At 65.3% G+C, this 47779-nt stretch carries 45 protein-coding genes, 1 tRNA gene and 2 pseudogenes; 29 read left to right on the top strand and 19 right to left on the bottom strand.

All coding sequences use genetic code 11. The features are described from left to right. Positions 1-386: 386 nt before the first annotated feature. A complete protein-coding gene (locus EFAMC1_RS04375; protein WP_154053100.1) occupies positions 387-1160 on the top strand; it encodes a flavin reductase family protein in 774 nt (257 codons plus the stop codon). Positions 1161-1202: 42 nt separating this feature from the next. On the opposite strand, the gene EFAMC1_RS04370 is transcribed toward EFAMC1_RS04375, so the two are convergent. Further along, positions 1203-1571 (bottom strand): VOC family protein, encoded by a 369-nt coding sequence (locus EFAMC1_RS04370; protein WP_154053099.1) that lies wholly within the window; start codon positions 1569-1571, stop codon positions 1203-1205. Between the two features lie 120 nt (positions 1572-1691). Between EFAMC1_RS04370 and EFAMC1_RS04365 the strand changes: the two are divergent. Then, positions 1692-2069: pseudogene (locus tag EFAMC1_RS04365) on the top strand (hypothetical protein); the annotation flags it as partial. Between the two features lie 189 nt (positions 2070-2258). Beyond that, positions 2259-3725, top strand: a complete 1467-nt coding sequence (locus tag EFAMC1_RS04360; protein WP_187324555.1) for a lipopolysaccharide biosynthesis protein — start codon at positions 2259-2261, stop codon at positions 3723-3725. 312 nt (positions 3726-4037) lie between these two features. Here EFAMC1_RS04360 and EFAMC1_RS04355 read toward each other — a convergent pair whose 3' ends face one another. The 3 genes from EFAMC1_RS04355 to EFAMC1_RS04345 form a co-directional block, all read right to left on the bottom strand. After that, positions 4038-4481 carry an SGNH/GDSL hydrolase family protein gene (locus tag EFAMC1_RS04355; protein WP_154053097.1) on the bottom strand — a complete coding sequence of 148 codons (444 nt, stop codon included), beginning with the start codon at positions 4479-4481 and terminating at the stop codon, positions 4038-4040. 252 nt (positions 4482-4733) lie between these two features. Continuing rightward, complete coding sequence (gene aspS / locus EFAMC1_RS04350) at positions 4734-6503, bottom strand: aspartate--tRNA ligase (protein WP_154053103.1); 1770 nt, start codon at positions 6501-6503, stop codon at positions 4734-4736. A 788-nt stretch (positions 6504-7291) separates the two neighbouring features. Further along, entirely contained in the window at positions 7292-7879 is a 588-nt protein-coding gene (locus EFAMC1_RS04345; protein ID WP_261981763.1) for a glycoside hydrolase family 3 N-terminal domain-containing protein, read from the bottom strand. A gap of 317 nt (positions 7880-8196) precedes the next feature. Between EFAMC1_RS04345 and EFAMC1_RS04340 the strand changes: the two genes are divergently transcribed. From EFAMC1_RS04340 to EFAMC1_RS04325, 4 genes are all read left to right on the top strand, one after another. Further along, positions 8197-9618, top strand: coding sequence for an amidohydrolase (locus tag EFAMC1_RS04340; protein WP_261981762.1), 1422 nt, complete (start codon positions 8197-8199; stop codon positions 9616-9618). 250 nt (positions 9619-9868) lie between these two features. Next, complete coding sequence (locus tag EFAMC1_RS04335; protein WP_154053095.1) at positions 9869-10735, top strand: transporter substrate-binding domain-containing protein; 867 nt, start codon at positions 9869-9871, stop codon at positions 10733-10735. Positions 10736-10880: 145 nt separating this feature from the next. Further along, a complete protein-coding gene (locus EFAMC1_RS04330; protein WP_154053094.1) occupies positions 10881-11534 on the top strand; it encodes an amino acid ABC transporter permease in 654 nt (217 codons plus the stop codon). Between the two features lie 85 nt (positions 11535-11619). Continuing rightward, positions 11620-12393: an amino acid ABC transporter ATP-binding protein gene (locus EFAMC1_RS04325; protein ID WP_154053093.1), complete on the top strand. Its 774-nt coding sequence runs from the start codon at positions 11620-11622 to the stop codon at positions 12391-12393. A gap of 243 nt (positions 12394-12636) precedes the next feature. Here the strand turns inward: EFAMC1_RS04325 and EFAMC1_RS04320 are convergent, their stop codons facing one another. Next, positions 12637-13941, bottom strand: coding sequence for an NAD(P)-dependent oxidoreductase (locus EFAMC1_RS04320; protein WP_154053092.1), 1305 nt, complete (start codon positions 13939-13941; stop codon positions 12637-12639). A 358-nt stretch (positions 13942-14299) separates the two neighbouring features. Then, entirely contained in the window at positions 14300-14836 is a 537-nt protein-coding gene (locus EFAMC1_RS04315; protein WP_154053091.1) for an NAD-binding protein, read from the bottom strand. A gap of 283 nt (positions 14837-15119) precedes the next feature. Here EFAMC1_RS04315 and EFAMC1_RS04310 point away from each other — a divergent pair, with 283 nt between their 5' ends. Continuing rightward, positions 15120-16265, top strand: coding sequence for a CdaR family transcriptional regulator (locus tag EFAMC1_RS04310; RefSeq protein WP_154053090.1), 1146 nt, complete (start codon positions 15120-15122; stop codon positions 16263-16265). Between the two features lie 149 nt (positions 16266-16414). Here the strand turns inward: EFAMC1_RS04310 and EFAMC1_RS04305 are convergent, their stop codons facing one another. The 3 genes from EFAMC1_RS04305 to EFAMC1_RS04295 are packed head-to-tail and all read right to left on the bottom strand — an operon-like array spanning position 16415 to position 17553. Beyond that, positions 16415-16639 carry a hypothetical protein gene (locus EFAMC1_RS04305; RefSeq protein WP_154053089.1) on the bottom strand — a complete coding sequence of 75 codons (225 nt, stop codon included), beginning with the start codon at positions 16637-16639 and terminating at the stop codon, positions 16415-16417. Continuing rightward, complete coding sequence (locus tag EFAMC1_RS04300; RefSeq protein ID WP_154053088.1) at positions 16621-17070, bottom strand: hypothetical protein; 450 nt, start codon at positions 17068-17070, stop codon at positions 16621-16623. The genes EFAMC1_RS04305 and EFAMC1_RS04300 overlap by 19 nt, the downstream gene beginning before the upstream one ends. Before the next feature lie 54 nt (positions 17071-17124). After that, positions 17125-17553, bottom strand: coding sequence for a hypothetical protein (locus tag EFAMC1_RS04295; protein WP_154053087.1), 429 nt, complete (start codon positions 17551-17553; stop codon positions 17125-17127). Between the two features lie 358 nt (positions 17554-17911). On the opposite strand from EFAMC1_RS04295, the pseudogene EFAMC1_RS11185 reads away from it, so the two are divergent. After that, a pseudogene (locus EFAMC1_RS11185) lies at positions 17912-18631 on the top strand (UxaA family hydrolase); the annotation flags it as partial. 113 nt (positions 18632-18744) lie between these two features. Beyond that, positions 18745-19329: an aldo/keto reductase gene (locus EFAMC1_RS04285; protein ID WP_154053086.1), complete on the top strand. Its 585-nt coding sequence runs from the start codon at positions 18745-18747 to the stop codon at positions 19327-19329. A 437-nt stretch (positions 19330-19766) separates the two neighbouring features. On the opposite strand, the gene EFAMC1_RS04280 is transcribed toward EFAMC1_RS04285, so the two are convergent. Next, complete coding sequence (locus EFAMC1_RS04280; protein ID WP_154053085.1) at positions 19767-21017, bottom strand: hypothetical protein; 1251 nt, start codon at positions 21015-21017, stop codon at positions 19767-19769. Positions 21018-21386: 369 nt separating this feature from the next. On the opposite strand from EFAMC1_RS04280, the gene pyrE reads away from it, so the two are divergent. The 5 genes from pyrE to bilS all read left to right on the top strand — a co-directional run bounded on the left by pyrE (position 21387) and on the right by bilS (position 24690). Further along, entirely contained in the window at positions 21387-22073 is a 687-nt protein-coding gene (gene pyrE / locus EFAMC1_RS04275) for an orotate phosphoribosyltransferase (protein WP_154053084.1), read from the top strand. A 152-nt stretch (positions 22074-22225) separates the two neighbouring features. Further along, entirely contained in the window at positions 22226-22615 is a 390-nt protein-coding gene (locus tag EFAMC1_RS04270) for an arsenate reductase family protein (protein ID WP_154053083.1), read from the top strand. A gap of 3 nt (positions 22616-22618) precedes the next feature. After that, complete coding sequence (locus EFAMC1_RS04265) at positions 22619-23425, top strand: sulfite exporter TauE/SafE family protein (protein WP_154053082.1); 807 nt, start codon at positions 22619-22621, stop codon at positions 23423-23425. A 12-nt stretch (positions 23426-23437) separates the two neighbouring features. Next, positions 23438-23953: a PaaI family thioesterase gene (locus EFAMC1_RS04260; protein ID WP_154053081.1), complete on the top strand. Its 516-nt coding sequence runs from the start codon at positions 23438-23440 to the stop codon at positions 23951-23953. Positions 23954-24162: 209 nt separating this feature from the next. Further along, on the top strand, positions 24163-24690 hold the full coding sequence (bilS, locus tag EFAMC1_RS04255) for a flavodoxin family protein BilS (protein ID WP_154053080.1): 528 nt from the start codon (positions 24163-24165) through the stop codon (positions 24688-24690). A 149-nt stretch (positions 24691-24839) separates the two neighbouring features. Here bilS and EFAMC1_RS04250 read toward each other — a convergent pair whose 3' ends face one another. After that, on the bottom strand, positions 24840-25850 hold the full coding sequence (locus EFAMC1_RS04250) for a nucleoid-associated protein (protein WP_154053079.1): 1011 nt from the start codon (positions 25848-25850) through the stop codon (positions 24840-24842). A 400-nt stretch (positions 25851-26250) separates the two neighbouring features. Here EFAMC1_RS04250 and EFAMC1_RS04245 point away from each other — a divergent pair, with 400 nt between their 5' ends. Beyond that, positions 26251-28425, top strand: a complete 2175-nt coding sequence (locus EFAMC1_RS04245; protein ID WP_154053078.1) for a HelD family protein — start codon at positions 26251-26253, stop codon at positions 28423-28425. Positions 28426-28920: 495 nt separating this feature from the next. On the opposite strand, the gene EFAMC1_RS04240 is transcribed toward EFAMC1_RS04245, so the two are convergent. Further along, positions 28921-30108, bottom strand: coding sequence for a toxic anion resistance protein (locus EFAMC1_RS04240; RefSeq protein WP_154053077.1), 1188 nt, complete (start codon positions 30106-30108; stop codon positions 28921-28923). Between the two features lie 78 nt (positions 30109-30186). Beyond that, positions 30187-30453 (bottom strand): hypothetical protein, encoded by a 267-nt coding sequence (locus EFAMC1_RS04235; protein WP_154053076.1) that lies wholly within the window; start codon positions 30451-30453, stop codon positions 30187-30189. Between the two features lie 107 nt (positions 30454-30560). On the opposite strand from EFAMC1_RS04235, the gene EFAMC1_RS04230 reads away from it, so the two are divergent. Further along, positions 30561-30767, top strand: a complete 207-nt coding sequence (locus EFAMC1_RS04230; protein ID WP_154053075.1) for a hypothetical protein — start codon at positions 30561-30563, stop codon at positions 30765-30767. 160 nt (positions 30768-30927) lie between these two features. On the opposite strand, the gene EFAMC1_RS04225 is transcribed toward EFAMC1_RS04230, so the two are convergent. Beyond that, positions 30928-31392: a hypothetical protein gene (locus tag EFAMC1_RS04225; protein WP_187324559.1), complete on the bottom strand. Its 465-nt coding sequence runs from the start codon at positions 31390-31392 to the stop codon at positions 30928-30930. Further along, positions 31314-31574 carry a hypothetical protein gene (locus EFAMC1_RS11180; RefSeq protein ID WP_154053074.1) on the bottom strand — a complete coding sequence of 87 codons (261 nt, stop codon included), beginning with the start codon at positions 31572-31574 and terminating at the stop codon, positions 31314-31316. The genes EFAMC1_RS04225 and EFAMC1_RS11180 overlap by 79 nt, the downstream gene beginning before the upstream one ends. Positions 31575-31839: 265 nt before the next feature. Here EFAMC1_RS11180 and EFAMC1_RS04220 point away from each other — a divergent pair, with 265 nt between their 5' ends. The 12 genes from EFAMC1_RS04220 (at position 31840) to EFAMC1_RS04165 (ending at position 44616) form a co-directional block, all read left to right on the top strand. Further along, the gene (locus tag EFAMC1_RS04220; RefSeq protein ID WP_154053073.1) at positions 31840-32514 is read left to right on the top strand and encodes an NAD(P)H-dependent oxidoreductase; all 675 of its coding nucleotides are present in this window, start codon (positions 31840-31842) and stop codon (positions 32512-32514) included. An 84-nt stretch (positions 32515-32598) separates the two neighbouring features. After that, positions 32599-32871, top strand: coding sequence for a GNAT family N-acetyltransferase (locus EFAMC1_RS04215; protein ID WP_154053072.1), 273 nt, complete (start codon positions 32599-32601; stop codon positions 32869-32871). Between the two features lie 235 nt (positions 32872-33106). Then, positions 33107-33183: transfer RNA gene (locus EFAMC1_RS04210), tRNA-Met, on the top strand. A 338-nt stretch (positions 33184-33521) separates the two neighbouring features. Beyond that, positions 33522-34154: a hypothetical protein gene (locus EFAMC1_RS04205; protein ID WP_154053071.1), complete on the top strand. Its 633-nt coding sequence runs from the start codon at positions 33522-33524 to the stop codon at positions 34152-34154. Then, the gene (locus tag EFAMC1_RS04200) at positions 34048-35661 is read left to right on the top strand and encodes a DUF4118 domain-containing protein (protein ID WP_187324554.1); all 1614 of its coding nucleotides are present in this window, start codon (positions 34048-34050) and stop codon (positions 35659-35661) included. The genes EFAMC1_RS04205 and EFAMC1_RS04200 overlap by 107 nt, the downstream gene beginning before the upstream one ends. Beyond that, positions 35658-36563: a tetratricopeptide repeat protein gene (locus EFAMC1_RS04195; RefSeq protein WP_154053069.1), complete on the top strand. Its 906-nt coding sequence runs from the start codon at positions 35658-35660 to the stop codon at positions 36561-36563. The genes EFAMC1_RS04200 and EFAMC1_RS04195 overlap by 4 nt, the downstream gene beginning before the upstream one ends. Further along, positions 36560-38440 carry a DUF2194 domain-containing protein gene (locus EFAMC1_RS04190; protein WP_154053068.1) on the top strand — a complete coding sequence of 627 codons (1881 nt, stop codon included), beginning with the start codon at positions 36560-36562 and terminating at the stop codon, positions 38438-38440. Before EFAMC1_RS04195 ends, EFAMC1_RS04190 begins: the two co-directional genes overlap by 4 nt. Beyond that, positions 38437-39864, top strand: coding sequence for a GT4 family glycosyltransferase PelF (gene pelF, locus EFAMC1_RS04185; protein WP_154053067.1), 1428 nt, complete (start codon positions 38437-38439; stop codon positions 39862-39864). Before EFAMC1_RS04190 ends, pelF begins: the two co-directional genes overlap by 4 nt. Positions 39865-39867: 3 nt before the next feature. Continuing rightward, positions 39868-41412, top strand: coding sequence for an exopolysaccharide Pel transporter PelG (pelG, locus tag EFAMC1_RS04180; RefSeq protein WP_154053066.1), 1545 nt, complete (start codon positions 39868-39870; stop codon positions 41410-41412). Continuing rightward, the gene (locus EFAMC1_RS04175) at positions 41402-43171 is read left to right on the top strand and encodes a CotH kinase family protein (protein ID WP_154053065.1); all 1770 of its coding nucleotides are present in this window, start codon (positions 41402-41404) and stop codon (positions 43169-43171) included. Before pelG ends, EFAMC1_RS04175 begins: the two co-directional genes overlap by 11 nt. Then, entirely contained in the window at positions 43158-43973 is an 816-nt protein-coding gene (locus EFAMC1_RS04170) for a polyphosphate polymerase domain-containing protein (protein WP_154053064.1), read from the top strand. Before EFAMC1_RS04175 ends, EFAMC1_RS04170 begins: the two co-directional genes overlap by 14 nt. Further along, positions 43951-44616, top strand: coding sequence for a DUF4956 domain-containing protein (locus EFAMC1_RS04165; RefSeq protein ID WP_154053063.1), 666 nt, complete (start codon positions 43951-43953; stop codon positions 44614-44616). The genes EFAMC1_RS04170 and EFAMC1_RS04165 overlap by 23 nt, the downstream gene beginning before the upstream one ends. 150 nt (positions 44617-44766) lie before the next feature. On the opposite strand, the gene EFAMC1_RS04160 is transcribed toward EFAMC1_RS04165, so the two are convergent. The 4 genes from EFAMC1_RS04160 to EFAMC1_RS04145 form a co-directional block, all read right to left on the bottom strand. After that, positions 44767-45555 carry a hypothetical protein gene (locus tag EFAMC1_RS04160; RefSeq protein ID WP_154053062.1) on the bottom strand — a complete coding sequence of 263 codons (789 nt, stop codon included), beginning with the start codon at positions 45553-45555 and terminating at the stop codon, positions 44767-44769. Between the two features lie 92 nt (positions 45556-45647). Next, entirely contained in the window at positions 45648-46355 is a 708-nt protein-coding gene (locus tag EFAMC1_RS04155; protein WP_154053061.1) for a class II aldolase/adducin family protein, read from the bottom strand. Continuing rightward, positions 46333-47010, bottom strand: a complete 678-nt coding sequence (locus tag EFAMC1_RS04150) for a PTS transporter subunit IIC (protein WP_154053060.1) — start codon at positions 47008-47010, stop codon at positions 46333-46335. The genes EFAMC1_RS04155 and EFAMC1_RS04150 overlap by 23 nt, the downstream gene beginning before the upstream one ends. Positions 47011-47022: 12 nt before the next feature. Next, positions 47023-47727, bottom strand: a complete 705-nt coding sequence (locus EFAMC1_RS04145; RefSeq protein WP_154053059.1) for a hypothetical protein — start codon at positions 47725-47727, stop codon at positions 47023-47025. Positions 47728-47779: the final 52 nt, after the last annotated feature.

Genomic DNA, 47779 nt, shown 5'->3' with positions numbered 1-47779 from the left:
ACAAGTCGGGAGGCGGGGGCCCGCGGGGCGCCTTGCGACCGGATCCCACGATCCCCGCCACGGAAGCGCGGTTTGTGGGACGGCCCGCCCCAGGCCGGGGGCGACGCTCGGCACCGCCGCCGGGACGAGCGCGGGATAACCCCTGGTGGGGCGATCGTACCGGCGGCCCCGTGCGCCGCGGGTGGGGCCGCGGGGGCCGGCGAAGGGACCTTGGTGTCCCACAAACTTCGTATCCGTGGCGCGAATCGCGAAAACCGATCGCGGGGAAGGCTGGAGGAGCGGGAGCAGCCCAAATGACGGGAGCCCAAAACGGAGCCGTCCACGAATGAGCTCCTCCGTGATAATGGATGAGATATATGGGAAGCGGCGAGGGCAGAGGGAGACGCATGGCAAAGCAGACGTGGCGGGGCGGGAACATGCTGTACCCGCTGCCAGTGGTGATGGTGAGCTGCGCCAACGCCGCGGGAGAGTCGGACATCGTCACGGTTGCGTGGACGGGCACGGTCTGCACCAACCCGCCCATGCTTTCCGTCTCAATACGACCAGAACGGCACAGCTACCACATCATCCGCGAGAGCGGCGAGTTCGTGGTAAACCTCGTGGGTACCCGCCTCGCGCGGGCCTGTGACTGGTGCGGCGTGCGCTCCGGGCGCGACCACGACAAGTGGGAGGAGTGCGGCATCACGAAGGCCCCGGCCTCGTCGCTCGAACTTGCACCGGCCATCGCCGAGGCGCCCGTCTCCATCGAGTGCAAGGTGAGCCAGGTGCTCGAGCTGGGCAGCCACCACATGTTTCTTGCCACGGTCGAGGCCGTCCAGGTCGAGGAGGCCCTGCTCGACGCCAAGGGCAGGCTCGACCTGGACCGCGCGGGGCTCATCGCCTACTCGCACGGCGAGTACCTCGAGCTGGGGCGCGTGCTGGGGACGTTTGGCTACAGCGTGCGCAGGCGGTCTGATGCGAAGGCACAGCGTACGAGGGGCACCGCGCCCGCGCGCGGCAAGGGGCAAGGCAAGGGGCGAGGCCCGAAGGGACCGTCCGCCGAAAACCCAGGCACGCGAGGCAGGGGCCGGGAGCCCTGGGGCAGGAGCAGCGGCGCGGGGCCGGGTGGCACGAGGCCCGGCAGCCCGCACCGCAATCGCGGCAGGGGCCACCGGGCCTAGCACGCGGCGGACGCACGGCACCCGCCATCCTCGAGCAAGGGCCTACTTGGCCGGCACGACCTCGCGCCAGCAGCCATCGGGGTCCTCGACGAAGTAGATGCCCATGGACTCGTTTACGTAGCAGACGCAGCCCATCTCCTCGTGGAGCTTGCGGGCGGCGGCCATGTCGTCCACGGCAAAGGCCAGGTGCGTGTCCTCGCCGCCGTTGTCGTAGGGCTCCACGCGGCCCTTGTTCCAGGTGAGCTCGAGCTCGAAGTCGCTCTCGTCGTTGCCCATGAAGATGATCTCCCAGGAGCCGTCCTCGGGGCCCTTGCGACGCTTGACCTCGAGGCCGAACGCCTTCTCGTAGAACGCGATGGACTTGTCGCGGTCGAGCACGTGGATGCAGTCGTGCACCATCTTTGCACGCATGTGTTCCTCCCCTGTCGGTGTTTGTCGGCGCCCAAAGACACCTCTGGGACATAGTACCTTTGCGCGGGCGGGGGATGTGACCGTTGCCCCGGGCAGTCTCATCATGCATATAGTGCCACCGAGCAGGCGCTGGTCGAGTCGTTCGCGAGTCGCCAGGTGGACGGCCTCATCGTCAACGCCGCTGGTGACGAGAGCCCCGAGCTCGTCGGGCTTGCCGACGCGGGCACACCCGTGGTGCTCGTCGACCGCCTCGTCCGGGGCCATGGCTTTGACATCGTCACGAGCGACTACCGCACGCCCGCCCTCGAGCTCATGCGCCACCTGCGCGGGCAGGGCTTTGGGAGGGGCGCCCTCTTCACCCGGGGCTATGCGGGCAACTCCGCGCGTCTCATGCTCGAACGCATCGGCGACCCCGACGGCGATAGGCAGGGGCGGCTCGTTCCCGCCAGGCTGCGGATTCGCGCGCGCACGCGGCTTGTCCTGGACGCTGAGGGGTGACGGTCGCCGGGTGACAGCTTCCGGGACAGCCGTCACCCGCAGCACGCAGTCGCCCTCCGGAACCCCTCCAGAGCCCTTCGCTAGAATGAGTCCCAACTCGACGAGGGGACTTTTTCGATGCCACGCAATCCGTTTGGGAAGAGGCCCGGCATAACGTCGCCGCTGGGCCGCAAGGACAGGCAGGACGCTATGGCGCGCGCCGCGCAGGGCACGCGCTTCGACCAGAGCGACACCGGCCACACGGGCGGCACCCGCTTCAGGAGCGAGCCCAGGCCGCCGCGAAAGCCCAGGAAGCCCAGCCGCGTGGCCCGGCTCGTCGGCGGGTGGTGGGACCGCCTCATCGGCGCCGTCTACTCGGGTTCGCTCTCGAGCCAGACCGAGCAGTACGCCGCCCACGAGACCACGCGCGACTACATCTGGAACTCCGTGGGCCTGGGCGCTTGGGGCGTGGTCTTTCCCATCCTGTCGATCGTGACCACACAGCTCATCGACGTGGACGCCGCCGGCCGCTTCTCGATGGCGTTCGTCACGGGCACGCTTCTGCTCTTCGTCGCCAACTACGGCGTGCGCACCTTCCAGGTCTCCGACATCGACGAGACGCACTCCTTTGCCGACTACCAGGCAAACCGCCTGCTCACGTGCGCGGCCATGCTCGTCGTGGGCTTTCTGTACTGCACGCTGCGCGGCTACGACGCCCAGATGTTCACGTTGTCGATGGGGATGTTCGTCTACCGCGCCGTCGACGGGCTTGCCGACGTCTACGAGGGGCGCCTCCAGCAGATGGACAAGCTCTACCTCGCCGGCATCTCGCAGGCGCTGCGCTCGGCTGCCGTCATCGTGGGCTACACGGCGCTCATCTTCTTCTCGCACGACCTGGGCGTGGCGGGCATCGCCATGGCCGTGGGCGCCATCGCGAGCTTCGTGCTGCTGACGCTGCCACTCACGTTCTTCGAGACGCCCAAGAGCACCACGTTGTCGCTTGCGGGCGTGCGCGACCTGTTCGTGCAGTGCTTCCCGCTGTTCGTGGCGCTGTTCCTCTACAACCTCATCGACAACATGCCCAAGTTCTCGATGGAGGGCGTGCTCCCCTACGCCGACCAGCTCTACTTCAACGCGCTGTTCAGCCCGGCGCACATCATCATCATGGTGATCGGCTTCATCTACAAGCCGCAGCTCATGCGCCTCGCCGAGATCTGGGCCGACCCGAAGCGCCGGGTGCGCTTCGACCTCATCGTCATCGCGGTGCTTGCCGTGATCGTGGCGCTCACGGCCGGTGTGGCGGCGTTCATGGGGACCGTGGGCATCCCCATCATGAGCTTCCTCTACGGCGTGGACTTCGAGCAGTTCCGGGGGCTCTGCTACGTGATGGTCGCCACGGGCGGCGTGTGCGCGGCAATCGACTTCCTGTACCAGATCATCACGGTGCTGCGCCGCCAGAGGGCCGTCACCCGCGTCTACCTGCTCACGCTGGGCTTCTCGCTCTTCATCCCGCCGCTGCTCATCGGGTTCACGGGGCTTACGGGCGCGGTGCTTGGCTACCTCATCGTGATGTGCATCCTGCTCGTGCTGCTCGTGACCGAGTACCTGAGCATCCATGCCGAGCTCTCCGAAAGCCTGCACGACCTGCGGAGCCGCCGCAAGGCCGCGGAGGAATAGCGGGCAAGAGGTGGCAGGCGCGGGGGTCCCTTCCTGGCAGGCGCCGGGGTCCCTTCCTGGCAGGCCGGGCCCTTTCCTGCTAGATGCCAGCCTCCTGTTTGTCGAAAACCGTCGAAGGTAGCGATTTACCCAGTTAAGCCGTCAGAATCGAGGCCGTAACTGGGGAAACCGCTACCTTCGAGATAACCGGCACGAGACACGGCCAGTGCCCGTCGTATGAGGGTGGCACCGGGCGGGCCCTCAATGCAACATCAAATGTCAGAAGGCAGCCACGCGGAGGAGCTCGCTGGCGATGCGGCGGGCGAGGCGCTCTTAGCCGGCGGGGCTGAAGTGCAGGCCATCGGGCATGAGGCGCGGCTTGTGCGCGGCGGTGAGCGCGGTCATGCCGCTCTCGGCAAAGAGGTCCAAGACGGGGAGCCCGTACCAGCCCGCCACGTCGCGCAGGGTGCTCGCATAGTCTGCCTGGACGAGCCCGGCGGCGTTTCGCTCGAAGAAGGCGGGAAGCCCCTCGGCCGGCATGCCGCCGGTCTTTGCCGAGGTCACAAGCACAACGTCGGCGTCCGGATAGCGCTCGAACCCCAGCGTCGAGAGGCTGAGCAGATCCATCGAGATGGCCGCGTCGAGGAGGCCGTCGGAGGTGGAGGCCGACGCCACGAGTATGCACGGCAGCGTCACGTTGAGGCCGAGCTTGGAGAGCTGGTTGTCGAACCCGTCGTCCATGAACTTGAGGCGCGCGACCACATACCCAACGACCACCGACAGAAACAGGCCGCCATCTGGGCAAACAACGTAGCGAACGACGCGCACCCTCCAGCAGCAAAAGAGCCCCCACCGGAGGCTCTCCCAAGAGAACAAAGAACGAGCGACGGACCCGTCACAATCAAGAGCCCGCCGCCAAAAGCCCGGCCTGGAGGCGGCGGTGCGGCCTTGCTCGGGGCGAGTTCCGCAGACGTGCCTCGCGCGTCGAGGACCGTCTGAGCCCAGGGCAAGGCCGCGGCGCCCACGCGCCTACAGCGGCCGGATGCTGACCTCCTTGAGCTGCTTGGCCGAGACCTCGCTCGGCGCATCGCTCATGAGGTCGCTGCCGCTCGCCGTCTTCGGGAACGCCATGACGTCGCGAATCGAGTCGGATCCGGTGAGCAGCATGCACACGCGGTCGAGGCCCAGCGCAAAGCCGCCCATGGGAGGCGCACCAAATTGCAGCGCCTCCATCACGAAGCCGAACTGTTCCTGCGCGCGCTCTGGCGTGAAGCCCAGCAGCTCGAGGATCTTCTCCTGCAGCTCGGCGTTGTGGATACGCATGCCGCCACCGCCGGCCTCGAAGCCGTCCATGACGAAATCGTAGGTGTGGCTGCCCACGGACAGCGGGTCGGTGTCGAGGCGGTCGATGTCCTCCTCGACCGGCTGCGTGAACGGCTGGTGCTCGGAGGCGTAGGCCTTGCGCTCGTCATCCCAGTGGAACAGCGGGAAGTCGACGACCCACAGGAAGTCGTGCCCCTCGCGAGGGACGTCGAGGGCGTCGGCCATGTGGCAGCGCATGCCGCCGAGAATCTCGTCGGAGGCAAGGCGCGGGCCGGCGGCGAACATCACGAGGTCGCCCGGCTCCACCTCGGCGCGCTTGCGGAGCTCGGCCATCTCCTCGTCGGAGAAGAACTTGACGATCGGCGAGTTGATCGAGCCGTCCTCACGGAAGGCGATCCAGGCCAGACCCTTGGCGCCAAACGTCTCGGCGATGGGCTCGAGCTTGTCGATCTGCGCGCGGGGCCAGCTGCCGGCGCCCTTGGCGTTGATGCACTTGACGACCGAGCCCTCCTTGTTGGCGGCGCCGGAGAACACCTTGAACTTGGAGTTCTTGAACACGTCGGTGACGTCGACGAGGTGCATGCCGTAGCGCGTGTCGGGCTTGTCGATGCCGTAGGTGTCCATCGCGTCCCAGTACGAGATGCGGCGCAGCGGCGTGGGCAGCTCGACGCCCATGCGGCCGAACGCGTCCTTGAGCACGTCCTCGAGCGCGCCCATGACGTCGTCCTGGTCGACGAAGCTCATCTCAATGTCGACCTGCGTGAACTCGGGCTGGCGGTCGGCGCGAAGGTCCTCGTCGCGGAAGCACTTGGCCACCTGGTAGTAGCGCTCGACGCCACCCACCATGAGCAGCTGCTTGAGCAGCTGCGGGCTCTGCGGCAGTGCGTAGAAGTGGCCCGGCTGGATGCGGCAGGGCACGAGGAAGTCGCGCGCACCCTCGGGCGTGGACTTGAACAGGCTCGGCGTCTCGACCTCCATGAAGGCGCGCTTGTGCAGCGCCTCGCGGATGGCGAAGGTGAAGTCGGAGCGGAGCTTGAGGTGGCTCATCATCTCCGGGCGACGGATGTCGAGGTAGCGGTAGCGCAGGCGCGTGTCCTCGGACGTGTCGATGCCATCCTCGATCTGGAAGGGCGGCGTCTTGGAGCGGTTGAGCACCTCGATGGCGTCGACGCGGACCTCGACCTCGCCGGTGGGGAGCTTGGGGTTGACGGTCTCGGCGTCACGGCCGCGCACGACGCCCTTGACCAGGATGGGCCACTCGGGGCGGATGACCTCGGCCGCGTGGAAGGCGGTGCCACCGGAGTGCTCGGGGTCGAAGGTGCACTGCGTCATGCCGGTGCGGTCGCGCAGGTCGACAAAGATGAGCCCGCCGTGGTCGCGACGACGCCACACCCAGCCGGTGAGCGTGACCTCCTCGCCGATGTTCTCGCGGCGGAGCTCGCCGGCGGTGCGCGTGTGCAGCGAGTGCTCGTGCATGGGCACGAGCTCCTCGGGCGAGGTGAAGGTGGCCTCGTGGGCCTCGGCCTCGACGCGCTCGGCTGCGGTGGTGCTGGTTTCTTGCATGTGTGGGATTCCTCTCGTCTGTGCCATCCCGTGCCGGTGCGGATGGCAAGGGCCAGCCGGCGAACGGTAGCGTAGACAGCGCGAGCGTTCGCACGGCCCCACATCATAGCGCAGCGGGTGGACGCGAGAGGTGGCGTTGGCCGGCGGGTCGAGGTGGGCGGGCCTTTTGTCGTGGCCGCCTTCGCGATGGCGGTGCCCCTCCCCCCGGCGCTGAGAGCGCCCCTGGCCCGTCCGCGTAAGGGCCTTGGCGGGAATCATGAGAGGGTTTTGGGGGCGAATCCGTCCGCCTCGGGTCGTCTGGACGGGAGTGATGCCGCTATTTTGCAGTTCTTGGCTCGCTGGGAAAGTAGCCGAGGATCTGGGCCTCGGCTCACCTGCGGTTTTTCTCCCGGCGCGGGGACCTATATATTGCCGAGCGGGAAAGAACTGCAAAATTCCGGAACCGCTTCGATTATGGATTCGCCGGAGGCCTCCAAAGGCAGCGAATCTTAGAGGCTGGGAACTGGGATTTGGGCGCGGAAACACACGTTTCCGCGGAGACACCAGACAATGCGGCCCCGTCACGGCACGTGCAATTTGGCCACTTGTCGGGCGAGAATCCGGGCATCAAGTGACCAAATTGCACGGTTTGCGGAGGGAGGCCGCGAGGCAAGCGACGGCCGCAACACGCGGACAGCAACGCATGGGCCCGCAGGCGCGTCCTAACCGAGCAGGCCGACGGCTTGCTTGGCCTTGAGGATGCGGAGGCAGGACTCGTCGATGCGGTCGGAGGAGAGGGTGCCGCCGCTCACGGCGTCCGAGAGGCTCTCGGACATGAGGACCATGCCGCCGCCAGCGGCGAGGAAACGCACGGCGGCGCGGGCCGGGCCGAAGTACTGCGTCACGGTGCCCATCGAGAACGAGTTCGAGATGATGACGCCATCAAAGCCCAGCTCGTCGTGGAGCGTCTTGCCAATCACGAACGGCGAGAGCGAGGCGGGGAGGTCATCGGCCGCGGCGTTGGGCGTCTTGATGTGGCCCACCATGACCATCGGAACACCCGCCGCGATCGCGGCGCGGAACGGCTTGTACTCGCAGACCTCGAGCTCGTCCAGGGTGTGCGTCGAGACGGCCTTGCCTGTGTGCGAGTCGGCCGCCGTGTCGCCGTGGCCGGGGAAGTGCTTGGCGCAGGGCAGCACGCCCGTGGGGAGCATGGCCTTGTCCTCGGCCGTGACCATCTTGGACACGAGCGCCGGGTCCGAGCCGAACGAGCTCGCGCCGATGGCGGTGTTGTCGGGGTTGGTGAGCACGTCGGCGTCCGCAGCGCCTCTCGCCTCGTGACCTTGACCTGCATGGGCCCCCTCGCCTTCCGGGCTTGTTGGGTGGGGCGCGCCGGTTGGATGGAACGCGCCTGTTGAGCGGGGCACGCCTGTCGGGTGGGACACACCGATTGAGACACGCCGGTTGAACGGGGCACACCGACACCCCAGCCAAGCCCGCCGGCACCCCCACGCGCGGCCAGCCCGCCGACCCCGGCTTCCTTTCAAACACGTGATGAGGCAAATCCGCTCGTCAGGGCCGCGGGCGTGCTAACCTGCCGTTAAACGCAGACAACTAAGGAGTCCAGATGAGCCCACACACCGACAGCTCGCCCGACACCAACGCGACGGACGGCGCCGCGCGGGGCCACGCCACGCCCGCGACCGCCACGCCCAAGTCCAGCGCCTCGTCGCGCATCAAGGCCCGCGGCGAGATCAAGCGCGCCGCCCACGCGCAGGCCCGCGAGGCCCTGGGCGCCATCGCCCGCACGGCCAAGGACCGCCTCGCCCACTCCGACCAGGCAAACCGCGTGGCCGACCTCATCCACGCCATGGCCCCCGAGACCTCGGACTACGTGATTTCGCAGCGCCGCTGGCTCCACGAGCACCCCGAGCTTGGTTACAAGGAGTTCGACACCACCGAGCACATCTGCGCCGAGCTGGACGCGATGGGCATCCCCTACGAGCGCCCGCGCGAGACCGGCGTGGTGGCGACCCTGCGCGGCACCGCCCCGGACGCCTACAAGCCCGACGGCACCCCGCGTCTGCGCCTCATGATGCGCGCCGACATCGACGCCCTGCCCGTGACCGAGCAGACCGGCGAGCCCTTCCAGTCCCAGAATCCCGGCTGCATGCACGCCTGTGGCCACGACTGCCACGGCGCCATGCTGCTGGGCGCCGCCCGCATGCTCTCACGCATGACCGACGAGCTGCACGGCGAGATCCGCCTCGTGTTCCAGCCGGCCGAGGAGGGCGGCAACGGCTCCAAGTCCATGATCGACTGCGGCGTGCTCGAGGGCGTGGACAGCGTGTGGGGCCAGCACATCTGGAGCGACGTGCCCGCCGGCAAGATCAGCTGCGAGACGGGCCCGCGCATGGCGGCGACCGACTGGTGGCGTATCGACGTGACCGGCCGCGGCGCCCACGGCGCCATGCCCAACCAGGGCGCCGACGCCGTGCTGGCGGGGGCGGCCATCGTGCAGAGCCTGCAGGCCATCGTGGCGCGCAACATGAGCCCGTTCGAGCCGGCGGTGGTCACGGTGGGCCAGTTCCACGGCGGCACGGCGAGAAACGTCATGGCGGGATCGGCCTGGATGGAGGGCACCGTGCGCACCTTCCACGAGGCCGCCCACAAGCGCATCCCCCAGCTCATGGAGCGCATGGCGCAGGACACCGCCGCCGCCTACGGCTGCACCGCCACGCTCAGCTACGAGGTGGCACACTCGACCGTGGTGAACACGCCCGAGGCGAGCGAGCTCTGCGCCCGCGCGGCCACCGAGGTGCTGGGCGCCGACGCGCTCGTGAAGTACCGCGGCTCGATGCCGGGCGAGGACTTCTCGGAGTACCTCAAGAGGAGGCCCGGCGTATTCGTGTTCCTGGGCTCGGGCACGGCCGACAAGAACGGCAAAGTGTGGCCGCAGCACAGCCCCAAGTACGACCCGGACGAGCGCGTGTTCATCCGCGGCACCATGCTCGCCGCGCAGTACGCGGCCGACTACCTGGCGCAGTAGCGGCGACAACGACGGCGGGAACGAGAGGCGCGGGCCGGGTGGGGAAGCTACCCCGCCCGGCCCGCGCGCCTTTCCTAGGCGGCCGTCCTGCAGGCCGGCCTGCCCTGCCCAGCCCGCGCGCCTTTCCCGGCCAGTCTGCCCTGCCCCGCCAGCCCTCCTCACCCGCCCCGCCCACTTTATTCCGCTAAAGTCTTGCCGTCCTCACTTTATCGTGCTAAAGTGGTCGCCACCAAACGGAAGGAAGGCTCCCATGCTCACCAGAAGAAGCTTCGTCACCCTGTGCGCCACGCTCGCCGGCTCGAGCGCCCTCGCCCTCGTGGGCTGTGGCGGCTCCAGCGACAAAGCCGCTGCCGCCTCCACCTCTGCGGCCACGAGCGCGGCCGCCGCGGACGGCGACGCCTCGGCCGACATCGCCACCCTCACCGTGGGCTTCGACCAGGCCTACCCGCCCTACGGCTTCGTGGGCGACGACGGCCAGTTCACCGGCTTCGACCTCGACCTCGCCGCCGAGGTCTGCAAGCGCAACAACTGGGAGGTCAAGGACGAGCCCATCGAGTGGGACGCCAAGGACACCCTGCTCAACTCGGGCGCCATCACCTGTATCTGGAACGGCTTCACCATGGAGGGCCGCGAGAACGACTATACCTTCTCCGAGCCGTACATGCTGAACGGCCAGGTGGTCGTGGTGAAGAAGGACTCCGGCATCAACAGCCTCGCCGACCTCGCGGGCAAGACCGTCATCACCCAGACCGACTCCGCCGCGCAGGAGGTCCTCGAGGGCGACAAGGCCGACGTGGCTGCCACGTTTGCCACGCTCGACACCATCGGCGACTACAACACCGCGTTCATGCAGCTCGAGAGCGGTGCCGTCGACGCCGTGGCGTGCGACCTGTCCATCTCGCAGTACCAGATCTCGGCCAAGCCCGATGCCTACAAGCAGCTCGACGAGGCCCTCTCGACCGAGCACTACGCCGTGGGCTTCAAGAAGGGCAGCCAGGCGCTGGCCGACAAGGTCACCGAGACGCTCAAGGCCATGGACGCTGACGGCTTCGTGAAGCAGCTCTGCGACAAGTACTCGAGCTACGGCATCTCGTACGACAACTGGCAGCTCAAGTAGGCTGCCTCGACCCGATTGCCCCGGCGCCCGCGCGCGCCGGGGCTCCGTTGTCACTTTCTTCCGTATGATTCGTCACATTTCCCACGAAATGTGACGAATCATACGGAAGAAAGCGTGACGCGCGTAACAGCCCAGGGAGGAACCGTTGGACATCACGACCATGACGGGGATGCTCGTCTCCGGATTTGGCACGACCCTGCAGATCTTTCTGCTCACGCTCGTGGGGTCGATCCCGCTCGCCATCCCGGTGGCTCTCGCCCGCATGAGCCGCATCCGCCTGCTCTCGTGGGTCGCGCGCGCCTACATCTCGGTGCTGCGCGGCACCCCGCTCATGCTGCAGATGTTCGCCATCTACTTTGCCCCCTACTACGTCTTTGGCATCCAGCTCACGCCCGACTCCAAGTGGCAGGCGTGCATCGTGGCGTTCATCCTCAACTACGCCGCCTACTTCGCCGAGATCTACCGCTCGGGCATCCAGTCCATCCCGCGCGGCCAGTACGAGGCGGCCGAGGTGCTCGGCTACTCGCGCTCCCAGACGTTCTGGCGCATCGTGGCGCCGCAGGTGGCCAAACGCATCATCCCGGCCATGGGCAACGAGATCATCACCCTCGTGAAGGACACGTCGCTTGCCTTCTCCATCGGCGTGGCCGAGATGTTCTCCACGGCCAAGGCGCTCGTGGCCTCGCAGGTGAGCATGGTGCCGTTTGCCATCGCCGCCGCGTTCTACTGGGTCTTCAACTTCCTGGTCGAGCTCGCGCTGGGCGCCGTCGAGAAGAAGATGGACTACTACCACGACTAGGCTGGGAGGCGGGCACGGACGCAGGCTGCGGCCCCGACGCCGTGGCCGTGCCGCCGGCTCCCACCCCCACACGGAGGTCACTCACATGTCCGAAGCAAATCCCCTCGTTCGCCTCGAGCACGCCAGCAAGAGCTTTGGCGACAACCACGTGCTGAGGGACATCACGCTCGAGGTCACCCCCGGCGAGGTCGTAGCGATCATCGGCCCGTCGGGCGGCGGCAAGTCGACGCTCTTGCGCTGCATGACGCTGCTCGAGCGCCTCGACGCCGGCGAGCTGTGGTACGGCGACCTAGCCGTGGCGCGCTCCGGCGAGGGCGGCTCGGCCACCTACGGCGACAAGGCCACGCTCGCCCAGGCGCGCTCGCGCTTTGGCCTCGTGTTCCAGCAGTTCAACCTGTTCCCGCACATGACGGTGATGAAAAACGTCATGGACGCGCCGCTCGTGGTGCAGAGGCGCCCGCGCGAGGAGGTCGAGGCCCAGGCCCGCGAGCTCATCGCCAAGATGGGCCTGGCCGGCAACGAGGACAAGGTGCCCTGTGAGCTCTCCGGCGGCCAGCAGCAGCGTGCGAGCATCGCCCGGGCGCTCTGCCTGAACCCCAGCATCCTCTACTTCGACGAGCCCACGAGCGCGCTCGACCCCGAGCTCACTGGCGAGGTGCTCAAGGTCATGCGCCAGCTTGCCGAGGAGGGCACCACCATGGTGGTGGTCACGCACGAGATGGCCTTCGCGCGCGACGTGGCGAGCCGCGTCGTCTTCATGGACGGCGGGCGCATCGTGGAGGAGGGCTCGCCCGAGCAGGTCTTCGGCAGCCCGCGCGAGGCCCGCACCAAGGAGTTCCTCGCGAGGTACAGCGGGTAGGGGCCATTCCGCCCGACGCCGAGTCAGCAAACAAAGCGTGCAATTTGGTCACTTGAGACCCCGATTCGGGCCGCTCAAGTGACCAAATTGCACGCTTTGTTGGTGAGGAGGGCTGGTAGAGGGGGCCGGCAGGAGGTTTGTGGGGAAGGCGTCTGGCCGCGACGGCCGGCCGGGCGTCGCCGTGGCCACCACCGGGCCGGCGCGGCAACCGTGGCAGCCGCCGCGCCGGCCCGGGGCAGGAACCTACAGGTCCTCGGTGTTGTGGACGTGGTGCATGTGCCTGCCCTCCAGGCGGGCACTCTCGCAGAGCTCGCAGGCCTCGCCGTCGGCCGGCGTCGCCTCCATGTAGGCGAGCATCGCCTCGGCCACCTGCTTGGCTGCGGCCACCGCGTGCACCACCGTCTTGGAGCCCGAGACCACGTCGCCCGCGGCAAAGACGCCGTCCACGCTCGTCATGCCGTCGTCGTTCACCACGAGCAGACCCTTGTCGTTGCCCTCGAGGCCCGGCGTGGTGAGCAGCAGCTTGTTCTTGGGGCCCTGCGAGATCGAGATCACCGTGGAGTCGACGCTCTCCTGCACGAGCTCGTCCTCGTAGCCCACGACCTTGTCATCCTCGTCGAAGATGGCCTTCTTGAAGACGGGGCCCTGCTCGTTGAGCATCGTAATAGCGTAGCCGTAGACGACGTCGGCACCCTCGAGCTGCGCGTAGGCCAGCTCGTCGGAGCTTGCCGAGACGTGCTTGGAGCGCGCGTACATCGTCACATGGCGGGCGCCGCGGCGAAGCGCCGTGCGCGCCACGTCCATGGCGGAGTTGCCCACGCCGATGACGGCCACCGTGTCGCCCAGCTCGAAGGCGGCCGGGTCTGCCAGGTAGTCAACGGAGAAGTGCACGTTGGCAAGTGACTCGCCGTACATGCCGAGCGTCTTGGGCCGCCACACGCCCGTGCCCACGAAGACGCTCTCGTAGCCGTCGCGGAACAGGTCGTGGATCTCGAGCGCGCCGCCGATGGTGGTGTTGGCGCGGAACTTGATGCCCATCTGCTCGAGGCGCTTGGCATAGCGGTCGAGGATGGTGCGCGGCAGGCGGAAGTTGGGGATGCCGTAGCGCATGACGCCGCCGATGCGCTCCTTGGAGTCGAAGATCGTGACGTCGCAGCCGGCCGCGGCGAGCTTCACGGCCACGGTGATGCCGGCCGGGCCCGCGCCGATGACGGCCGCGCGGTGGCCGCTGGAGGGCTTGCGCTCGACAACCATGCGATCGAGGTAGAGGTCGGACACGAAGCTCTCGATGGCGCTGAAGTGCACCGGCGTGTCCTTGCGGCCGCGGATGCAGTGACCCTCGCACTGGCCCTCGTGGTTGCAGACGATCGAGCAGCAGACGGAGAGCGGGTTGTTCTCGAAGAGCATCTCGCCTGCCTCGTTCATCTTGCCGTCCTGGAACAGCTGGATGACCTGCGGGATGCTCGTGGAGATGGGGCAGCCCTTCTGACACATCGGGCGCTTGCAGTGCAGGCACCTGTTTGCTTCCTCGACGATGTGAATTGCCACGCTCGCTCCCCTCTCCGGCGCAGAACGCCGCCTCGCGCCGCCGGCACCCATGTGCCCGCGACGTCCCCGTTGTCATTCCTGGCCCAACCCGTCTCCCAGGACAATCGGCACAAAGAGACCACCGGATGCGGGCATCTGGCGTCGTGCGCACGTCATTGTGCCGCTCACAGCTTGGAAACTACCATTCGTGGAGCAATCATGGCACATATGACTATGGGTTACTAGTCAACTACGGATCTTTTTCGCGATGTCCCACCCGCCGGAAGGGCGGCGGGACGCATGCCCGACGTCAGACGGAGAATCCCGGGCCAGATACAAAATCGGCCCGCCCAAAGGAGGGCGGGCCGCACCACGCGACTTACTGAAGCTTGAAGTTGTTGACCATCTCGTATCGCTTGGCGATGCCGGAGTGGTCGTCCTTGTCGTGGCCTCTGGAGCGCAGCGACTGCATGATCTCCATGGCGAGCGACGTGAAGGGCGCGCTCGCGTTGACGCCGTGCGAGGTGTCGAAGGCGTTCTGCAGGTCCTTGATGTGCAGCTCGATGCGGAAGCCGGGCGTTAAGTCGCCGTGGAAGATCTTCTCGGACTTCTGGTCCATGACGACCGAGCCGGCAAGGCCGCTACGGATGGCCTGGTAGACATTCTCGGGGTCGACGCCGGCCTTCTTGGCGAGCGAGAAGGCCTCGGAGATGGCCGCGATGTTGATGGCGACGATCATCTGGTTGGCCAGCTTGGTGATGTTGCCGGCACCCACGCCGCCCACGAGGGCGACCGTGGGGGCCATGGTCTTGAGCAGGTCCTCGTACTTGGCGAAGACCTCGGGCTTGCCGCCCACCATGACGGCGATGGTGCCGTCGATGGCCTTGTGCTCGCCGCCGGAGACCGGGGCGTCCATGAAGTCGACGCCCAGCCTCTGAAGAACGAGCCATGAGCGCCCGCCAGGTTGAGCAGCATGCTGTCGTAGCCGGCGACCGGAATGACTTCCATACGCTCGATAGTTGGGACCATTTTGCCCTCCATTTGGCTTGGGACCAAACCGCACGTGCCAGGAAACGTTCTACTGAGTACTCTACGGGCGCGGGGTGGGCTTCCCATATTCCACGGCACAGTTCTCGGCGCCGCTGACGGCGCATCGATGTTCCGCGTACCATGTCAGGCAGGACGCGGGAAGGAGTGCCATGGACCTCGACCCCCAGATCGCCGAGACGATCGTCACCAACCTCAAGGGCATCATCAACCACGAGATCAGCCTGTTCGACACCGCGGGCACGATCATCGCGAGCACCGCCCGCAGGCGCATGGGGAGGAGCCACGACGGCGCGCGCCTCGCGATTCGCACCAAGCAGACCATCTCGACCGACGACGACCACGAGTACAAGGGCGCCAAGCGCGGCATCAACGTGCCGGTGGTGTTCAACGACTCGGTGGTGGCGGTCGTCGGCATCACGGGCCGGCGCGAGGAGGTCGAGCCCTTCGGCAACGTCATCAAGAAGATGACCGAGATCCTCATCCGCGAGAACTGGGAGCAGATCACCCGCTTCGACCAGCGCGAGCGTCTGACGAGCCTCGTCGACCAGCTGAAGCTGCGCCACCACGACCCAAGCCTCACCAACTACCTGGCCTCCGTACTCGAGATCGACCTCACGCTGCCGAGGCGCTGCGTGGTGGGCCGGCTCGTGGCGGGCGACGGCGCGGCCTGCAAGACCGGCGAGGGCGCCACCTCGGAGAGCCCCTACGCCACCGTCTACGCGCGCCTCCAGCAGCTGGGCAGCAGCTTCTTCTCCATATCGGGCGAGGACATCTGCATGTTCGTGGCCGAGGGCGACTCGCGCGACCTCCAGAAGCTGCTGCGAGGCCTCCAGCGTGACTGCGAGGAGCGTCTGCACCTCTCGCTCGTGTGCGGCATCGGCGACGTGGCGACGAGGCCCGAGACCTACTGGCGCAGCTACGACGAGGCCTGCAAGGCGGCCGACTGGCTGCTGTTCTCGCGCTCGGGCACACTCGCGCGCTACGACGAGCTCGACTACGGCATCTTCATCACCGCGGTGCCGCCCAAGGACGCCGAACGCTTCGAGCGTCACGTCTTCTCCGGGCTCACCGACGTGGAGATTGACGAGTTCCAGACCGTCTTCGACGCCTACACGCGCCACAACGGCAGCATCATCCACTGCGCCGACGAGCTCTTCCTGCACAAGAACACGCTGCAGAACCGCCTCAACAAGATTGCGAGGGTGACCGGCTACAACCCGCGCGAGCTCTCCGACTACGCGGTGCTGTCGGTGGCCTTCCTCCTGCACCGCCACCTGCGCTTCGAGCGCCGCTAGGCAGACGGGGCGGGGCCGGCGCGGGGCGGGCGCGCCACCTGCCGGAACCGCTCGCAGCGGCCGCCATGCAGCCGTCCCCCACGCAAAAGGGGCTGCCGACCGAAGCCGGCGACCCCCGGATGGATCGCAGCTCGCGCGCGCCGGGCACGCTAGGGCATGAACACGCTCGTCACGATGCCGAAGAGCACGACCAGGATGTTGACGGCCCAGAGCTTGAGCCACGTGAACGTAATGTGCTCGTCGATCGTGATGCCCGTAAGGTCCGTGGCGATGCAGAGCTGCGGCTGGGCGATGACCGAAATCATGGCCTGGACCATGGCATCGAGCATGCCGGACTCCTGCATGACGCCCACGATCACGCCGGAGAGGAGCACGGCCGGGCACACCGGGAACAGCGACGCCGCGTACTTCTTGAGCAGCCCGTTCTGCTGCGAGAGGTCGGGAAGTTGAGGGCCAGGGCGACCACGAGGCCAAGGGCGAACACATCGTACTGCGGGGCCTTCTCGAACACGATGAGGCAGAAGATTATGAACGCGGTGAGCAGCAAGTTCCACACGAAGTTCTTGTGACGCGTGAGCTCGGTGTCCTTGAACTGGGCAAGCAGCTCCTCATTGGTGATGGAGACCCCACCCCCGGCGTCCTTGCGGGCACGCACGCCAAAGAAGGCGGCGATGGCGATGAGCAGGACCACCATGAAGGCCCGGATGGAAACGAGCTTGAGGAACAAAGCCGTAGAGGCGTTGGGAAGGTCGGGCACGAGCGTGGCCGCGCGCAGGATCTTGGGGTTCCACGGGGCGTTGCGCACGATGAGGATCGCGGTGGCGATCAGGAACGGCAGGATGCGCTTGTCGATGCGGAGCTATTCGTAGAGCGGGAGCATGAGCGGCACGGTGATGAGGAAGACCGACGTGATGGAGCCGTCGAGCTCGACGATGCAGGCAACCACCACCGTAAGCACGCAGATGACCGGCGCCGAGATCTTCACCCGCTTCATGATGGCGATGACGATGTCATCGAACAGGCCCGTGTCGGCCATGAGCATGAAGTACGGGGGCGAGAAGAGCATCATCAGCGTGATGCTCTGGGTCATGCCGATGCCGGTCTTGATCCAGTCGCCGATCGCGCCGACGCCGTCGATCGAGAACGGGTTTTGGCCCGAGACCGCCAGCGCGACGAAGCCCGCGACAAGCGGGATCACCGTGAAGGCGAGAAGCGTGCTCACCCACTTCTTGAGAAGCACGACGGTGACGATGATCATCGTCGCGAAGCCGAGAATTGCCAGTGCCACTGTGCCGCCCTCCATTCCAGGCGGCCGCGGAGATACCCCGTGCGCGGCGCGCCTCCGGGAGGCGACCTCGGCCGCCCCGTCCCGACAGGTGCGACACGTTTCCCCACCATTCAAGATGGTGTGGCGGGCTTTCGCACACATGGGTCGGTAGGACAGTTTAGGCAGGGTTTATCGGCCCTTATTGGTACTCAGGACATGCACCCTCACCTGGGCGGCCCCTAACATCTAGGCCACAAGGTGCTCGGGGAAGCGCCGGGGGCGGGGCAAGAGCCCCAGGGGCGCGCGGCCATGCAGGCACGCAGGCGCCCCTCACCATACGAAAGGAGGCGATTGGACGGCTGCTCGACTCTGCGTCAAGATCAAACCCGAGGACAACGTCGCCATCGCGATACGCGACCTCGAGCCCGGCACCGAGGTGCTCGACGGCGTCGTCACCGTGGAAAAGGTGCCGCAGGCGCACAAGATCGCCCTCACCGACATCCCCAAGGGTGCCGACGTGGTTCGCTACGGCGTGGTGCTCGGCCACGCGCTCGAGGACATCGCCAAGGGCCGCTGGATCAACGAGCACATGATTGACCTGCCCGTGGCGCCGCCGCTCGACCAGATGGAGTACGGAACCAACATCGTCCCCATGGAGGACCTGCCCGACCCCACGGTGACCACCTGGGACGGCTACAGGAACCCCAACGGCGGCTTTGGTGGCACGCGTAACATCCTCGCCATCCAGACCACCGTGCAGTGCGTCGAGGGCGTCGTGAACGTGGCCCTCCAGCGCATCAAGCAGCAGCTGCTGCCCAAGTACCCGCACGTCAACGACGTGGTGGCCATCAACCACGCCTACGGCTGCGGCGTGGCCATCAACGCGCGTGAGGCCTACATCCCGCAGCGCATCCTGCGCAACCTCGTCCACCATCCCAACTTTGGCGGACAGGTGATGTGCGTGGGCCTCGGCTGCGAGAAGTTCACCACCGACATGCTGCTCGACCCGGAGGACAACACGCCCGAGAACGTCGTAATCCTCCAGAAGGAGAAGGGCTTCGAGGCCATGATCTCCGCGATCATGGAGATGGCCGAGAAGAAGCTCCAGATTCTCCACCAGCGCCGAGCCGTGGATGAGCCGCGAGGACTACGAGTTCATGAAGAAGCGCCCCAAGGAGACCATCGACCTCGACCCACGCCGGCGAGCCCGACATCTTCTACTCCTGCGACGACTCGCTCGAGGCCCTCGGCACCGACCACCTCGACCTCTACCTGCTGCACTGGCATGGCGGCGTGCCGCTTCGCGAGACCGTGCGCTGCATGGAGGAGCTCGAAGAGGAGGGCAAGATCGGCGCGTGGGGCGTCTCGAACTTCGACACCGACGACATGGAGGAGCTCTGGCGCATCCCGGAGGGTCGGCACTGCCAGGTGAACGAGGTGCTCTACCACCCCGGCTCGCTCGGCATCGAGTACGACCTGCTGCCCTGGATGCGCGAGCATGACGTGGCCCTCATGGCCTACTGCCCGCTCGCGCAGGCGGGGACGCTCAGGCGCGGCCTGTTCTCGAGCCCCGAGCTGGCCGAGGTGGCGCGGCGCCACGGGGCCACGGTGCCGCAAGTAATCCTCGCATGGGACATCCGCGACGGCCACACCATCGCCATCCCCAAAAGCTCCACGCCCGAGCACGCCACCGAGAACGCCGCAGCCGCGCGCATCGAGCTCGATGACGACGACCTCGCGCTCATCAGCCGCGCCTGGAGTGCCCCCAGCCACAAGGTACCGCTGGACGTGCAGTAACCACGTCGTCCGCGGGGACAGGACAGCTGCAATGACCCTGCGAAGCCAGGTCGACGCGCCCACCCAGGCCTTTCGCGAGGCAGCTCAGACGCATGAGCCCGCCCATGCGGCCGGGCCAGACAACCTCGGGCCCGGCCGCGTCGCTTTGCCCTACCCAACGCGGTCCATCCCGGCGGCCAAACCCAACCGAAAGACCCTCACAAGGCCCATCCGATGCAAAACTATTCCGTTATCTAGATATTTTCCGCTCTCTCAAAGTAGAGGCACGCTTGGGGTAAAACCGCCAAGCCGTTTACCTGCGACTTTATAAATGGACCTACCGGGTCTACTTTGTGACCCCACGCAAAAATCTAGATAACGGATAAGATTTGCAAGCAGGCCCCTCCCGACTCCCCAATGTGGCCGCCACAAGGCCCCCTTTCCGCCAGACTCCGGCATCAGGCGCCGCGCCTTCTGCCCATTCCCTTCCTCGGCTCGTTCTTTCTACGGCGCGCGCCGTCCCAGACGGGCTCGTAAGGTCGGCCGAAGAGCTCCTCGTGCAGCCTCTTGCGAGCCTTCAGAAAGGCGACGGTCCGCCTCTTGAGTGGCATACCCGTCTGCCTCGAGAAGTTCTCGAGCATGGTCTCCAACGTCTCGAGGTCGGCCATCTGGGCGGGCGTCACCTCGAAGACTTTGTAGCCCATGCTCTCCAGCGCGGGGCGGCGCCCCGTCTCCACGAGAAAGCCCTCGGCGTCGGCATGAAACGCCATGCCGTTGACTTCGAAGTCGACCTTCTCCCGCTCCCACAGGCAGTCGGCCACGGCGCAACTCCTACCCGCCAGCCGCTGGGCCTCAGGAGAGAACGGAATTCGCATGTTGAGCTTGGGAGATCCCCAGCCCTCCCCTCCCGAGTGCGCGTCAAAGCACATGACCATGGCTGCCTTAGCCTCCGCCGGAGAGGCCGCGCCGTCGCGACACATGCCCAGCGCCCGCTCGACGGCAGAGAGGTAGCGCGTGCCCCTCAGCTCCCGAGCGACCTCCGCGATCGCCTCAACGCTCGTAAGCGGAGGCCTCCGCCAGAGGTCCGTCAGCACGCCGCGCCGGTCGTAGCAGGGCTCCCATGGAAGGGGCTCGCCTTCGCCATCGAGAAATCCCAAGGGTCGGCCATCCTCACCATGATAGGCATAGATTCGCTGGTCAGGAGCGATGCGGCCACGCCCAATCACCCCTGCGGCCTCGAGCTGCCTGGTCGCAAGCCTCACCCGCTCGTTCTGCGGGCACAGCGCGAAGACCCCGCACGCCTCGTAGACCATCTTGGCCACGGCGGCAACGCCGCGATGCTGACCGTGAAGGCACACGGCCGCCTCGGGCATCGGCACGTGCAGGCCGCCGCCGATAGGCTCCAGATACGAGCGCGGAAAGCCCGCAGGGAGCCGATGGACGTGCACAAGGTCGCTCCTGTGCTCGCTGCACGGGGCGTCGCACATCACATGGACCGGAAGAGACAAGCCCTTGAGGTCACCAAGCAGACGTCCCACGACGGCCGCCTCGGCCTCGCGAGCGTTCTTACGCGGGGAGTCCGCGGAGGCGAGCAGACGCAAGCATTCAGGAAGCGTCGCCGCAAGGCCGTCCCGCTCGAGGTCGACCGAGGCCACGATTGGCGGCGTGCGCAGATACTCCCAGGCAGAGACATCAAAGAGTACGACCACGGCGCCTCCTTGCTTGAGGTCGGGGCCTCGCAGCGACGCGAGACGGGTGATGTTCCATCCTAGGGGAGGCGCGATGGCACGAACTTGAGAAGCCCGGCCCAATCCGCAGGCGGCATGAGGGGCCTGGTAGCCGAAGGAGCCTTAGAATCGGGGCCCGAAAGGATGCCGGACCGCCGGGCTTGCCCGCCTCGGTCGCTCAACACTCCATCCATCCCGACTCGGCTCCGGTGCCCGGACGGCGGCACTCTCCCAAATGAAATGCCTTGCCCCGTTCTCCCCGAGCGCCCTACCACCCGACTGCCGGCACCCGAACTCCCCCGCCCACTGCTATGCTTGGGGGCACATGCAAACGTATGCAAGGGGTGGCCCATGGAGCGGTACAAGCAGGAGTTCATCGAGTTCATGGTCGAGTCGGACGTGCTGAAGTTCGGCGACTTCACGCTCAAGAGCGGGCGGAAGTCGCCGTTTTTCATGAACGCCGGCGCCTATGTCACGGGACGTCAGCTCAAGCGCCTCGGCGAGTACTACGCCCGCGCCATCCACGACAACTTCGGCCTCGACTTCGACGCGGTCTTCGGGCCGGCCTACAAGGGCATCCCCATCTCCGTGGCCACGGCCATCGCCTTCGGCGAGCTCTACGGCAAGGAGGCCCGCTACTGCTCCGACCGCAAGGAGGTCAAGGACCACGGCGCCGACAAGGGCAACATGCTGGGCTACGAGCTCAAGGACGGCGACCGCGTGGTGATGGTCGAGGACGTCACCACCTCGGGCAAGTCCATCGACGAGACCTACCCCAAGCTCATGGCCGCGGCAAAGGTCGAGGTCAAGGGACTCATCGTGAGCCTCAACCGCATGGAGGTTGGCAAGGGCGGCACCTACACCGCCCAGCACGAGATCCAGGAGCGCTACGGCTTCCCCGTGGCGAGCATCGTCTCCATGGCCGAGGTGGTCGACCACCTCTACGACCGCGAGGTCGCCGGCCGCGTCGTGATCGACGACGAGCTCAAGGCCCGCATCGACGCCTACTACGAGCAGTACGGCGCGAAGGAGGCGTAGGGGCTGAACCTGCTTGCGCGGGTCGCTCGCATGCGTGTGCCGGCCGTGGGCCCCGCGCCCGCACGGCGCCGCCGAGCGCATTGCCACCCTCGCCCGCGGCCCGCACCCGCACGAACGCCCCATCCCTCACCCACCCCTCCCAAAGGAGCCCCATGGACGTCCTCTTCGTGGAATACCCCCGCTGCAGCACGTGCAAGAAGGCCAAGCGCTGGCTTGACGAGCACGGCGTCGCCTACACCGACCGCAGCATCGTCGACGACAACCCCCCCGCCGCCGAGCTCGCCGAGTGGCGCGGCCTCGGCGAGCTGCCGCTGCGTCGCCTCTTCAACACGAGCGGCACCAAGTATCGCGAGCTGGGTATAAAGGCGCAGCTCGACGCCGGCATGGCCGACGAGGACGCCTACGCCCTGCTCGCCACCGACGGCATGCTCGTGAAGCGCCCGGTCCTCGTGGTGCGCGGCGGCGCCGATGGCGACACGGCCGTCTTCAGCTTCCGCGAGCCCGCATGGGCGCAGGCCCTCGGCATTGACATCGAGGGCTAGGACATGCTCGACCTCATCATCATCTGCGTCGTCTGCTTCCTGGCCTCCACGCTGGGTCCGCTCTGCGGCATCGGCGGAGGCGTGATCATCAAGCCCATCGTCGACTCCCTCGGCATCATGGGCATGTCCACCACGAGCTTCCTCTCGAGCCTCACCGTGCTCACGATGTCTCTGGCCACGCTGGCCCAGGAGGGCTGGGCGCGTCTGCGCCACCCCGACGCGCCGCGCCACCCCTACCCGCCCACGGCCATCCCGCTCTCGCTCGGCGCGGCGGCCGGCGGCGTCGCGGGCAAGGTCTCCTTCAACGCCATCCAGGCGTCGCTCGGAAACGCCAACGCCATCGGTGCCACGCAGGCGGCCGTACTGTTCGTGCTCTCCGCCTCCACCGTCGTCTACACGCTCAACCGCTCGCGCATCCGCACGCTGAGCGTTTCGGGCGCGGTGCCCAGCGCCGTCATCGGCGCGGTGACCGGGGCGCTCTGGGCCTTCCTCGGCATCGGCGGCGGCCCCTTCAACCTCGTGATCCTCACGCTGCTGTTCTCGTCAGGAACCAAGGAGGGCGCGCGCGAGTCCATCCTCATCATCGCCTTCTCGCAGGTGGCGAGCTTTGCGTACACGCTTGCCTCGGGCAACGTCCCCCAGTTCAGCCCGGTGACGCTCGTCGCCATGGCGTCGATGGCCGTGGTCGGCTCGATCGCGGGCAAGCGCATGGCGAGCCGGATGGACGTGAGAAGCATCAACCGACTCTACGCGCTCACGCTCGTCGTGGTCATGGCGCTGTGCGTACGCAACTTCATCGCACTGGGCTAGTGGGAGGCACCTGTGAACGAGACCGAGAACGAGACCGAGAACGAGACCAGGCCCGGACGCCCCGAGGGCGAGGTCGGCCGAGCCGCCAACGAGGCCCAGCTCAGCCGCCTTACGCACCACATCCGCGACAGGGTGCACCCCATCACCTGCCTCGAGGACCTCGAGGTCGTCTCGTGCTCCCCCGAGAGCGTCGCCATCCGCACGCGCGTGCGAAAGTCGTCGCTCAACCTGCGCGGGTTCTCCCACGGTGGCTGGCTGTTCACGCTCTGCGACACGGCGAGTGCGGCGCTCGTGTTCTCGCGCGGGCTCGACTGCGTGACGCAGCAGGCCAGCATCAACTACCTGCACGGTGGCTGCGTGGGCGACGTGGTCTGCGCCAGCGTGCGCAACCTGCACTGGGGCCGCTCGACCGTCGTGAACGAGGTGACCCTCACCAACCAGGACGGGGCCGCCCTCGCCGTGGCCACGCTCACGATGTTCGTGATGGGCCTGCTCGAGCCCGACCGCACGGCACCGGGCCCCGCCTAGGTGTTGCGTGCCAAGACATTGTTGACGCCGACTATGCGCGACATCGGCGGCGGACCCCCGCCTAGGGGTGCCCCTCGCATACGTGCACGGCCCGCGGCCCGAAGGCTCGCCTCCCCCATCGGCCTCGCCTGCATAAGATCGGTCTCCAACTGGGTATATATCGAGTCCCAGCCAAAAATCGCCCTTGAGGCGCCGTAACGGGAGACATCATGAGTTATTCGGTCGTGTTCTCAAGCCAGACGGGCAACACCAAGTACATCGCCAAGCGCATCCGCCGCATCATGGGCGAGGAGGGCTGCGCGTTCTTTGGCTCGCCGGCCGAGGCAGACGAGGGCGCCCGCAAGGCCGACATCGTCTTCGTGGGCTCGTGGGACGACAAGGGCTCGGCCACCAAGGACGTCCGCGAGTTTCTCCACGCGCTCGACGGCGCCAGGGTCTTCCTCTTTGGCACCTGCGGCTTTGGCGGCTCGGACGACTACTACAACCAGGTGCTCTCGCGCATGAGGGAGGACCTGCCCGCGTCGTGCGAGCTTGCCGGCTCGTTCATGTGCCAGGGCAAGATGCCGGCCCCCGTCCGCGAGCGGTACGTGGCCATGCTGGCGGCCGCCGACCCCGACAGCAAGGAGGCCAAGCGCGCGCAGATGTTCATCGAGAACTTCGACCGTGCGCTCGACCACCCCAACGGAGACGACCTGCGCACCCTCGACGCCGACCTGCGCGAGGCGGGGCTGGCGTAGGCGTACGGCGCAGGGCCACCGATGGGCGCCCCCATCGCTTGCAGAAAGGCCGGCTCCTCGACGGAGTCGGCCTTTCTTGTTGAGGCCCGGCCGACAAGTGCGCCGGCCGTCTCACGTGCTGCCGCGACCACCGGCCCCGGCGCCCCACCCTACTTGTTCTCGATGCTCCCGATGTTCTTGAGCTCGATGGAGATGAGGCCGTTCGCCTCCGTCGAGAACTCGATGAACTCGGGGTTCTCGCCGTACTCGGCCGGGAACGACACCTCGATGCCCGTGTCCGTCACGATACGGTGGCAGCGCACGCGCTTCTGGGCCACCGCGCGCTTGTCCACGGCCACGCGCTCGGGCAGGTGGCGCACGTCGGCCGCCGTCTCGAAAGCCTTGCGGCAGGGTTCGGAGTCGGCAAAGACCTGCTCGGCCAGGCCGTCGCGCGAGAACGACTCGTCCGCGTCGACCTGCTCGGCCACGTAGGCCTTCGCCTTGGAGAGCGCGAGTGCCGTGTTGGCGCCGTGCTCCTCGGCAATCTGCTCCACGATCTCGGTCACGCAGTCGATGGTCTCGCGCGAGCTGGCCTCGCTCGTGCACTGGAACAGGCCGTCCGGGATGACCATGACGTCCTGGCCATCGATGCTGCGCTCCTTGTCCACGTACGAGATCTCGAGGTTGTCGGCGCGCACGAGCGCCCAGCTCGCGAGGCGCTGCGTGGCGGCCGGCAGCACGCCGTAGCGGCGCACGATGTCGCAGCTCACCATGGTGCCCGCCTGGCTCACCTCGTGCACGAATGCCTTCTTACCCTCGAGCAGGAAGAGCCCCAGGTAGCGGATATCGTCGCCGTCGAGGAAGTCGGCCAGCAGCATGTCGGTCGACTTGGCGCCGTCCGCGCGCTGGAGCTCGCCGAACACGAACTGCGCCATCTCGGCCGTGAGCGGGGCGAACTCCTCGGCGTCGTGGAAGTAGCGGCTCACCTTGGTTGCCAGCTGCGAGCTCCCGGAGAACTTGCCGTGGCGGCAGTCCGTGGAGCCCAGGGCCTTGCGGCAGATGCTCTGGACGTAGGACTTGACCGGCTTTTCCTCGAGGTCGAGCTCGGCCTTGGAGTACACGTTAATGGCAGAGTCGAGGTCGAGCACGTGCAGGATGGCCTTGTTCAGGCGAACAATCATGGGTGCCTCCGGGTCTGGCTGGGCTGCGGTTGGGGCTTTGCGCTGCGTGCGTCGGGTGTCGGGTGCGTCATGCGCAGTACCCGACACCGCGAGCGGCCGCTCGCGGCAACGGGCAACAACTATAGCGCGAACGGGCCCCGCGCCGCGTAGGCCCCATGCGTCCGGACTTGCGATGACGCCGCCCGCCTGGGGGCCGGCAACCCGGCGGCGCCCCCGCCGGACCACGCGGTGACTGCACGATAGAGGCGCGCGAGGGACTGATTGTGCGCCAAAACGAAGAATGCAAGCAATCTACCGGCCCAGGCCACGCCCGCAGGCCCAGGGCACCCGCAACCCACCGCAGCCCGACCACCCGTGCGCTAAAGTAGTAAGCCACAACCAGACGGCACACCGGAGGACCATGAGCGACCCGACCGATTCGCAGCTAGGCGCCACCGACGAGACCCAGGCCCAGCACTCGCCCGACGACCCCATCCTCGCCGAGGAGCAGACCCACCTCGACACCATCTACGCCAAGCTCGAGAGCATCCGCGACGAGCTCGCCGACTCCCTCGAACACGGCCACGCCGACGCCGCGGCCGACCTGCGCGAGCTCTCCGCCGAGATTCGCCCGGACGTCTCGGGCGTAGCCTACGACGAGGTCATGGAGACACTCGCCGCCATCGAGACGCTCAACGCCGTCATCGATGCCTACAACCAGTACCACGACTTCTCCGTCGATAAGCTGCGCCGCGTGCTGCTCCTCCTGCGCCAGCCCTACTTCGCCAAGGTACGCCTCAAGATGGCGCCCGACCGCCCCGCGCGCGACGTCTACATCGGCGCGGCCGGCATGACCGACGAGCGCAGCCGCCCTCTCATCGTGGACTGGCGAAACCCCGTCGCCGAGACGTACTACAACCAGGAGAACGGCACCACGAGCTACACCGTGAACGGCCGCGTCCGCACCGTGGAGCTCGAGCTTCGCCGCCAGTTCGACATCACGCGCAACAAGATCAACGCCTACTTCGACACCACCGTGGCCATCCAGGACTCGCTGCTTCTGGGAGCGCTGCGCCGCCATCACTCCGAGAAGCTCCGTGACATCACGGCCACGATCCAGCGCGAGCAGAACCTCGTCGTGCGCCACGAGGACGTGCCGGCGCTGCTCGTGAACGGCATCGCGGGCTCGGGAAAGACCAGCGTCATGCTGCAGCGCATCGCGTATCTGCTCTACCGCGAGCGTCAGACGCTCTCCCCCAGCCAGGTGCACCTCTTTGGCCCCAACGCCGTGTTCGAGCACTACATCGACAACGTGCTGCCCTCGATGGGCGAGGCGAACCCGCAGGTCTACACCTGGCGCGACTTCTGCGAGACCCAGGGTGCCGGCGGCCGTGACCTGGGCGAGCGCACCGACTCGGCCAACCTCGAGCGCCTCGAGGCGGAGCTGCCCAACCTCGTGCTGGGCCCCGACGACCTGCGCGACATCCGCTGCGAGGACGTGACCCTGCTCAAGAACGGCCAGGTGGCGGCCGCCGTGGAGAAGTTCGCTCGCTTTGGCGTGGGCCCGCGCTTCTGCACCCTCGTGACCGACGACCTCCACGACCGCGTGAGCCGAAAGATCGCCACCATGGCCCGCGACGAGGAGCTGCAGGAGGAGATGCTCGGCCTCGACGTGGACGAGCAGGTGCGCTTCTTCGGCGAGACCGTGAGCCCCGAGACCGAGACGCAGACCGTCGCCCTCACGCGCAAGTGGCTCGAGCAGCGCCTGGCCGCCGCGCACGACGAGGTGGACCGACTCGCGTGGCTACGCCTCGACCGCGTGGCCATGCGCATGCTGGACTCCCAGGCCGTGAGCGCCAGCGAGTGGCTCTACCTGCGGCTCCTTGTGACCGGGCGGGGCGACAAGGACGCGCGCTACGTCATGGTGGACGAGGTGCAGGACTACACGCTCACGCAGCTCATGGTGCTGGCGCGCCACTTCTCGCGCGCGCACTTCCTCATGCTGGGCGACGAGCACCAGGCCATCCGCGAGGGCACGGCCGCGTTCGCGCAGATCCGCGAGCTGTTCACCAAGACGCACGGCAGCGTGGGCGAGTGCCGCCTGCTCACGAGCTACCGCTCGAGCCCCGAGATCACGGCCCTGTTCAGCGGCCTGGTGGAGCACGACGAGGCCGTGAGGCTCGCGAGTGTGCACCGCGCCGGCGTGGCCCCGCGCATCGAGGCGCTGCCCGACAAGGACGCCTTCCTCGCGGCCCTGCGCGAGACTGTCGAGGCCGCCCACGACGCCGAGGGGCTCACAGCCGTGGTGGCCACCGACGACGGCGCCGTGAGCTGGCTCAAAAAGCAGCTTCCCGACTTCGTGCAGGTCATCAAGAACGACCAGGAGCTGCCGGCGGCGGGCGTGGTTCTCATGAGCCTGCGCCTCGCGAAGGGCCTCGAGTTCGACCACGTCGTCATCCCGGACGCGAGCGCCGAGACCTACCCCGACACGCCGCTCTCGCGCCGCCGACTCTACACCGCCATCTCTCGCGCGATGCACCAGGTGACCATCCTGGCCCAAGGCGAGCTGACGCCCCTTCTGGTCACCAACGAGTAGGACTATGCCAACGAGCCAGCCGGTTAGTTTGCCATTGCCAAGCCGCCCCGCTCATGCAATGAACGGGGCGGCTTTTTTGATAATCGGCAGACTCGGGGGCACGACAAGCGTCCCGGAACCTCGCCGCCACCTCAACATGCAAAACTATTCCGTTATCTAGACTTTTCGGGGCACCGTCAAAGTAGGCAGCCCATCAACCTCAAGAAAACCCCTGCAAGCGAAAGCGGGCATTTGACGACTACTTTGAAGGCATGAGCAAAAATCTAGATAACGGAATAGTTTTTCCCAAATCCACAGCACTCGCCCCACCAACAACAAAAAACGCTGTCGACCGACCAGACGGCATCGAGAACACCCCACCGCGAGCGCCCCCAACAACGTAGAGGGCCGGGGCGCCACATTCCGCAATGAGGGGCTTTGGGACTTTGCGAAGCAAAGTGACCCCGAAAGGAGGAATGTGACGCCCCGGCCCGAACTCGCAGCTAGACCCACATCTCACCCACGTGCCTGGGCATTCTCGAGGAGCGCCCGCTTGAGGTCGCTCTCGATCTGGCGCATCTGTCCCTCGGCCGCCTCGCGCTTGGCCCGCCCGTCCTGCTGGATCTGCATCGTCTCGCGAAGCGTGGCGATGAGCTGCTGGTTGACCTGCTGGAGCGTCTCGATATCGACGCTGCCACGCTGGTTGGCGCGCTCGGCGTCCACCGCACCCTGGTGCAGCGCCGCCGCGTTGGCCTTGAGCAGCTTGTTCGTGGTCTCGTCCACCTCGTGCTGCAGGTCGAGCGCCTTGCGCTGGTTGGCAAGGCCCAGCGCGATGACCATCTGCGACTTCCACAGCGGGATGGTGGTGGAGATGGTGGTGTCGATCTTGTCGGAGATGGTCTTGTCGGCGCTCTGGAGGATCTTGATCTGCGGCGCCATCTGCAGGCTCACGACGCTCACGCGGTCGAGGTCGTCCAGGCGCTTGGCGAAGCGCTCGAGCTTGTCCTTGAAGTCCTTGAGCACCTGCGCGCTCATCGGGTCGTTGCTGGCCTGGACCTCGGCCTCGATGGAGGGCAGCGTGTTGGCGTGGAAGTCGGCCAGGGCCTTCTTGCCGGCGGCGACGTAGACCTTGAGCTGGCGGTACTGCTCGACATTCTTGTCGTACATGGTGTCGTAGAGGGCGATGTCGCGCACCATCTGCGCCTGCGCGCGCTCCAGCCTGCCCACGATCTCGTCGATCTGCGGGGCGACCTTCTGGTAGCGACGACGCAGCTTGTCGATGCTCACGACCACCTGGCCGATGATAGGCACCTGCTTGACGCCCTTGAGCTCGGCGTCGTCGACCGTGCCGAGGAGCTCGCGCAGAAGCTCGCCGGCGTCGCCCGTGTCCTTGCTACGGGTCTTGGCCAACACGTTGTCGGCGAAGTCGGTCATGGAGAGCTGGGCGTCGCGGCCAAAGCTGCTCTCGATGCCGTCCTTGCGGAAGTCGATGCTGGCGGCGAGCTCGTCGGCACGCCGCTGGTCCTCGGGCAAGAGCCTCACCGCGGGCTCGTTGTCGGCGCTGTCGATGACCTGCGCCTCCACCGGCTGGGGCACCTCGGCCTTGGCCGCGGCCGTGAGGTCTGCCAGCGTGAACTGCGGCGCGGTCCTGGTCGTCGCCGGCACCGGCTGTGGGGTGGTCTGAGGGTTGGTCTCGTCTGCCATGTGAGCCTCCAAGCTCGATGTGGTTTGTTACCTGATACCCAACGGATGACGGCTGCCCCTAGGCACCCGCCACCTTCGCTACTTGCCGCCCACCACGCCGACGAGCTCCTGCATGGCGTCGTTGTTGGGCAGCTCCACCGCCGCCGGGACGCGCTCGGCTATGCCGGGCACGCCAAAGCGGCTCGCGCTGTCCGTGCCCAGCTGGGAGGCCCCGCGAAACCCGTGGCGCCCCCACGCCAGCTTCTGCACGTCGTCGCTCTTGAGGAAGTCGCGCAGGCGGTCGCCGTTGTCGTCGAGCGAGACCAGCACGTGCGTGCTCCACTCGGTGGGCGTGGTGTAGGCCACGACCAGGCTGTCCTTGACCTGCTTGTAGAGGTCGGGCTGGTTCCACCGCGAGGTCGAGCACCTGGCTCTCGTAGCCCACCATCATCGGCTTGGAGCCCTCACCCAGGGTGAGGAACTGGCTGAAAGAGTCCTCCGAGCTCGTCTCCATCCAGCCGCTCTTCTGGAAGATGGCGCGGATCTTGTCGGCATCGCGGGCCACGCTGTCGGCCGTCGCCGGCTGCCCGCCGTTGAGCACCGTCGCCACAAGCGCGGCCCACTCGTTGCCCGAGTTGGACTTGGCCGGGTCGGTGCTGTCGATGCGAAACTGGCCGTAGCCGTTGGCGTACCCTAGGTCAGCCCAGCTCTTGTCGGCCACCATCGCGTCGACGGCCGCGGCGGCGTCGAGCTTGTAGGTGTCTCCGTCCTTGCTCATGATGCCCGAGCCCACGAGCGCGTCGGCGACATCCTTGTAGGTATAGATGACGATGGGCGAGTTCAGGATGATGTCGCTCGACTGGGCCGAGACGCCCTTGGCCTGCCCGTTGGCGACGGCCGCCTGCGAGGAGGGGAAGAGGAAGTCCATGCCTGAGCGATCGGCGTGGGCCTGGACGGCGTCGGCGTCGGCACTATGGCGTTGATGACGTGGCTCGAGAACGGGATGAGGACGTTCGCGTCGCCGTCGGTGGGCTGGATCATCGACTTGGCCGACTCGGTCGGGTCGAGCGCCTGCGTGAAGCCGTCTACCACGCCCTTCTTGCCGTCGCCGCGCATCGAGCCCGAGTAGTCGACCACCCAGATCGTGAGCGAGGGGCAGCGCAGCTTCGTCTGGTAGAGGTCGAGGGCCTGCGTCGTGACGTCGGCCGCCGGCATGGGCGCGGCCTTCAGCACGCCCGCGTCGGCCGAGATGCCCCAGTCGGCGTGAAACGTCTGCTTGACGCCGTCGTCGTCAGGATTGGCCACGCGCCCGCCGAGGCCCGTGCGCCGCCCCACCCGCTCGAGCGGTCCACGCCCGAGAGCAGGGACTCCATCTTCTGCTGGAGGGTGGTGGCGGCGAGCTCGTCGGCCATGGGCGGCGTGTCCTTGCCCGCGAGCGCCGTAAGGAAGGCCAGGTAGGCCGAGGCGCCGCTGTTGGACTGCGTCACATTTTCTTCCGGATGATTTGTCACATTCGCGCGCGCCTCGGCAGGGTGCCGTAGCGAGGCGACGCCGGCGCCAACCCGACTGCTTCAGGCTCGCCCGCGTTGGGTACACGCAGGTTACACGGCCAGACTCGGGTGACTGTGGCGCACGCCGGACATGGCTGCCCCGCATGCCCAAGCCACACACGGCCGCACACACGCAACCCGCGCACGACCGCACGCCCGCAACCCGAACGCGCATCCCTCGCGCACTCAAAAGGAGAAGACCATGGGCAACCAGCAGGAAGAGTCCAACGGCAAGACCCTCATCGACGCCCTCACCAGGCGCTTTACCTGCAAGCGCTACGACCCCGAAGGCAGCGTCTCGGACGAGGACTTTGCCACCATCCTCGAGGCCGCCCGCCTCTCCCCCAGCTCCTTTGGCTTCGAGCCCTGGAAGCTGCTCGTCATCGAGCGGCCCGGCCTCGTGGACGAGATTCGCGAGCAGGCCTGGGGCGCCAAGCGCAACGCCGACCGCACCGTCGTAATCCTGGCCCGGCGCGACGTCACGGCCGAGAGCGCCTGGGTGCACCACATCGCCCATGATATCCAGGGGCTCTCCGAGGCCGACGAGCAGGCGCGTCTCGAGACCTTCGCGAAGTTTCAGTGCGACGACCTGCACGTTCTTGACAACGAGCGCACGCTCTTTGACTGGGCTGGCAAGCAGACCTACATCGCGCTTGCCAACATGCTCACGGCTGCGGCCCTGCTGGGCGTGGACGCAACGCCCATCGAGGGCTACAACCGCGACGGCCTCGAGAAGCTGCTCGCGGGCCACGGGCTCTACAACAAAGACGACTGGGGCATCTCGGTGCTTGTGCAGTTTGGCGTGCACGACGCGACGCACCGCCCGGTCGTGAAGACGCGCCGCCCCATCGAGGAGGTCGTGGAGTGGGTCCGCTAGCCTAACCAGCCGGGACGGCAGCCCGCCTGCCATCCCCGAAACGGCGCGAGAAACGCCGTCAGCAAGACCGAAAGGGGCCAGACCATGGAGTTCGTTGCCAAGCCCTACGCCATCGAGTGCGTGGACGACGCCGGAACCATCCTCGCCGAGGTCACCTTCCCCGAGGTGGAGCCTGGCGTGGTCGACATCAACCACACGCAGGTAGACGCCTCGCTACAGGGCCAGGGCATCGCGGGCAGGCTGCTCGAGCATGCGGTGGACACCATCGCCACGCGCGGGCTGCATGCGCGGACGAGCTGCTCGTACGCGCAACGCTGGTTCGAGAAGCACCCGGAGCACAAGGACCTGCTGGCCTAAGCGGAGACGATTGGCGCGCTTCGGCCTGCGGGCTTTAGGTGGTCGGCGCGCCCCGGCCTGCGGGTTATGAGGCCGGGGCCGGCGGGCCAGTCGGAGGCTCAGCCAACATGACAGCCGGAGACATGACAGCCTGAAGCTCAATTGTGGAGAAGCCTTCACAAACAGAACTCCCCCATTGACCCTGTCGGCAGCGGCGCGTATATTGTTTTTCTGCGCTGAGGCGCACCCAACATATTGCGGGGTGGAGCAGTCTGGTAGCTCGTCGGGCTCATAACCCGAAGGTCGTAGGTTCAAATCCTGCCCCCGCGACCAAATTCTTTACGCCTGAACTGGTAAAACAAGTCAGGCGTTTTTCTTTTATCTGCTGCTGAAAACGGGCGACCGTGTAGGTGTCCACGGGTGACCGTGTAGGTGTCCACGGGCGACCGTGTGGATATCCGTGTATGTATCGGCGTGATATAGCGTGCTTTTGCGTGATACCCAGTGAAAGCGGCTTAGCGTTGCGTGCTCTCTACCACACAAACTGCCGAAGCCTCTAAAACAGCTTTATAGTTGCCCCTTTGGCCCACATTGACAACGTACGGAAACGCGCAAATACTCACGCATGTCAAACTTTGGCAAAAGGCAAATTTGGGAAGAGGGAACGCACGGTGGAAGTGCTGGTTGTTGGCAATACCGCATATGTCGATGACGACTTCTGTGCCAAGGCGTTTCCCGGTGACCATGTGCAGGTCGTGGCGGCCAACGAAGCGCGCCGCGACGGGTCATCGCCCTATGCGTCTTGGAAAGAGCTGATGAAGCGCCTGGACCAGGCTTACGAATTCGACCGCGTGGTCTACCTTTCTGCCTATCTCACGCCATATACCGAGGTTGTTGGCGACATCGAGCTGCTGCGCTCCGTTATTCGAGCTTGCATGGGTCACCAGGTCCAGCTGTTGTTTGCGACTGGTCCCATGGGAGCGGACGGCGCGGTGGACGCCGTGGGACAAACCGGCAAGGGCATCATTGCCCGTGCGGCCAACGACCTGTGCCGCTACTATGCGGCCCACGACGGCATCCAGGTCAAGATCCTGCGCGTGCCGTACCTGTATACCGCCTCGCCCACGCTGGAGGACCCTTTTTTGGCCACGCTGTTCGAGGTGTGCTCGCAAGGCTCCGTTACCCTGAGGGGGGGGGGTGGGCTCGCCGCTCGGCGCCCTCTGCGCCGAGGAGCTGGCCGTTCTGGTGCGTCGCATCTTCGACAGCTGGGATGCCACTTTCGAGGAGCTCGAGGTCCCGGATAGCTTTGCCCACACAGTGGGCGACCTGGGCGAGGCGCTCAAGGGCTTGTTCCCGGGGCTCGACATTAGCTACAGCGGGGATGTCTCCGTCTCCATTGCTCCGAGCGATACCGTCCGCACGCGCTACGGGTGGTTCCAGCGCTTTGACGTGCTGCGCGACCTTTCGACCATACACGCTCGCTGGGAGCAGGTCCGCGCGGGCAAGCGCCATCCGCTGCGTGCCGCCATCGACCGCATGCGCGAGCGGACGCTGCCCATCAAATGCCTAGAGACCGCGCTGGCCTGGGTCCTCTTTGAGGGTCTTGAGCTGGTGTGTTCGCAGTCTGCTCAGCTCAACGTGCTCGACTACCGCCTGCTGTATGTGGTGCTGATCGGCACGCTGTATGGGCTTGATTTTGGCCTGGTCGCGGCATTGCTGGCGTCGGTTGGCCTGGCGGCGAGCTACTTTACCCAGTACAACCTCACCTTTCAGGGCCTGTTCTACGAGCCCTCTAACTGGCTGCCGTTTACCGCGTACTTTTTGGTGGGCGCCGTGTGCGGCTACGTGCAGCTGCGCAACAGCGAGGCGCTCAAGGTGGAGCGCGACGCGAACGAACTCGTTCGAAATCGCAACGATTATCTTACCCGGCTCTATCGCGACGCCGTGGAGGACAAGCGCGCCTTCAAGCGCCAGATCGTGGGGAGCCACGACAGCTTTGGCAAGATTTTCGCCGTGACGCAGGAACTCGACGTGCTCAACCCGCGCGACATCTTTCGCAAGTGCTGCAAGCTGCTGGGCGAGCTTTTGGAGAACGACTCGGTGACGATCTATTGCGTCGCGGGCGGGTCGCGTGTGCGCCTGGTTGCGGCGAGTCCGGAGATTGCGTTCGATGTCGCCCGCTCGCTCTCGCTGCAAGAGTTCGAGCCCATTTTTGAGGGCGCGCGCTCGGGGCTGTGGGTCAACCGTGCGCTGACGCCGGGGCTCCCCATGTTTGGTTACATCGTCGAGCACGACGGGGCGCCTACGGTCCTGATTTTTGTGCGTGACCTGGCCGAGAGCCAAATGACGCTATACCACCAAAACATCTTCCGCATTTTGTGCGGGCTGGTGGAACGCGCGCTGGTCCGTGCCTTTGACTACGAGGCCATGGCGCAGGAAAAGCGCTGCATAACGGGCACGTGCGTGCTCAAGCAGGAGCCCTTTGCCCGGGAACTCGCAGCGGAGCAGGCGCTGCGCGACAACAAAATGGGGAGCTATTTGCTCCTGCGTGTGGTGCCGGGCACAGAGCCCGTGGGAGAGCTCGTCGGGACCATTGGTTCGGCGATTCGCGAGAGCGATGCGGCGGGGCTGGTCGATGGCGGCACGCCCTACCTGCTCATGCGCCAAGCCCGCGATGAGGACCTATGCGTTATAAGAGAACGCTTGGCAGCCAAGCAGATTGCCGTTGAGCCTGTTGATGGCGAGGGTGTTGTGGCGCTGTTGCAGCGCATCGCCCCTGCCGACCACGCCGATGAGGGAGATGCCGCTTGATCTCGCTCGTCGTTTCCGCAGCGCTGCTGCTGATCCATGCGCTGGTATGCCTCGTGCTGTGGACCCTCATGAAGCGGGGCCTGCTCCCGGTGCGCGGCCATATGCTCGCTGTTATGGTACTCGTGCCCCTGTGGGGTCCGCTGCTGGTGGTACTGCTCTGCGCCCGAAGCTTGGTGTTTGGTGACGCGCTCAAGGACAGCACGCTGGAGTCGCTGCGCATTACTGATGACCTGCATCGCAGCATGTTGGTGCGGGACCGCGAGGACGATGCCGGCGTGGTGCCGCTCGAGGAGGCACTGGTCGTCAACGACCCGGGTGATCGCCGACGCCTGATACTCTCCGTGCTCACCGAGGACCCGGATGTGTACCTGGCGCAGCTGCAGGCCGCCAAGCTCAACGACGATGTGGAGGTCGCGCACTATGCCGCGACGGCCGTGGCGCAGATCTCCAAGGAGTCCGACCTTACATTGCAGCAGCTGGAACGTGCCTTTAAGGCCGATCCGAATGCGCAAAACCTCATCGCATACTGCGATTTTCTTGGTGAATACTTGGACTCGGGCTTGGCCGAGGGCCGCGTGGCTCAGATCCAGCGCCAGCAGTATGCGCGTCTGCTTGCTCGTCGCTGTAATCGCGAAGACTCCTTTGAACTGCGCATTCGATATGCCGCGGCCCTGGCCGACACGGGACAGATCGATGAGGCACAGGCCGTGACTAGCCAGCTGGTGCTCGACGCACCCGAGGAACAGGACGTTTGGATGCTCTGCCTTCGTCTTGCCGTGATGCGTCGCGACGGTGACGAGATTCGCCACTTGATCGATGCGATCGACAAGCGACATGTGTATTTGAACGCCAAGAACCGCGAGGAACTGGCATTTTGGCGCGATGAGGAGGAGGCCCGATGAGCGTAGTGAACCGTATTCGCGACCATGCCGGCCGCTTTCGCTGGATGGGCCTGTTTGTGGTGTGGGCGGCCTTTATTGCCATGGCTGCCGTGCTGTTTATCGAGTGCGCCGGTGTGCAGTACAGCGCCGGGCAGCACAAGTTGGGCATGCTTGCCGCCAACGACGCGGTGCCGGCCTCCTCGGCAATCTTTGGCCAAAAGCCCACGTGCCTGGTCATTACCGACTCGGGCCAAGCTGGTGTTGACGACGTTAAAAGCCAGTTCGACCAAATTATGTTGGACATGAAAATCGCCCACCGCGATGTGGATATCGCCAGCGACGGCGTGGACTCGATTCCCTCGCTCACTTCGTTCGATCGCGTGATATTGCTCATGCCGTCGCTCGATGGGCTCGGTACGCACTTGACCGACATTATGAGTTGGGTGAGCGCCGGTGGTTCGCTCATGCTGGGCATGACGCCGGATAACACCAGCTACCTGCAGGCCGTTGCCCCCAAGCTGGGCATCGATGCCATGGGCTACGACTATGTGACGGCCGAGAGCATCGTCCCGAGCAAGGACTTTATGATTGGCGGCGGCCAACGCTACGAACTCTCGGACCCCTTCGATTCATCGCTTTCCGTCTCGCTGCGCGAGACGGCTCGCGTGTGGGCGACGACCGGCGATGCGGGCGCTCCGCTCATTTGGTCGAATGATTGCGGCAGCGGGCATACCGTGGTGTGCAATATCGGCATCTACGACAAGGTTATGCGTGGCTTTTACGCCGCGGCGATCAGCCTGCTGGGCGATGCCACGGCCTATCCGGTCATCAACAGCGCCGTGTTCTACCTCGACGACTTCCCCAGTCCCATACCCTCGGGCGACGGTACCTACGTCAAGCGCGACTACGGCCTTTCCATCGCCGACTTTTACGCCAAGGTTTGGTGGCCCGATCTGCAAAAGCTCGCGCAAAAATACGACATTCGCTTTACCGGCGTGATGATCGAGAACTACGAGGACGCGGTTGACCAGACTGAACCCGCGCGCCAGGCCGATACCACGCAGTTCCGCTACTTTGGCGGCATGCTGCTGCAGATGGGTGGCGAGCTGGGCTTTCATGGCTACAACCATCAGCCGCTGGCGCTCTCGTACACCGATTACGGCACCCTGTACGACTACAAGACGTGGAAGAACAAGGAGACACTCGTTGCGGCGCTCAACGAGCTGATCGCCTTCCAGGACGAGGTGCTGCCCAATGCGCACGGCTCGGTCTACGTGCCGCCGTCGAATATCCTTTCGGCCCGCGCTCGCAAGATCATCGGCACCGACGTTCCGCGCATCAAGACCATCGCCAGTACGTATTTTGAGGACGGCACCGACCTGCCGTACGTGCAGGAGTTTGGCGTGGCGAGCGATGGCATTGTGGAGCAGCCGCGTATTGTCTCGGGCGGCATGGTCGACGACGCCTATATGCGCCTGGCCGCCGTGTCCGAGCTCAACATGCACTACGTGAGCACGCACTTTATGCACCCGGATGACCTGCTTGACCCCGACCGCGGCGCCAGGCAAGGTTGGGAGGCCTACAAGGGCGGCCTGGTGGACTACCTGGATTGGCTCAGTACCGCGGCTCCCGACCTGCGCAGCCAGACGGCCTCGGAGTGCTCGGGCGCGATTCAGCGCTTCTCGTCGGTGACGGTGGACGTGGATGCGAGCGAGGACGCCTGGACCGTGACGCTCGGCAACTTTTACGACGAGGCGTGGCTCATGTTCCGCGCCAACGACGGCGTGCCGGGGGCGGTCTCGGGCGGCGAGCTGACGCACCTAACGGGCAATCTGTACCTGCTCAAGGCAAATGACAAGACGGTGATGATCGAGCGCAAGGAGGGTGGCGATCGATGAGAATCTGCTTGGTGCTCGAGGGTTGCTACCCCTATGTGCACGGCGGCGTTTCCACCTGGATGCACGGCTACATTACGGCCATGCCCGAGCACGAGTTTGTGCTGTGGGTGATTGGCGCCCACGCCGAGGATCGCGGTAAGTTTGTCTACGAGCTGCCCGATAATGTCGTCGAGGTGCACGAGGTGTTCCTGGACGACGCGCTGCGTCTCTCGGGCGAGCAGCGCGAGGCCAGCTTTGACGACCGCGAGCGTGAGGCGCTGCGCCGCCTGGTGTCGCTGTCCAATCCGGACTGGGACGTGCTCTTCGAAATCTTCCAGCGCCGCCGCGTGCATCCGCTCTCGTTTTTGCAGAGCCGTACGTTTATGGACATCTTCCGCGATGTGTGCCTGGCAGAGTATCCCTACATTCCCTTTGCGGACGCCTTCCACACCATGCGCTCCATGCTGCTGCCGGTGCTCTACCTGCTGGGCAGCGAGGTGCCGGTGGCAGACGTGTACCACGCCATATCGACCGGTTACGGCGGCCTGCTGGCAAGCCTGGGCTCCAGCATGAACGACGCGCCGGCGCTGCTCACCGAGCACGGCATTTACACCCGCGAGCGCGAGGAGGAGATCATCCGCGCCGACTGGGTGGTGCCGTCGTTTAAGGACCGCTGGATTCGCTTTTTCTACATGCTGTCCGAGGAGATCTATCGTCGCGCCTTTCGCGTGACGAGCCTGTTCCACAATGCGCGCAAGACGCAGATCGACATGGGCTGCGACGCGTCCAAGTGCTCCGTCATCCCCAACGGCATTCAGTTTGATCGCTTTAAGGACATTCCGCTTAAGCCCGACGACGGCTGGGTGGACATTGGCGCGGTGGTGCGTCTGGCGCCCATCAAGGACGTCAAGACCATGATCTACGCCTTCTTTGAGCTGCATGAGCGCCTGCCAAAGGTGCGCCTGCACATTATGGGCGGCGTGGATGACGAAGAATACGGCGCCGAGTGCCATGCGCTGGTGGAGACCCTGGGCGTGCGCGACCTGATCTTTACCGGCCGCGTGGACGTGGTCGAGTACATGCAAAAGCTCGACTTCACCATCTTGACGAGCATCTCCGAGGGCCAGCCCCTGAGCGTGCTGGAGTCGCTGGCCGCCCGTCGTCCCTGCGTGACAACCGAGGTGGGCTGCTGCCGCGAGCTGCTGGAAGGCGCCCCCGGCGATGACTTTGGCGTGGCCGGCTTTGTGAGCCCGCCCATGTATCGCAAGGGCTTGGCCGATGCCATGGAACGCATGTGCGCGAGCCGTGCTCGCCGCCTGGAGATGGGGGAGCGTGGCCAGCGTCGCGTGGCGACCTATTACCTGCACGAGCAGATGCTCGCCAACTACCGCGCGCTCTACGACGAGACGGCTCGCGCGCACGACCTGCCGCGGAAGGAGGGATAGCCCATGGCCGGAATTGGATTTGAGCTCAAGCGCCTGTTTAAGCGCAAGGGCCTCTTTGCCACCATGCGCGCCTATGGCTACGCCGGCATCGTGTGCACGGGTCCCATGCTGCTGGGCGTGCTGCTGCAGGTGGGCATTCTGGTGCTGTGCAGCCTGTGGGGCATCGGTCCCGCCAACCAGGATTTGCTGGTGTGCATGGTGACCTATACGCTGCTGGCGTCGCTCACGCTCACGAGCTTTTTCTCCATGCCCGTCACGCGCTTTTTGGCCGATATGCTGTTTGCCGAGCGCGAGGAGGAGGTCCTGCCTTCGTTTTGGGGCTCTAACGCCATCATGTTGGTCGTGGGTACGGCGCTCTATGGCATCTTCTTGCTGTTCTCGGGCGCTACGCTGCTGCAGGGGCTGCTGTGCCTGTGGCTGTTCAACATTATGATCGTCAACTGGAACGGCATGAGCTACCTCACCGCCATCAAAGACTACCGCGGTATTCTGTGCAGCTTTGCGGCTGCCATTGGCGTGGCGTGCGCATGCGCCCTGTGCGCGCTGGCGCTGGGCCTGCCGCCGGTCGAGGGCCTGTTGGCGTCGATCGCCCTGGGCTACGGCGTCATGCTCGCTTGGGACGTGGTGCTGCTGTACCGGTATTTTCCGCAGAGCAAGCGCAGCCCCTGGCTCTTTTTGCAGTGGCTCGACCAGTTTTTGCCGTTGGCGCTCACGGGTCTGTTTACCAATCTGGGACTCTTTGCGCACCTGGTGATTATTTGGGCTGGTCCCATCGGCGTGCAGGTCAAGGGCTTGTTTTACGGTGCACCCTATCACGACGTGCCGGCGCTCATCGCGTTTTTGACGATACTTGTCACGACTGTCAACTTTGTGGTGTCGGTCGAGGTGATTTTTTATCCGCGTTACCGCGACTACTACAGCCTGTTCAACGACGGCGGCGTAGTGGGCGACATTATGGTGGCCGAGGAGGAGATGCTCGCTACGCTCAACAGCGAGCTGCGCTTTTGCGCGCTCAAGCAGCTGTTTGTGACGGCGGCGGTGATCTCGCTCGAGACCACGGTGCTCTCGGCCCTGCCGTTGGGCTTTAACAACCTTATGCACGGGTATTTCCGCACGTTATGCGTGGCCTATGGCCTGTATGCCGTGGGCAATACGGTGATGCTCGTCTTGCTGTACTTTACCGACTACAAGGGGGCCGTGCTGGCCTCGGGCCTGTTTGCCGGCGTGGCCGGGCTGGCGACCGTCGTGTCGCTGTTTTTTCCGCAGCAGTTCTACGGCTTTGGCTTCTTGTTGGGCGCGGCGGTGTTTTTTCTCGTGTCGCTGCTGCGGCTCGACACCTATACTGCCACCTTGCCGTATCGTGTCCTGAGCCGGCAGCCCATTGTGGCGACCGACAAGGTGGGCTGGTTTACCGAGCTGGGCCGACTGCTCGACCATGCCGAGCAGCGCTATGAGACTCGCCGCGAGGGCGCTGAGCCGCACGGCGCATTTGAGCGCATGGTGGTCCGCGTGTATCGCAACCACTGGGGAGGTCCTGATGACCGATAGGATGATATCTCGTCGTCGCCTGATTGAGGTGGCTGCCGGCATGCTGCTGCTTTCGGGCTGCTCTGCGCGGGACGATTCCTCGACCAAAAAGGCCAAGAAGCAGGGCGAGATTAAAAAGGCCGAGGTGTCCGACCAGTCCAAGCACCTGCGCGATAAGGACGAGCTGTACGAGGTCTACGATGACTCGGGCATTGTGACCATGTACCTGACGGTCTCGCGCGGCAACAGCTCCGAGAATACCGATCACTCCTGGGCCGAGATCAACACGTACTCGGTCTATGACTACGCCGACATGGGTGTGACGCGCTACCGGGTTATGGGCTTGTTGCAGCCGGGCGATGACAAGGGCCCGGTGGCCGGCGAGGTGGGCTATGGCGAGGAAGCGCCCAACGCCACCGTGCAGGTGCGCGGCCAAACGTCGAGTACCTACACGCAAAAGAGCTACAAGGTGGAGCTCAAAAAGGGCAAGGGCGCCTGGCGCCAGCAGCGCTCCATTGCGCTCAACAAGCATATGGGCGAGGGTATGCGCTTTCGCAACAAGATGGCCTATGACCTTATTCGCGGCGTTCCCCAGATGATGGGCCTGCGCACGCAGTTTGTACATCTGTGGGTGTGCGACCAGACCGAAAAGTCCAACGACACCTTCGAGGACTACGGACTGTTTACCCAGGTGGAACAGCTCAACAAGACGGCGTTGAAGGCACACGGGCTCGATAAGAGCGGGCATCTGTACAAGGTGAACAGCTTCGATTTCCATCGCTACGAGCAGATGATTAAGCTTGCCGATGACCCCGACTACAATCAGGCCGACTTCGAGGGCATGCTCGAAATCAAGGGCGATTCGAACCACGCCAAGCTCATCGAGATGCTCGACGCGCTCAACGACGAATCGCAAGAGATCGACGACGTGCTCGACACTTACTTTGATACCGAGAACCTGACCTATTGGATGGCGTTTCAGATTCTGACGGGCAACTGCGATACGCAGAACCGCAACTGCTATCTGTACAGCCCGCTCAATTCCAACGTTTGGTACTTCCTGGACTGGGATAACGATGGCATGCTGCGCAAGCTCGAGCTGTCACTTACCGGGTTCTCGGACTACGCCAGCTGGGAGCGCGGCGTAAGCAACTACTGGGGCAACGTGCTGTTTAACCGCGCGCTGCGCAGCAAGTCGTTCCGCAGCGAGCTCGACCACGCCGTCGAGGACCTGCGCTCGTATCTGACCGAGGAGCGACTGGCCAAGATGGTCGAGCACTATCGCGAGCTAACCGAGCCGCTGGTGTTTGCGTCGCCCGATATCGCTAACCTGCCCGTGACCAAGGACGAATACGAGCAGATTGCCGCGGCGATTCCGGCCGAGGTCGAGGAGAACTACAAGAGCTATCGCGAGAGCTTTAAGAAACCCATGCCGTTCTATATTGGCATTCCGCAGATCGAAAACGGCAAGCTGCGCATCAATTGGGATGCCTCCTACGATTTTGAGGCGCGTGACATTCGCTACACCGTGGAGCTGGCGCGCGACTATGCCATAAGCGACGTGGTCTTTAAGGCCGAGGACGTGCTGCTGCCCGAGGTGACCTGCGATGCGCCCAATGCCGGCCAGTATTTTGTGCGCGTGCGCGCCACCAATGCGGACGGCTATACGCAGGATGCGTTTGACTACTACGTGACTGACGACGGCAAACAGTACGGCATGCTGTGCTTCTACGTGCAGGACGGCGGCAAGGTCGTGGGGGATACGTATGAGGAGGGCTAGCGCGCTGCTTGAGCTCCTGGCGGCTCCGCCCGCACGCACCGCGCAGGAGAGCTATCGCCACGAGCTCAAATACCTTATCAACGAGGGCGAGCATACCGCACTGGCCTGCCGCATGGCGCCGATCTTTAAACTGGACAAGCATGCGCAGGCGGGCGGCTATACCATCCGCAGCCTGTATTTTGATGATTACCGCAACTCGGCGTACGAGGAAAAGGACGCTGGCATTCTCATGCGCAAAAAGTATCGCGTGCGCATCTATAACGGCAGCGACAAGGTGATTAAGCTCGAGCGCAAAAAGAAGTACGGCAGCTGGATCTACAAGGAGGACGCGCCGCTCACCCGCGACGAGTTCGAGCTCATTCTGGCGGGCGACTACGACTTTTTGCTGCGCAGTCCGCACCAGTTATGCCGCGAGTTCTACATCGAGTGCATCTGCAACACGATGCGGCCGCGGACCATCGTGGACTACGAGCGCGAGCCGTGGGTGATGGACGAGGGCACGGTGCGCATTACGTTTGATAGCAATGTGCGCGCCGCGGTGGGAAGCTTCGATATCTTTGACCCAACGCTGCCCGCGCTTCCGGTGCTAGAACCTGGCAAGCTGGTGATGGAGGTCAAGTTTACGGAGTTTTGCCCGCAGCTGGTGCGCGATATGGTGCCACCGGGCGCCGCAGAGCTCACGGCGGTCTCCAAGTACTGCCTGTGCTACGAAAAGACCGCCTACCTGCGCGGATTTGATTATTGGAATCGGTCTTTGGGAACCGAGGGGATACTTAGCCATGAGCACCAGGGACTTTATTAAGAACTCCGTTCTGGAGGCGTTTGGTCAGGTCGACCCTGCTAAGATCGGCCTGTCGCTGCTCGTGGCGCTTGCCATGGGTATTTTGATCTACCACGTGTACAAGCGTTTCTTTACGGGCGTGGTGTACTCGCGCAGCTTTGCCGTGACGCTCGTGGGCATGTGCGTGCTCACCTGCATGGTGACGCTCGCAATCTCGACCAACGTGGTCATCTCGCTCGGTATGGTGGGTGCTTTGTCGATCGTGCGTTACCGTACGGCGGTCAAGGACCCGCTCGACCTGTTGTATCTGTTCTGGGCCATTACCACGGGCATTACGGCGGGCGCCGGTATGTATGCGCTCGTGGGGCTTACTGCCGTGGTGATCGTGGTGATGATCGCGGGCTTTGCGGCGCACCAGGACAAGGCGCGCGTGTACATGATGGTGATCCACTATACGGGCCAGACCACGGGCGACGATATCGTGCGTGCCTTTGGTCGCACCAAGTTCACGGTGAAGTCCAAGACCATGCGCGGTGACAAGGTGGAGATGGCCGTCGAGGTGTTCTCGGACGGCGTTGACATGCCCTATGCGGACGCGGTCCGTGCGCTCGACGGCGTAGAGGACCTCACGCTCATCCAATACAACGGCGAATACCATGGGTAATCTGGTTCCGGCGTTCTTACGAACGCCGGGCCGGCCGGCGCTGCGCGCGCATCTGTCGGGCAATCTGCCGCTCAAACCGTCGCTCGCGTACGTGAAGTACACGTCACTCCTCTCCGCAAGAACAGACGAAATGATGCCGTTATCCTTCGATCAACGCTCCTGCACCCGAATCTCCCCTTGCGCAAGCGCAACGCGGCCTCGGAAGGCACGGACCCAAAGCGCCAGCGCACCAATGACAACGGCACATCCACCCGCAAGTACAACAAGGCCAAGCTCGGGGCGAAGCAATGAGTAGAGGAATGCAGATCCGGTAATCACCAGCACGCAAACGACAAGAAGCACCCTCCTCACCATCGTATCGTGGGAATCGGAGATGTCCCCTGCCTCGACCGCATAGGAGAACCCATGGTCCTCGATCTCGAAGGACGTCCTTCCGCAGGCTAGATTCGCCGCAATCCTCCACCTGGCCATTCCGGGAAGACTGCTATATCCCACCTCTCGTGGAGCGGAGTCCTCGGTACCCGAGTCCCTCCACAAGTCCTCGAGATGCTGCTCGGCGATGACCAGCGCGGTAGACCCCGCAACAAGCACCGTCACGCAAATCAGACTGACCACCCACGAAAGATCGAAGGATAGCCCAATCACCTTGGGCCAGAAGACGTCACAGATCACCAGCAACGCCATGCGGCCCAATGACATGACGGCGAGCAATCCGGCCGTGCGATTGGCCAGGTCGCGACTGATGAGATTGAAGTCCGTCATCACGATTTTCAACAGGACAAAAAGGGCAATGACAAACAGAGCCGGCGCAGACCAGAGATGAGCTCCGGTAAGGGCAAGCAGGTACAAACCCGCATACCCCAGGTCAACCATCGCCCTTGCCCGCCCGGTATCCATCCCGCCTCCAGGCACCCTTCTCAACCCGGCGTTCTCGCTCATTGCCCCTCCCCTGTCTTGCCAATCGCAGACTTTGTCTGCCTTGTCCAATCAGGCCCCGACATCCTGTGATGCCGGGGGCCTCTGTCTCCTTTTTAGGACCGAGCGGCTGCTTTACGTCTTTCCGCATTCGCCTTGGCACGCTCTCGTGCCCTCGCGAAGATGCCAGCCGTGTCGGCAGACTCCTCGACCGAAAGCGCTCGGGGCTCGCCCAGGGCCTGAGCCGAGAGATAGAGATCAGCGCAGAACTCGACAACTGAGGCGACGTTGTACGCGTACGCCCCATCCGGTCCAGACGCAATGAGACCGTGATGACCCAAAAGCAGCGCATGGGTATCACCAAGCGTCTTCACGACCGCCTCGCCAAACTCGACCGTGTGCGAAGGCATGAAGGGCATACAGCGAACCCCTGCTTCCAGGTCTGACCCCGCCGCACATGAGAGGTTCGGATGAATGAGCGGCAGGTCATGCTCGAGACATGCAAGCGCGGTAGCCGCTCGGGAATGCGTGTGGATGACGCAGCCAGCTTCGGGCTGAGCGACGTAGACAAGACGATGCATGTCTGTCTCGCTCGAGGGCTTGCGCTCTCCCTCGACCACGTTGCCTTCGATGTCGACGTCCACAACGTCTTCGACGGTCATCTCGCCATAGGGCAGACCCGATGGGGAGACCGCGATGAGGCCAGTCACGGGGTCACGAAGACTGATGTTTCCGCTCGTGCCCACGGTGAGCCCGTCCGCATCCATCCGCTGGCAAAGCTCGACCACCTGCTCGCGCTCACTACGCAGCTTCAACGTCTTCACTTCCCATGAGGGCCTGGCGCTCGATGAAGTCCTGCACGGCGTCCTTGTTCTTGCGGAAGAGGAAGTAGAGCACGAAGTAGAGCGCCACGACCGCGGCGATGATGAGCGGGTTGCCAGAGAGGAACGCGAAGAACATGGCACCGAGCACCGGCTTGGCAAGAATCACGTACGAGCAGATCATGAGCGCGTTCGAGGGAATCTCGACACCGACGCCCTTCGCAACCTCCGTGTAGTAAGGACCGACGAAGGAGCAGACAAACAGGACGAGCGTAAACCACACGATGGCCATGATGGTGCTCTTGAGGATGTTGCCGTTGGAAGTGCAGGCGAACACGATGCTCATCGAGGGAAGCGTGATGAGGTCGACCATGGGAAGCACCTGGTTGCCAGGCAGCGTGAAGGCAACGGCAAGCAGCAGGGGGATGCAGAGCAGGCCCGTCGTAAGCGTCGCAGTCTCGCCCACGCCAACGGCAGGGTTGACACCGAGATACCACTTGCGGCCCTTATCCTTGTTGCTCTTTTGCGCTCGCCGTCCCGGCGGAGGATGCCTCCGGCTCCGCTCCCGTCTCGCGCGAGGCCCTGCTCTACCAGGCGATTCCGCACAATCCGTGGGGAGAGGTGCCCTCGCTGCACTTCGAGTGGGCGTAGGGCGCACGCGGGGAAGGCCCTACCTCCGGCCCCCGCGCGACTCGGCATCCAGCGAGGCGGCCGCGGGCGCGACGCTCTCGGGCAGCAGCTCATCGGGCAGCTCCGACGCAAGCAGGCCGGCCCCGACCTCCAGCTCCCCCGCCCGAGCCAGCGCCAGCCACTGCTCGCGCGACACGCGGTGCCGATGCTCGACGCCCTTGAAGAACACCCGAACCTGCCCCAGGCTCACGGGAAGGTAGCCGTTCGCGTCGACGCCCACGTCGAAGCGCAGCACGCGGTTGGCACGGTTCCACTCGTTGTACGCCGCCGGCGCGTGGATGTGGCCGTGCAGGTGAATGCTCCCGTGGCCCAGCCCCTCCCAGTCGACCATGGGATAGTGGCAAAGCATCAGCTTGAGGCCTTGGCTCTTGAGCTTGACGATCGGCGGCTCCACGATGAACGTGCCCGCCACCTCATCCTGCGTCCAGTCCTTGTCGTGGTTGCCCGGCACGAGGTGGACGTTCTTGCAGCGGATTCGCTCGCGGATGGCCCGGGCCTGCTCGGCATCCAGCTTAAACGAGAAGTCGCCCAGCACGTAGAGGTCGTCGCCGGGTGCCACGCACGAGTTGATGTTCGCCACGAACCCGGTGTCCATCTGCTCGATGGTGTTCCAGCGCTCGTGGCGGTCGGTGAACCGTAGCACGTTGGCGTGGCCGAAGTGCGTGTCGGCCGTGAACCAGATCATGTGGGCGCGACCCCCGTCCAGAGAGGTCGGGACGCCCGCACGAGCGCCCCGA

This window comes from Olsenella uli (genome assembly GCF_901212675.1).
In the GTDB taxonomy this organism is placed as follows: domain Bacteria; phylum Actinomycetota; class Coriobacteriia; order Coriobacteriales; family Atopobiaceae; genus Parolsenella; species Parolsenella uli_B.
This window is presented reverse-complemented; position numbering and strand designations above follow the sequence as displayed.

Coding starts and splice junctions, on each gene's coding strand:
- EFAMC1_RS04375 (WP_154053100.1), top strand. CDS start 387: ATGGCAAAGCAGACGTGGCGGGGCGGGAACATGCTGTACCCGCTGCCA.
- EFAMC1_RS04370 (WP_154053099.1), bottom strand. CDS start 1,571: ATGCGTGCAAAGATGGTGCACGACTGCATCCACGTGCTCGACCGCGAC.
- EFAMC1_RS04360 (WP_187324555.1), top strand. CDS start 2,259: ATGGCGCGCGCCGCGCAGGGCACGCGCTTCGACCAGAGCGACACCGGC.
- aspS (WP_154053103.1), bottom strand. CDS start 6,503: ATGCACGAGCACTCGCTGCACACGCGCACCGCCGGCGAGCTCCGCCGC.
- EFAMC1_RS04340 (WP_261981762.1), top strand. CDS start 8,197: ATGAGCCCACACACCGACAGCTCGCCCGACACCAACGCGACGGACGGC.
- EFAMC1_RS04335 (WP_154053095.1), top strand. CDS start 9,869: ATGCTCACCAGAAGAAGCTTCGTCACCCTGTGCGCCACGCTCGCCGGC.
- EFAMC1_RS04325 (WP_154053093.1), top strand. CDS start 11,620: ATGTCCGAAGCAAATCCCCTCGTTCGCCTCGAGCACGCCAGCAAGAGC.
- EFAMC1_RS04315 (WP_154053091.1), bottom strand. CDS start 14,836: ATGGACGCCCCGGTCTCCGGCGGCGAGCACAAGGCCATCGACGGCACC.
- EFAMC1_RS04310 (WP_154053090.1), top strand. CDS start 15,120: ATGGACCTCGACCCCCAGATCGCCGAGACGATCGTCACCAACCTCAAG.
- pyrE (WP_154053084.1), top strand. CDS start 21,387: ATGGAGCGGTACAAGCAGGAGTTCATCGAGTTCATGGTCGAGTCGGAC.
- EFAMC1_RS04270 (WP_154053083.1), top strand. CDS start 22,226: ATGGACGTCCTCTTCGTGGAATACCCCCGCTGCAGCACGTGCAAGAAG.
- EFAMC1_RS04265 (WP_154053082.1), top strand. CDS start 22,619: ATGCTCGACCTCATCATCATCTGCGTCGTCTGCTTCCTGGCCTCCACG.
- bilS (WP_154053080.1), top strand. CDS start 24,163: ATGAGTTATTCGGTCGTGTTCTCAAGCCAGACGGGCAACACCAAGTAC.
- EFAMC1_RS04250 (WP_154053079.1), bottom strand. CDS start 25,850: ATGATTGTTCGCCTGAACAAGGCCATCCTGCACGTGCTCGACCTCGAC.
- EFAMC1_RS04245 (WP_154053078.1), top strand. CDS start 26,251: ATGAGCGACCCGACCGATTCGCAGCTAGGCGCCACCGACGAGACCCAG.
- EFAMC1_RS04240 (WP_154053077.1), bottom strand. CDS start 30,108: ATGGCAGACGAGACCAACCCTCAGACCACCCCACAGCCGGTGCCGGCG.
- EFAMC1_RS04220 (WP_154053073.1), top strand. CDS start 31,840: ATGGGCAACCAGCAGGAAGAGTCCAACGGCAAGACCCTCATCGACGCC.
- EFAMC1_RS04215 (WP_154053072.1), top strand. CDS start 32,599: ATGGAGTTCGTTGCCAAGCCCTACGCCATCGAGTGCGTGGACGACGCC.
- EFAMC1_RS04190 (WP_154053068.1), top strand. CDS start 36,560: ATGAGCGTAGTGAACCGTATTCGCGACCATGCCGGCCGCTTTCGCTGG.
- pelF (WP_154053067.1), top strand. CDS start 38,437: ATGAGAATCTGCTTGGTGCTCGAGGGTTGCTACCCCTATGTGCACGGC.
- pelG (WP_154053066.1), top strand. CDS start 39,868: ATGGCCGGAATTGGATTTGAGCTCAAGCGCCTGTTTAAGCGCAAGGGC.
- EFAMC1_RS04175 (WP_154053065.1), top strand. CDS start 41,402: ATGACCGATAGGATGATATCTCGTCGTCGCCTGATTGAGGTGGCTGCC.
- EFAMC1_RS04170 (WP_154053064.1), top strand. CDS start 43,158: ATGAGGAGGGCTAGCGCGCTGCTTGAGCTCCTGGCGGCTCCGCCCGCA.
- EFAMC1_RS04165 (WP_154053063.1), top strand. CDS start 43,951: ATGAGCACCAGGGACTTTATTAAGAACTCCGTTCTGGAGGCGTTTGGT.
- EFAMC1_RS04160 (WP_154053062.1), bottom strand. CDS start 45,555: ATGAGCGAGAACGCCGGGTTGAGAAGGGTGCCTGGAGGCGGGATGGAT.
- EFAMC1_RS04145 (WP_154053059.1), bottom strand. CDS start 47,727: ATGATCTGGTTCACGGCCGACACGCACTTCGGCCACGCCAACGTGCTA.